At 70.6% G+C, this 56,362-nt stretch carries 53 protein-coding genes (2 of these 53 only partly in view); 24 read left to right on the forward strand and 29 right to left on the reverse strand.

The features are described 5' to 3' along the window. Positions 1-1,010 carry the beginning of an AAA family ATPase gene (locus tag AB0G04_RS19700; protein WP_360984222.1) on the reverse strand. Its footprint begins 1,801 nt before the window's first position, so 1,010 of the gene's 2,811 nt are visible here — the first part of the coding sequence; the start codon lies at positions 1,008-1,010; the stop codon falls past the left edge of the window. A 175-nt stretch (positions 1,011-1,185) separates the two neighbouring features. Here AB0G04_RS19700 and AB0G04_RS19705 point away from each other — a divergent pair, with 175 nt between their 5' ends. The 3 genes from AB0G04_RS19705 (at position 1,186) to AB0G04_RS19715 (ending at position 6,523) form a co-directional block, all read left to right on the forward strand. After that, positions 1,186-1,794, forward strand: coding sequence for an adenylate/guanylate cyclase domain-containing protein (locus tag AB0G04_RS19705; RefSeq protein WP_360984225.1), 609 nt, complete (start codon positions 1,186-1,188; stop codon positions 1,792-1,794). Positions 1,795-1,907: 113 nt separating this feature from the next. Next, complete coding sequence (locus AB0G04_RS19710) at positions 1,908-3,989, forward strand: DNA topoisomerase IV subunit B (RefSeq protein ID WP_360984228.1); 2,082 nt, start codon at positions 1,908-1,910, stop codon at positions 3,987-3,989. A 14-nt stretch (positions 3,990-4,003) separates the two neighbouring features. After that, positions 4,004-6,523: a DNA topoisomerase IV subunit A gene (locus tag AB0G04_RS19715; RefSeq protein ID WP_360984230.1), complete on the forward strand. Its 2,520-nt coding sequence runs from the start codon at positions 4,004-4,006 to the stop codon at positions 6,521-6,523. Between the two features lie 529 nt (positions 6,524-7,052). Here the strand turns inward: AB0G04_RS19715 and AB0G04_RS19720 are convergent. Then, positions 7,053-7,496, reverse strand: coding sequence for a MarR family transcriptional regulator (locus AB0G04_RS19720; RefSeq protein ID WP_360984233.1), 444 nt, complete (start codon positions 7,494-7,496; stop codon positions 7,053-7,055). A 73-nt stretch (positions 7,497-7,569) separates the two neighbouring features. Here AB0G04_RS19720 and AB0G04_RS19725 point away from each other — a divergent pair, with 73 nt between their 5' ends. Beyond that, positions 7,570-7,944: a cupin domain-containing protein gene (locus AB0G04_RS19725; protein WP_360984236.1), complete on the forward strand. Its 375-nt coding sequence runs from the start codon at positions 7,570-7,572 to the stop codon at positions 7,942-7,944. A 144-nt stretch (positions 7,945-8,088) separates the two neighbouring features. On the opposite strand, the gene AB0G04_RS19730 is transcribed toward AB0G04_RS19725, so the two are convergent. The 12 genes from AB0G04_RS19730 to AB0G04_RS19785 form a co-directional block, all read right to left on the reverse strand. Beyond that, the gene (locus tag AB0G04_RS19730; protein ID WP_360984239.1) at positions 8,089-8,550 is read right to left on the reverse strand and encodes an NUDIX domain-containing protein; all 462 of its coding nucleotides are present in this window, start codon (positions 8,548-8,550) and stop codon (positions 8,089-8,091) included. A gap of 179 nt (positions 8,551-8,729) precedes the next feature. Then, complete coding sequence (locus AB0G04_RS19735) at positions 8,730-9,698, reverse strand: aldo/keto reductase (RefSeq protein WP_360984242.1); 969 nt, start codon at positions 9,696-9,698, stop codon at positions 8,730-8,732. A gap of 270 nt (positions 9,699-9,968) precedes the next feature. After that, on the reverse strand, positions 9,969-10,169 hold the full coding sequence (locus AB0G04_RS19740) for a hypothetical protein (protein ID WP_360340451.1): 201 nt from the start codon (positions 10,167-10,169) through the stop codon (positions 9,969-9,971). 51 nt (positions 10,170-10,220) lie between these two features. Next, positions 10,221-11,045, reverse strand: a complete 825-nt coding sequence (locus AB0G04_RS19745) for a class I SAM-dependent methyltransferase (protein ID WP_360984245.1) — start codon at positions 11,043-11,045, stop codon at positions 10,221-10,223. After that, positions 11,042-12,361 carry a GH1 family beta-glucosidase gene (locus AB0G04_RS19750; protein WP_360984248.1) on the reverse strand — a complete coding sequence of 440 codons (1,320 nt, stop codon included), beginning with the start codon at positions 12,359-12,361 and terminating at the stop codon, positions 11,042-11,044. Before AB0G04_RS19750 ends, AB0G04_RS19745 begins: the two co-directional genes overlap by 4 nt. Continuing rightward, positions 12,361-13,368 carry an ABC transporter ATP-binding protein gene (locus tag AB0G04_RS19755; protein WP_360984251.1) on the reverse strand — a complete coding sequence of 336 codons (1,008 nt, stop codon included), beginning with the start codon at positions 13,366-13,368 and terminating at the stop codon, positions 12,361-12,363. Before AB0G04_RS19755 ends, AB0G04_RS19750 begins: the two co-directional genes overlap by 1 nt. Beyond that, positions 13,368-14,450 (reverse strand): ABC transporter permease, encoded by a 1,083-nt coding sequence (locus AB0G04_RS19760; protein WP_360984254.1) that lies wholly within the window; start codon positions 14,448-14,450, stop codon positions 13,368-13,370. Before AB0G04_RS19760 ends, AB0G04_RS19755 begins: the two co-directional genes overlap by 1 nt. Positions 14,451-14,518: 68 nt before the next feature. Further along, on the reverse strand, positions 14,519-15,499 hold the full coding sequence (locus AB0G04_RS19765) for an ABC transporter permease (protein ID WP_360984257.1): 981 nt from the start codon (positions 15,497-15,499) through the stop codon (positions 14,519-14,521). After that, positions 15,496-16,578 carry an ABC transporter ATP-binding protein gene (locus tag AB0G04_RS19770; RefSeq protein ID WP_360984260.1) on the reverse strand — a complete coding sequence of 361 codons (1,083 nt, stop codon included), beginning with the start codon at positions 16,576-16,578 and terminating at the stop codon, positions 15,496-15,498. Before AB0G04_RS19770 ends, AB0G04_RS19765 begins: the two co-directional genes overlap by 4 nt. 86 nt (positions 16,579-16,664) lie before the next feature. Then, complete coding sequence (locus AB0G04_RS19775; protein ID WP_360984263.1) at positions 16,665-18,359, reverse strand: ABC transporter substrate-binding protein; 1,695 nt, start codon at positions 18,357-18,359, stop codon at positions 16,665-16,667. 165 nt (positions 18,360-18,524) lie between these two features. Beyond that, positions 18,525-19,526, reverse strand: a complete 1,002-nt coding sequence (locus AB0G04_RS19780; RefSeq protein ID WP_360984266.1) for a LacI family DNA-binding transcriptional regulator — start codon at positions 19,524-19,526, stop codon at positions 18,525-18,527. 167 nt (positions 19,527-19,693) lie between these two features. Next, positions 19,694-20,533 (reverse strand): NAD-dependent protein deacetylase, encoded by an 840-nt coding sequence (locus AB0G04_RS19785; protein ID WP_360984269.1) that lies wholly within the window; start codon positions 20,531-20,533, stop codon positions 19,694-19,696. A gap of 106 nt (positions 20,534-20,639) precedes the next feature. Between AB0G04_RS19785 and AB0G04_RS19790 the strand changes: the two genes are divergently transcribed. The 3 genes from AB0G04_RS19790 to AB0G04_RS19800 all read left to right on the forward strand — a co-directional run bounded on the left by AB0G04_RS19790 (position 20,640) and on the right by AB0G04_RS19800 (position 22,882). Then, complete coding sequence (locus AB0G04_RS19790; protein WP_360984272.1) at positions 20,640-20,972, forward strand: hypothetical protein; 333 nt, start codon at positions 20,640-20,642, stop codon at positions 20,970-20,972. Positions 20,973-21,022: 50 nt separating this feature from the next. After that, on the forward strand, positions 21,023-21,724 hold the full coding sequence (locus tag AB0G04_RS19795; RefSeq protein WP_360984275.1) for a hypothetical protein: 702 nt from the start codon (positions 21,023-21,025) through the stop codon (positions 21,722-21,724). Positions 21,725-21,826: 102 nt separating this feature from the next. Beyond that, positions 21,827-22,882: a phosphatase domain-containing protein gene (locus AB0G04_RS19800; protein WP_360984653.1), complete on the forward strand. Its 1,056-nt coding sequence runs from the start codon at positions 21,827-21,829 to the stop codon at positions 22,880-22,882. Here AB0G04_RS19800 and AB0G04_RS19805 read toward each other — a convergent pair. Then, positions 22,879-23,052 (reverse strand): hypothetical protein, encoded by a 174-nt coding sequence (locus AB0G04_RS19805; RefSeq protein ID WP_360984278.1) that lies wholly within the window; start codon positions 23,050-23,052, stop codon positions 22,879-22,881. The two genes, AB0G04_RS19800 and AB0G04_RS19805, sit on opposite strands and share 4 nt — an antisense overlap. A 17-nt stretch (positions 23,053-23,069) precedes the next feature. On the opposite strand from AB0G04_RS19805, the gene AB0G04_RS19810 reads away from it, so the two are divergent. Continuing rightward, entirely contained in the window at positions 23,070-23,720 is a 651-nt protein-coding gene (locus AB0G04_RS19810; protein WP_360984281.1) for a hypothetical protein, read from the forward strand. Between the two features lie 143 nt (positions 23,721-23,863). Here AB0G04_RS19810 and AB0G04_RS19815 read toward each other — a convergent pair whose 3' ends face one another. After that, positions 23,864-25,474, reverse strand: coding sequence for a DEAD/DEAH box helicase (locus AB0G04_RS19815; protein WP_360984284.1), 1,611 nt, complete (start codon positions 25,472-25,474; stop codon positions 23,864-23,866). A 195-nt stretch (positions 25,475-25,669) separates the two neighbouring features. On the opposite strand from AB0G04_RS19815, the gene AB0G04_RS19820 reads away from it, so the two are divergent. After that, positions 25,670-26,524: a sigma-70 family RNA polymerase sigma factor gene (locus tag AB0G04_RS19820; protein WP_360984287.1), complete on the forward strand. Its 855-nt coding sequence runs from the start codon at positions 25,670-25,672 to the stop codon at positions 26,522-26,524. Between the two features lie 54 nt (positions 26,525-26,578). On the opposite strand, the gene AB0G04_RS19825 is transcribed toward AB0G04_RS19820, so the two are convergent. Then, on the reverse strand, positions 26,579-27,100 hold the full coding sequence (locus tag AB0G04_RS19825; protein WP_360984290.1) for a hypothetical protein: 522 nt from the start codon (positions 27,098-27,100) through the stop codon (positions 26,579-26,581). A gap of 174 nt (positions 27,101-27,274) precedes the next feature. Here AB0G04_RS19825 and AB0G04_RS19830 point away from each other — a divergent pair, with 174 nt between their 5' ends. Continuing rightward, the gene (locus tag AB0G04_RS19830; RefSeq protein ID WP_360984293.1) at positions 27,275-29,581 is read left to right on the forward strand and encodes an AAA family ATPase; all 2,307 of its coding nucleotides are present in this window, start codon (positions 27,275-27,277) and stop codon (positions 29,579-29,581) included. A gap of 189 nt (positions 29,582-29,770) precedes the next feature. Further along, the gene (locus tag AB0G04_RS19835; RefSeq protein WP_360984296.1) at positions 29,771-30,592 is read left to right on the forward strand and encodes a GNAT family N-acetyltransferase; all 822 of its coding nucleotides are present in this window, start codon (positions 29,771-29,773) and stop codon (positions 30,590-30,592) included. Positions 30,593-30,889: 297 nt separating this feature from the next. Here AB0G04_RS19835 and AB0G04_RS19840 read toward each other — a convergent pair whose 3' ends face one another. Next, positions 30,890-31,810 carry a FliA/WhiG family RNA polymerase sigma factor gene (locus tag AB0G04_RS19840; RefSeq protein WP_360984299.1) on the reverse strand — a complete coding sequence of 307 codons (921 nt, stop codon included), beginning with the start codon at positions 31,808-31,810 and terminating at the stop codon, positions 30,890-30,892. A gap of 205 nt (positions 31,811-32,015) precedes the next feature. Between AB0G04_RS19840 and AB0G04_RS19845 the strand changes: the two genes are divergently transcribed. After that, the gene (locus AB0G04_RS19845) at positions 32,016-32,516 is read left to right on the forward strand and encodes a DUF456 domain-containing protein (RefSeq protein WP_360984302.1); all 501 of its coding nucleotides are present in this window, start codon (positions 32,016-32,018) and stop codon (positions 32,514-32,516) included. A gap of 13 nt (positions 32,517-32,529) precedes the next feature. Here AB0G04_RS19845 and AB0G04_RS19850 read toward each other — a convergent pair whose 3' ends face one another. Together AB0G04_RS19850 and AB0G04_RS19855 are read right to left on the reverse strand one after the other, a co-directional pair. Then, positions 32,530-33,747, reverse strand: a complete 1,218-nt coding sequence (locus AB0G04_RS19850; protein ID WP_360984656.1) for a serine hydrolase — start codon at positions 33,745-33,747, stop codon at positions 32,530-32,532. Between the two features lie 44 nt (positions 33,748-33,791). After that, on the reverse strand, positions 33,792-34,223 hold the full coding sequence (locus AB0G04_RS19855; protein WP_360984305.1) for a hypothetical protein: 432 nt from the start codon (positions 34,221-34,223) through the stop codon (positions 33,792-33,794). A gap of 267 nt (positions 34,224-34,490) precedes the next feature. Between AB0G04_RS19855 and AB0G04_RS19860 the strand changes: the two genes are divergently transcribed. Continuing rightward, positions 34,491-34,841 (forward strand): Lsr2 family protein, encoded by a 351-nt coding sequence (locus AB0G04_RS19860; protein WP_360984308.1) that lies wholly within the window; start codon positions 34,491-34,493, stop codon positions 34,839-34,841. Positions 34,842-34,949: 108 nt separating this feature from the next. On the opposite strand, the gene AB0G04_RS19865 is transcribed toward AB0G04_RS19860, so the two are convergent. From AB0G04_RS19865 to AB0G04_RS19880, 4 genes are all read right to left on the reverse strand, one after another. Then, on the reverse strand, positions 34,950-35,828 hold the full coding sequence (locus tag AB0G04_RS19865; protein ID WP_360984311.1) for an LLM class flavin-dependent oxidoreductase: 879 nt from the start codon (positions 35,826-35,828) through the stop codon (positions 34,950-34,952). Positions 35,829-35,843: 15 nt separating this feature from the next. Continuing rightward, complete coding sequence (locus AB0G04_RS19870; protein ID WP_360984314.1) at positions 35,844-36,305, reverse strand: MarR family transcriptional regulator; 462 nt, start codon at positions 36,303-36,305, stop codon at positions 35,844-35,846. 78 nt (positions 36,306-36,383) lie between these two features. Then, a complete protein-coding gene (locus AB0G04_RS19875; protein WP_360984317.1) occupies positions 36,384-37,526 on the reverse strand; it encodes a PP2C family protein-serine/threonine phosphatase in 1,143 nt (380 codons plus the stop codon). A 102-nt stretch (positions 37,527-37,628) separates the two neighbouring features. Next, positions 37,629-38,021: an ATP-binding protein gene (locus tag AB0G04_RS19880; protein ID WP_360984320.1), complete on the reverse strand. Its 393-nt coding sequence runs from the start codon at positions 38,019-38,021 to the stop codon at positions 37,629-37,631. 123 nt (positions 38,022-38,144) lie between these two features. Between AB0G04_RS19880 and AB0G04_RS19885 the strand changes: the two genes are divergently transcribed. Further along, on the forward strand, positions 38,145-39,974 hold the full coding sequence (locus tag AB0G04_RS19885; RefSeq protein WP_360984323.1) for a sigma-70 family RNA polymerase sigma factor: 1,830 nt from the start codon (positions 38,145-38,147) through the stop codon (positions 39,972-39,974). 10 nt (positions 39,975-39,984) lie between these two features. Continuing rightward, complete coding sequence (gene fgd / locus AB0G04_RS19890) at positions 39,985-40,983, forward strand: glucose-6-phosphate dehydrogenase (coenzyme-F420) (RefSeq protein WP_360984326.1); 999 nt, start codon at positions 39,985-39,987, stop codon at positions 40,981-40,983. Between the two features lie 72 nt (positions 40,984-41,055). On the opposite strand, the gene AB0G04_RS19895 is transcribed toward fgd, so the two are convergent. Next, complete coding sequence (locus AB0G04_RS19895) at positions 41,056-42,252, reverse strand: glycosyltransferase (protein ID WP_360984329.1); 1,197 nt, start codon at positions 42,250-42,252, stop codon at positions 41,056-41,058. A 201-nt stretch (positions 42,253-42,453) separates the two neighbouring features. Between AB0G04_RS19895 and AB0G04_RS19900 the strand changes: the two genes are divergently transcribed. The 5 genes from AB0G04_RS19900 (at position 42,454) to AB0G04_RS19920 (ending at position 46,268) form a co-directional block, all read left to right on the forward strand. After that, on the forward strand, positions 42,454-43,302 hold the full coding sequence (locus tag AB0G04_RS19900) for an LLM class F420-dependent oxidoreductase (RefSeq protein WP_360984332.1): 849 nt from the start codon (positions 42,454-42,456) through the stop codon (positions 43,300-43,302). After that, entirely contained in the window at positions 43,299-43,952 is a 654-nt protein-coding gene (locus AB0G04_RS19905; protein WP_360984335.1) for an HAD family phosphatase, read from the forward strand. The genes AB0G04_RS19900 and AB0G04_RS19905 overlap by 4 nt, the downstream gene beginning before the upstream one ends. A gap of 61 nt (positions 43,953-44,013) precedes the next feature. Further along, a complete protein-coding gene (locus tag AB0G04_RS19910) occupies positions 44,014-45,660 on the forward strand; it encodes a sodium:solute symporter family protein (RefSeq protein WP_360984338.1) in 1,647 nt (548 codons plus the stop codon). Positions 45,661-45,675: 15 nt separating this feature from the next. Continuing rightward, on the forward strand, positions 45,676-45,927 hold the full coding sequence (locus AB0G04_RS19915) for a hypothetical protein (protein WP_360984341.1): 252 nt from the start codon (positions 45,676-45,678) through the stop codon (positions 45,925-45,927). A gap of 89 nt (positions 45,928-46,016) precedes the next feature. Continuing rightward, entirely contained in the window at positions 46,017-46,268 is a 252-nt protein-coding gene (locus tag AB0G04_RS19920) for a hypothetical protein (RefSeq protein WP_360984344.1), read from the forward strand. 4 nt (positions 46,269-46,272) lie between these two features. On the opposite strand, the gene AB0G04_RS19925 is transcribed toward AB0G04_RS19920, so the two are convergent. Beyond that, positions 46,273-47,367 (reverse strand): PQQ-dependent sugar dehydrogenase, encoded by a 1,095-nt coding sequence (locus AB0G04_RS19925; RefSeq protein WP_360984347.1) that lies wholly within the window; start codon positions 47,365-47,367, stop codon positions 46,273-46,275. 120 nt (positions 47,368-47,487) lie between these two features. Between AB0G04_RS19925 and AB0G04_RS19930 the strand changes: the two genes are divergently transcribed. From AB0G04_RS19930 to AB0G04_RS19940, 3 genes are all read left to right on the forward strand, one after another. Next, the gene (locus AB0G04_RS19930; protein ID WP_360984350.1) at positions 47,488-49,002 is read left to right on the forward strand and encodes an alpha/beta hydrolase; all 1,515 of its coding nucleotides are present in this window, start codon (positions 47,488-47,490) and stop codon (positions 49,000-49,002) included. A gap of 69 nt (positions 49,003-49,071) precedes the next feature. After that, positions 49,072-50,868, forward strand: a complete 1,797-nt coding sequence (gene ggt, locus AB0G04_RS19935) for a gamma-glutamyltransferase (protein WP_360984353.1) — start codon at positions 49,072-49,074, stop codon at positions 50,866-50,868. Between the two features lie 58 nt (positions 50,869-50,926). Further along, the gene (locus AB0G04_RS19940; RefSeq protein WP_360984356.1) at positions 50,927-51,511 is read left to right on the forward strand and encodes a hypothetical protein; all 585 of its coding nucleotides are present in this window, start codon (positions 50,927-50,929) and stop codon (positions 51,509-51,511) included. A gap of 10 nt (positions 51,512-51,521) precedes the next feature. Here AB0G04_RS19940 and AB0G04_RS19945 read toward each other — a convergent pair whose 3' ends face one another. Both AB0G04_RS19945 and trmB read right to left on the reverse strand, forming a co-directional pair. Further along, positions 51,522-53,675 (reverse strand): ATP-binding protein, encoded by a 2,154-nt coding sequence (locus AB0G04_RS19945; RefSeq protein ID WP_360984359.1) that lies wholly within the window; start codon positions 53,673-53,675, stop codon positions 51,522-51,524. Between the two features lie 158 nt (positions 53,676-53,833). Further along, positions 53,834-54,514: a tRNA (guanosine(46)-N7)-methyltransferase TrmB gene (trmB, locus tag AB0G04_RS19950; protein ID WP_360984363.1), complete on the reverse strand. Its 681-nt coding sequence runs from the start codon at positions 54,512-54,514 to the stop codon at positions 53,834-53,836. 423 nt (positions 54,515-54,937) lie between these two features. On the opposite strand from trmB, the gene AB0G04_RS19955 reads away from it, so the two are divergent. Further along, entirely contained in the window at positions 54,938-55,930 is a 993-nt protein-coding gene (locus AB0G04_RS19955; protein ID WP_360984366.1) for a hypothetical protein, read from the forward strand. A gap of 200 nt (positions 55,931-56,130) precedes the next feature. Here the strand turns inward: AB0G04_RS19955 and AB0G04_RS19960 are convergent, their stop codons facing one another. Then, positions 56,131-56,362: the 3' end of an EamA family transporter gene (locus tag AB0G04_RS19960; RefSeq protein WP_360984369.1), read on the reverse strand. 839 nt of this gene lie beyond the right edge of the window; the window shows 232 of its 1,071 coding nt (coding positions 840-1,071); its start codon lies beyond the right edge, outside the window — the gene reads right to left on this strand; it ends in the stop codon at positions 56,131-56,133.

Below are 56,362 nucleotides of genomic sequence, written 5' to 3' on the forward strand. Positions count from 1 at the left end.
AGGGTCTCCGCGTAACGGCGGTGCAGGGACGCCGCCTCGGCCGGCAGCACCTCCTGCTCCAGCACCTCGGCGACCAGGCGGTGACGCAGCTTGTAACCGTCCCGGTCGCTGGCCACGAAGCGGTGCGTGACGGCCGCCCGGACCGCCTCGATCAGCTGATCCTCCGGCAGCGGGACCACCCCGGCCAGCACGGCGTGCTCGATCGGCTCGACACCGGCGGCGATGGCGTGCACCACGGTGTGCGCGTTCGGCGGCAGCTCGTCCACCCGGGACAGGAAGATCTCGCGCAACGTGTCGGAGAGCTCGACCCGGCCGTCGCGCAGGTCACGGGAGAGCTCCTCGGCGACGAACGGATTGCCGCCGCTGCGCTTGTAGACCCGGTCGGCGTCCTCCAGGGCCACCGTGCCGCCGACGATCGCGGTCACCAGTTCCCGGGTCTGTTCCTGGTCGAGAGGTGCCAGGTCGACCACCCGTACCGACCGCAGGCGGCGCAGCTCGGCCAGCACCCGGCGCAGCGGGTGGGTGCCGTGCAGCGCCTCGGCCCGGATCGCGGCGAGCACCGACACCCGGACGTCGCCCAGGCCGGCAAGCAGATAGAGCAGCAGCTGCCGGGTGCTGCGGTCGGCCCATTGCAGATCGTCGAGCACCAGCAGGAGCTGCTGGTCGCCGGCGATCGTCCGCAGGTCGCGGGAGACCCGTTCGAGCAGCGCACCCGCGTCGTCGGCGGTGCCGGCCGGTCCGGAACCGTCGTGCCGGCGCAGCGCCTGCAGCACCGGGTGCAGCGGTGAGGCGTCGCCGATGTCCAGGCACGTGCCGAACAGTACGGAGAAGCCCGTCCCGCGCAAGGCGTCGGCGGCCTCCCGCAACAGCCGGCTCTTGCCGACGCCGCTCTCCCCGGTCACGAACACCGCAGCCGTTCCGCCGGGGCCGACGTTGCGCAGGTTTGACTGGATGTCGGCCAGCGTGCCGGTGCGCCCGACAAGCGGCCCGTCGTCCCCCTGTCTGGCCATGCCCGGCAGCCTAATCCGTATCCGCCTATCACTATGTCGTCGGTTCGGACTGTTCTGCGTCACAAAAACGACGGAATTCGATGCGCTCAGAGATACGTAGTTCTGCGGATCCGCGTCTTGGCCGGGGCTGGCACCGTACTCCCGGTCAACGCAGTGATCCTGGGGGAGCGAAGACATGACCACCATCACCAGCGCCGTTATGGAGCGGCGGCAGATCGTGACCGTGCTGTTCATCGACATAGTCGGCTTCACCTCACTGGTGGACCGGCTGGACTGCGCGGAGGTTCGGGCGCTGCAGCGCGACTACTTCTCGGCTGTCTCCACCGTGGTCCGCAGATGCGGCGGGATCGTCGAGAAGTACGTGGGCGACGCGGTGATGGCGGTGTTCGGTGCCGCGGAGAACGGGTTCGGCCCGGAGGCGGCCGCCTCCGCGGTACAGGCGGGCCTGTCGGTCCAGGAGGCGTTGAGGGGGCGACTCCTGGCCGGCAGGTTCCCCGTCCGGACCCGCGTGGGGCTGGCCACCGGCGAGGTGATCGTCGACCCGATGGCCGCGTTCGACGGCGGTTACGCGATGATCAGCGGCAGCGTGGTGAGCACGGCCGCCCGGCTGCAGGCGTACGCGCCGCACGACACCGTGGTGGTCTGTTCAGCGACCCGGGACGTGACCGACACGCTCATCGCCTACCAGGAGTTGCCGCCGGTGTCGGTTCCGGGCAAGTCGTACCCGCTGGACCTGTTCCGGGCCCTGCAACCGCAGACCGTGCCGTTGGCTAGTGTGGCGTAGCGCACTTCTTGGGGTGGATCATCCCTATTTTAGCCACGGACTGGTCTAGACCTGCCTCGCCTGAGGCAGAAGTGTCGTAGGCGCCGGGTAGGCTCGCGCCGTCCTAGACCACCATGCCCGACCGGGAGTGCCGCCTCGTGACCGCGCAACCAGAGACCTTGTACGGGGCTGACGACCTCACGCACCTCGAAGGGCTTGACGCTGTCCGAAAACGCCCGGGTATGTACATCGGGTCCACGGACAGCCGAGGGATCAACCACCTCGCCAACGAGATCATCGACAACTGCACCGACGAGGGCGTCGGCGGCCATGCCACCCGGATCGCCATCACGCTGCACAGCGACGGCTCCGTCCAGGTCGACGACGACGGCCGGGGCATCCCGACCGACGTGCACGCCAAGTCCGGCATCAGCGGTGTCGAACTCGTGCTGACCCGCCTGCACGCGGGCGGCAAGTTCGGCGGTTCCGGCTACAAGACCTCCGGCGGCCTGCACGGTGTCGGCGCCTCGGCGGTCAACGCCCTGTCCCTGCGCTTCGACGTCACCGTGAAGCGTGACGGCAAGGTGCACGAGATCTCGTTCCAGCGCGGCGTGCCCGGGGTCTTCGACGGCCCCGGCCCGGACGCGCCGTTCACCGCCCAGCCCGGCCTGCGGGTGGCACGGCGGATGAAGCGCGGCGAGCCGACCGGTACCTCGATCAGGTACTGGTACGACGCCCGCTACTTCGAGACCGGTGCCCGGCTCGACGTCGACGCCGTCCGTACCAAGCTGCGCAACACCGCGTTCCTGGTTCCCGGCGTGCAGTATTCGCTCTTCGACGCGACCGCCGAGGAGCCGGCCACCGAGTCGTTCCACTATCCCAACGGCCTCACCGACATGGTCGAGTTCCTCACCCCGGCCTCGGACAAGCCGGTCTCCGGCATCCTGATGGTCACCGGCGAGGGGACCTACAAGGAGAACGCCGCCGACGCCAACGGTGTCATGCAGTCCAACGTCGTCCGGACCGCACAGATCGAGGTCGCGTTCCGCTGGGGCACCGGCTACGAGCGGACCGTCGAATGCTTCAGCAACACCATCCGCAACGTGCACGGCGGCACCCACCGCAAGGGCTTCGAGCGAGCCCTGGTGCGCGCCCTGACCGAGGCCATCCGCAACGCCCGCGGACTGCTCAAGCCCAAGGAGGAGCCGCCCGTCCTGGACGACTTCCTGGAGGGCATGACCGCGGTCATCCACGTCCGCGTGCCGGAGCCCCAGTTCACTTCGCAGACCAAGGACGAGCTGTCCACGGCCGGTGTGGCGCGGGTGATGCAGGGCCTCGTCGAGACGTACCTGAAGGAGTGGATCGACGGCCGCCGCACCAAGACGGAGGCCCGCACCGTCCTGCAGAAGGTGGTGGACGCGGCCCGTGTCCGGCTCACCCAGAAACAGCAGAAGGACGCCGCCCGCCGCAAGACCGCCCTCGAGGGCGCGTCGATGCCGGCCAAGCTGGTCGACTGCCGTGCCATCGGCATCGACCGCTCCGAGCTGTTCATCGTCGAGGGTGACTCCGCGCTCGGCACCGCCCGGATGGCCCGTTCCTCGGAGTACCAGGCCCTCCTGCCGATCCGCGGCAAGATCCTGAACGTGCAGAAAGCGAGCCTGCAGCAGGTCCTCGACAACGCCGAGTGCTCGGCGATCGTCCAGGTCCTCGGCGCCGGCTCGGGCCGCACCTTCGACATCGGCTCGATGCGCTACGGCCGCGTCATGATCATGGCGGACGCCGACGTCGACGGCTCGCACATCCGGACCCTGCTGATCACGCTCTTCGCCAAGTACATGCGGCCCGTCATCGAGAACGGCCGGCTCTTCGCCGCGATGCCACCGCTGCACAAGGTGGTCACCAAGGGCCGCAACGCGGAGACCCTCTACACCTACACCCAGCAGGAGATGGAGAGCACCGTCTCCCGCATCGAGCGCTCCGGCCGGCAGGTGCAGAAACCGGTGCCCCGGTTCAAGGGCCTCGGTGAGATGGACGCCGACGAGTTGTGGGACACCACGATGAACCCGGCTGAACGGACCGTCCGGCGGATCACCATCGAGGACGCCGAAAAAGCCGAAGCCACCCTCGAACTGCTGATGGGTGAACGGGTCGAGCCCCGGAAGAACTGGTTGATCGAGGCCGCGGGCCGGATCGACCAAGAGACGATCGACGCCTGAGAGGGCCGCTACCAATGGCACGCCGTAAATCCGACAAGCGCGTCGACCTTTCCGCGTTCGACCAGGCCGGTGCCCGGGTCATCGACAACCCGCTCATCACCGAGGTCGAAGACTCCTACCTGGAGTACGCCTACTCCGTCATCCATTCGCGCGCCCTGCCCGACGCCCGCGACGGCCTCAAGCCGGTACACCGGCGGATCCTCTGGTCGATGTCCGAACAGGGACAACGACCCGACCGGCCGTACGTGAAGTCGGCCCGCGTCGTCGGCGACGTGATGGGTAAGTACCACCCGCACGGCGACGTGGCGATCTACGACGCCCTGGTCCGGCTCGCTCAGGACTTCTCGCTCAACACCCCGCTGATCGACGGGCACGGCAACTTCGGCTCGCCCGACGACGGCCCGGCCGCCGCGCGGTACACCGAGGCGCGCATGTCCCGCGAGGCGATGCTGCTCGTCGGCGAGCTCGGCGAGGGCACAGTCGACTTCAAGCCCACCTACGACGGCTCCGAGCAGGAGCCCAAGGTGCTGCCCGCGGCCTTCCCGAACCTGCTGGTCAACGGCACGTCCGGCATCGCCGTGGGCATGGCGACCAACATGATCCCGCACAATCTCGGCGAGGTCGTGGCCGCCGCCCGGCACCTGATCAAGAAACCGGGGGCGAGCCTCGACGAGATCATGCGCTTCGTTCCCGGCCCCGACCTGCCGACCGGTGGCCAGCTCCTCGGCCTCGACGAGGTGCGCCGGGCGTACGAGACCGGCCGCGGTGTCGTCCGTATCCGGGCCCGTGCCGAGACCGGCCTGCTCGAGGGCGGCCGCGGACGGCAGGCGATCACGGTGACCGAGCTGCCCTACGGCGTCGGCACCGAGAAGATCATCGAGGCGATCACCGACGAGGTGAAGGGCAAGGTGATCACCTCCGGCCCGCGGCGTGGCCAGCGCCAGGCCGCCCGCCTCACCGGCATCGCCGACGTCAAGGACCTCACCGACCGCGAGCACGGCACCCGCCTCGTCATCGAGTGCAAGATCGGCGTCAACCCGCAGGCGCTGCTCGCCGACCTCTACCGGCTCACCCCGCTGGAGAGCTCGTTCGGCATCAACAACCTGGTACTCGTCGACGGCCAGCCGCGCACCCTCGGGCTCAAGGCACTGCTCGAGGTGTTCGTCCAGCACCGCTACGACGTGGTCACGCGCCGGACGCTCTACCGCCGCACCAAGCGCGAGGACCGCCTGCACCTCGTCGACGGCCTGCTCATCGCCCTCATCGACATCGACCGGGTGGTCGCGCTGATCCGCGCCAGCGACGACGCGGCCGCTGCCAAGACCGGCCTGATGAGCGAGTTCGGGCTCTCCGACATCCAGGCCACCTACATCCTCGACACCCCGCTGCGGCGGCTCACCCGGTTCGACCGGATCGAGCTGGAAGCCGAACAGGACCGGCTGCGCAACGAGATCGCCGAGCTCAGCCGCATCCTCGACGACGAGACCGTACTCAAGAAGGTCGTCTCCGACGAACTCGCCGCCGTCGCCAAGGAATTCGGCACGGCCCGGCGGACCACCCTCATCGACGGTGACCTGAAAGAGGTTCTCGCGGCGTCGGTCCCGGCCGGTCCGCTCGAGGTCGCCGACGACCCCTGCCAGGTCATTCTCTCCGCCACCGGCCTGATCGCCCGGACCGCGGCCGAGAGCGAGGAGTCCACCGAGGCCCGCAGCCGCAGCGGCCGGGTCAAACACGACGCCGTCCGCGCGATCATCCACTCCACCGCCCGCGGCCGCATCCTGCTCGTCACCAACCGCGGCCGGGCGTTCAAGACCGACGTCCTCACCCTGCCGGTCCTGCCCGAGCAGTCCGGCACCGTCTCGCTGCGCGGCGGCATGTCCGCCTCCGAACTGGTGCCACTGCACAAGGGCGAGAAGGTCATCGGCATGGCGCCGCTCACCGCCGGCGAATCGCCCGGCATCGCGATGGGCACCAAGTTCGGCATCGTCAAGGTCTGCGCCCCGGAGTGGCCGGTCCGCTCCGACGAGTTCGAGGTGATCACCCTCAAGGAGGGCGACGAGGTCCTCGAGGCGACCTGGCTCACCGACGGCGCCGAATCGCTCGTGTTCATCACGTCCGACGCCAACCTGCTCCGCTTCCCGGCCCGGCTCGTACGGCCACAGGGCCTCAAGGGCGGTGGCATGGCCGGCATCAACCTGGCTCCCGACGCCGAGGTGATCTCCTTCAACGCGGTCGTCACCTCCGACACCGCACACGGCGAGCCGATGGTCGTCACCTCCACCGGCACGCAGGTCAAGATGTCACCGTTCGTTTCCTACCCGGCGAAGGGCAGAGCCACCGGCGGTGTCCGGGTCCAGCGCTTCCTCAGGGGAGAGACACGCCTCACCGTCGCCTGGGTCGGCCCACGCCCGGTCGGCGCCTCCACCACCGGTGAGCCGGTCGAACTCCCCGAACCCGACGCGCGCCGCGACGGGTCCGGCAACCCGGTCCTGATGGGCCCGCAGCTCATCGGCCACCTGATCGAACGGGACTGACGCCGTACGGAGGGGCGGGGATCGCATCGGGCGATCCCCGCCCCTCCGGCATTCCGTCACCGCTGCGATCGGCCCGGCCACCGGGGTTCTTTCTCAACCTTCGCCGGTACGGCCGGAGCCGCTCTCGGTTGCCGGTACGGCCGGAGCGCCGCTCTCAGCGAGCTAGGCGATTGCGGACCACGGCGCGACGCGCACCGCGCGAACCTCGCCGAACCGCCGCTCCTGATGCCCACTACCGCGTGGTGATCGGTAGCGCGTTTTCCGGTCGTGGGTCGCCACCGAGCGGGCGCCGGCGCTTTTGCGTGGTGAGCTGTGGTCCGTAGCTGGTCGTGGGTCGCCACCGACCGGGTGTCAGCGCTCCTGCGTGGTGATCTGTGGTCTGTATGTGGTCGTAGGTTGGCACGGGGTGCGTGTCGGCGTTTCTACGTGGTGATCTGCGGCGTGGGTAGGCCACGGAGTTGGTGTCAGCGCTTCTGCGTGGTGATCTGTGGCTCGGATCGGACGTAGGTCACACTCGGGTCTGGCCGGGTCACCAGATCGGGCGAATGCGGCCCGGAGTGGCCAGGTGGAGGAGCGCGGACCGTAGCGCGCCGGCCTCCGCCGGGCTGAGGGACGTTGCCAGCGGGCGGAGCACCCGTGCGGCGGCCTCGTCGGCGGCTCGGGTGCAGGCCTGACCTTTTTCGGTCAGGAGCAGGAGACGTGCGCGGGCGTCGGTGGGGTGGGGCCGGCGCATCACGTAGCCCTTGCGGATCAGTTCGTCGGCCATCTGACTGGCGGCCTGTTTGGTGATCTCGAGGTGTTCGGCGAGTTCGGTGACCGTCGCGCCGGTGCCGGAGAGCCGGACAAAAGCGAATCCGTGTGCAGGGCGGAGATCGGTGAAGCCGCTCGCGCGTACGCCGGAATCAATGCCGTCGACCAGCGCCCGCGCCGCGCTCAGCAGCAACACCGGGAGGTCCTGAAGATCGTCTCGCACAGAAGACAGTTTGACATGTCGGTCAAGTAGCTTGACTATATGGTCAAGCTACTTGACTACGTCAGGGGGAGACATGCCGATCTATCGACGTGCCGAGGCGGTCGCGCACCGGCTGCACGGAAGTGTGTTCCACGCCTACGCGTCACCGTCCACCGGAAGCCGGGAACTGTGCGCCTGGCGGATCGAGATCACCGGCGGCGTGACCGGTGTCCCGCACCGGGTGAGTCGCGACGAGGTGCTGATGATCTCGGCCGGTGAGCTCGCGGTAAGCATCGACGGTGTCGCCGGTCGCGTCGTGGCCGGGGACGTGCTGGTGGTGCCGGCCGGCACCGAGTTCCGGGCGGACAACGAAGGTCCGGCGACCGTCGAGGCCTGGGTGACCACCAGCGCCGGCTTCGAGGCGACCCTGCCGGACGGTTCCACCATCACCCCACCCTGGGTGAGCTGAACCCTCAGCCCGCGCCGGCCGCGGCGGACGTCCGCGCCGGGCGCAGTGGACGTCCGCGCCGGGCCGCAGTGGACGTCCGCGCCGGGACCGGGTCGAGCGTCCGGGCGGAACACCGGCCCGGCCGCGAAAGCGGTCGCGGGCTGATCAGCCGGCGAAATAGTGGCTGGACCAGCCGGCAGGCAGGGCCTCCCGCCGCCACATGGCGAGCAGGACGGCGCTCGCCGGGAAGAGCTGCCCCGGGAGACCGTCCAGCGGGTACCACTCCCAGCGGTCGAAGACGTGCGGTTCGAGTGCTGCCGGATCACCACCGGTGTGTTCGGCGGCCACGCCCGCGACGATGCCGCTCCCGGCCAGATCCACGGCGATACCGAAGACGCGTGAGCCGGTCACGATAAGGCCGGTCTCCTCCAAGGTTTCCCGTTCCGCGCCTTGCTCGAAGGATTCGGCCGCCTCCAGGTGGCCGCCCGGGAGGCACCAGGTCATCGATTCGCCCTGCTTGATCCGCCGACCGAGCAGAACGGCGTTGTCCGCACGGAGGACAAGCATGCCGACACCCACCACGGGCCGGTGGGAGGATGCGGCGGAGAGGCGGGACTCAGCGGACATCCCGGCATTGTGGATGATCCGCGCACACGACGGCGCGCCGGGACGCGGGGTCGCACCCCGGCCACCGCACCGCACTGCCGCGCCGCACCGCTCTGCCGCGCCGCATCGCCCGGCCGCCGGTAAGACGTGGCCGCATCGCCCGGCCGCCGGCAGGACGCGCCGGCGGCCGGAAGGCACTCTCAGCGGCCGGCCGCAGCCGGAACCAGCCCCTCAACAGCGTCGAACTCGTCGGCCGCAAGTGGCCCCCGGGCCTCCGCCGCGACACATTCCGCCAGCTCATCCCGGTTCTTGACGCCGAGAACGACGGTGGCCACGCCGGGAACGCTGAGGGCGTACCGGTGGGCCAGCGACGCCGGCGTCTCGCCGAGTGACGCAGCGAGGGCTCGGAACGGCGCCGCGCGGGCGAAGTCGACGGCCGCCGGGTGGTCGGCGGGTACGGAGCGGTCCAGCGCACCGGTGAGCGAGCCGGCGGCGACCACCCGGATGGCGGTGACGGCGACGCCGGCCGAGGCGGCGGCGCGGACCAGTCCGGGGTTGTCGGGCTGGACGCTGTCGCCGTGGATCCAGAGGTCACCGTTCTGGTCGAGGGCGTTGACGACGATCTGGGCGGTGTCGGGGCGCGGAGTGTCCGCGAAGGCGCTGAGGATCGGTTCGGGGTCGCCGACGGCGGTGATGCCCCAGCCGCGGATGAGACCTTCCTTCTCGAGTTCGAGGAAGGTGGGGACGATCTCGTCGCGGTAGCCGGCCGGGTCCACGGTTCCGGGCAGCGCGGCACCGGTGCGGCGGAACTGGGTGTGCAGCAGGAGCACGTCGAGGTGGTCGCGTTCCAGGCGGGTGAGGCTGTCGTGGAGGCTGCGGCGGATGCGGGCGGCGAAGTCGCGGCCGTCGTCGTCGGGCAGCTGTACCTTGCTGGTGATCATGACATCGGTCCGGATGCCCCGGAGCGCGTCGGCGGCCGCGTGCTCGGACTCGAATCCGGTGCCGTAACTGGGCGCCAGGTCGAGCATGGTGATGCCGGCGTCGAGTGCGTCGTGGACGGTGGCGACCGCTTCCGCGCGGTCTGTCGTACCCCACACGCCGCCGATTCCTCCACCACCGAGAGTCAGCGAGCTGATGTTTCCGAGACGGCCGAACTCGCGTGTTTCCATGGTGTCCTCCCCGTTGATCCGGTCGATCCGGTCTCGACGGTAGAACCTGGAGCGCGCTCCAGATCAACAGCTGATCCGTCACGTGAACAGTCCGTGCTTCCCCGCGCTTCAACAGGGAAGGGGAGCAGTGGACGTCGTGGCGCAGTGGGTGACTACCGGGCGAGTACCGGCGGGACACCCCTGCACCTGGCGGTGGGCCCGGCCGATCCGGAGCTGTTCTTCGGCGAGCCCACCCGGCACATCGACGAGCGGAATTTCCTGCGGCAGGCCTTACTTGCTGGGCTCCGGCACATCGCAGGTGATCTTCGGGTTGACGCCCATCCAGTTCAGCGGTCCGGCCACGGTCGTGACGATGACCGTGCCGGCCTCCGCGCAGCTGGCGTCCTCGCTGTCGGAGAAGTAACCACGCTCGTATGCGGCGATGACGCCGAGCACGAGCCAGATGACGATGATGACGGCACCGATACGCATGAGAGCCTCCAAGCCGGGGATGAGCGGCTCATACCCCGGCGGAGGCGATCATTAAACGGGCTTGCGCGCCTGCAGGGTGTACGTGTGCGGCAGCCGCTCCGGTTTCTCGGTGAGCTGCCACTCCTTGTTGTCGATTTTGCGCATCTTGCCGGGCATGGCCTCCCACGGCACGCTCTGGTGCTCCTCGAGCCCGGTGAGCACGAGCCCGGCCTCGAGGACCGCGGTGACGATCTCGCCGAGTCCGTGGTTCCACTCGTGGGTGACCGTGTGCTGGAACTCGTGGTCGGACTCCACATAGGTGCCCGGCTCGTCCCAGATCTGCGGTTCCTTCTGCTCGAAGTACGGCTCGGTGATCGACAGCAACCCGTCGGTGCGGTCGTAGTCGAGCGACCACAGCACCGGGTGTCCCTCACGGATGAACAGCCGGCCGCCGGGGGCGAGCAGGGAGGCCACGGTCTGCCCCCAGCGCTTGATGTCGGGAAGCCAGCCGATCGCACCGATCCCGGTGAAGACCAGGTCGAAATCGCCGTCGAGGACTTCGCGGGCCGAGTAGACGTCACTCTGCACGAAGTCGATCTCCGCGGAGGCGGAGGCGGCGATGGAGCGGGCCTGTGCCAGGGACTCCCCGGAGAAGTCGAGGCCGGTCATCCGGGCGCCGAGCCGGGACAGCGAGATCGTGTCGGTGCCGATGTGGCACTGGAGATGCACGCCTCGCAGCCCGGACACGTCGCCGAGCCGGGGTAGATCGAACCGGACCACGTCGCTGATGTACGCCGGATCCTCGGCGAACTTCTCGACCCGGTAGCCGGGCGACGCCGCATGCGGCGCCGCCCGCTCGTCCCAGTTGGCCCGGTTGATCTCTAGGTAGTCGGTCATGGAGCGGAGGTTATGCGATCCCGGAACCACAGCGCACTGCGTTTAGGCGTACGCCGCTGGGTCTCGTAATCGACGTGCACCAGGCCGAACCGCTTCGCGTAGCCCTCGGCCCACTCGAAGTTGTCCATCAGTGACCAGGCAAAGTAGCCGCGTACGTCGGCGCCCTGGGCACGGGCCGCCGCAACCGCGTCGACGTGGGCCGCCAGGTACGCGGTCCGCTCGGTGTCCTCCACGAAACCGTCCGCGTCCGGGTGGTCCGGGTAGACCGCCCCGTTCTCGGTGACCACGAGCGGATACCCGTAGTCCCGGTGCAGGCGCAGCAGCAGCGTGGTGAACCGGTCGGGCGTGATCGGCCAGCCCAGGTCGGTCTGCGGCACGTCCGGTTTGATCTCGCGCACCACGGGCCGTCCGGCCGCGTCGACGGTGTTGCCGTCGAGGTCACGCCCGGCGAAGTCCTGCCCGAAGTAGAAGTTCACTCCGAGCGTGTCGATCTGGTTCCGGGAGATGATCTCCATGTCGCCGTCGCGGACCGGCAGCTCGAGCCCTCGGGCCGCCAGGTCCTCGAGCACGTCCGCCGGGTATCGGCCGTACTTCAGCGGATCGAGGAAGATCCGTGCCACGTTGCCGTCGGCCCGCCACGCCGCCGCCACGTCCAGTGGATCGTCCGAGGCCGGCGTAGCTGTACCGATGTTCAGCGGGATGCAGATGTTGTTCTCAGGGCTCTTCAGGAACGAAGTGATCAGCCCATGCCCGAGCAGCAGGTGGTGCGCCGCCGCGGTGGCAGCCGCCACGTCGCGCTTGCCCGGCGCGAACACCCCGTGCTCGTAACCGAGATAGGCCACGCACCAGGGTTCGTTGACGGTTCCCCAGTTCCGGACCCGGTCCCCCAAGGAGGAGAACACCATCTCGGAGTACTCGGCGAGCCGGTACGCCGTGTCCCGGTTGGCCCAGCCGCCGGCGTCCTCGAGCTCCTGCGGCATGTCCCAGTGGTAGAGCGTCAGCCACGGCTCGATCCCGTTGGCCAGCAACTCGTCCACGAGGCGGTCGTAGAAGTCGAGACCCTTGACGTTGGCCGGGCCGCGACCGTTCGGCTGCACCCGGGTCCAGGAGACGGAGAACCGGTAGGCGTTCACTCCCAGGCTCTTGATCAGCTGTACGTCGGACGGCATCCGGTGGTAGTGGTCGCAGGCCACGTCCCCGGTCTCGCCGACCACGTCGCGGGCGAAGGTGTCCCAGATCGACGCGGTCCGCCCGTCCTCGGCGGCCGCGCCCTCGATCTGGTAGGCCGAGGTGGCGACCCCCCAGGTGAAGTCCATCAGCCCACCGGTTCCTCGGTCGGGTGCAGCCAGCACGCCACCGAGCGGGTCTTGCCGTCCTCGGTCTCCGGGCGGCCGAGCACCGGGATGTGCCCGGCGCACGGGTCGAACGCCTTCGGGCATCGCGGATGGAACGAGCATCCGCTCGGCATCCCCTTCAGGTCGGGCGGCGAGCCCGGGATACCGGTCAGCTCACGGCGCGGTCCGCGCAGGGCCGGGAAGGAACCCAGCAGACCTTTGCTGTACGGGTGAAGCGCGTCCCGGTAGATCGCGGCGGCCGGTGCCTCCTCCACGATCCGGCCGCCGTACATGATGGCGATCCGGTTCGAGAACTCCACGAGCAGCGACAGGTCGTGGGTGATGAAGATGACCGAGAAGCCGAGCCGTTCGCGCAGCTCGATGAGCTGGCCCAGGATCTGCCGCTGCATGACCACGTCGAGTGCCGTGGTCGGCTCGTCCATGATCACGACCTGGGGCTGCAGGATCAGCGCCATCCCGATCATGACGCGCTGGCGCATGCCGCCGGAGAGCTGGTGCGGGTAGGCGTCCATCCGGTCCGGCGCGATGCCGACCAGCTTGAGCATCTCCCGCGCGCGGGCCAGCCGGCTGGTCTCGCTCATTTTCGGCTCGTGCGCCTGGAGCACGTCGGTGAGCTGGGTGGAGATCTTGTGCACCGGGTTGAGCGAGTTCATCGCTCCCTGGAACACGATCGCCGTCTCGGCCCACCGGAACTTGCGCAGACGCTCGTCGGAGAGCGCGAGCACGTCGTACGGGTCGCCCTCGGCGGGGTGGTAGATGACCTGACCGCCGGTGATCACGCCGGGCGGCGCGAGCAGCCGGGTCATCCCGTAGGCGAGGGTCGACTTGCCGGAGCCGCTCTCCCCGGCCAGGCCCAGGACCTCGCCCCGGTGCAGGGTCAGGTTGACGTCCCGGACCGCGCGGACGCCCTGGTCGCCGAGGCCGTACCCGACGTTCAGGTTCTTGATCTCGAGAACCGGCTCGCTCATCAGGCTGGTTCCTTTCGTACGACCGGGGTGGCGCCGTGGTGGTCGACGACCGGGATCGGGCGGGCGTGGGTGTGCGGCCGGGGCGAGTTGCTGAGCACCGGGGTGAAGCCGATGCGCATGCGGACCGTACGGCCGGAATTGGTCTTGATCTTGGTCTTGCCCGCACTGCGCAGCCGGGGGCTGACGAACTCGTCGATCGCGAAGTTGATCAGCGAGAGCGCGGTGCCCAGGATCGCGATGGCCAGGCCGGCCGGGACGAACCACCACCACGCCGAGCGGGCGAGTGCCTGCTGACCCTGCGCCCAGAACAGGATGGTGCCCCAGTTCCAGGTGTTGCTCGAGGTGATCCCGATGAAGGCCAGGGTGATCTCGGAGAGCACCGCAAAGATGACCGTGCCGACGAAACCGGACGCGATCACCGCGGTCAGGTTGGGCAGCAGCTCGAAGATGATGATCCGCCAGCTGCGCTCGCCGGTGGCCCGGGCCGCCTCGACGTAGTCGCGCCGGCGCAGCGAGAGGGTCTGTGCACGCAGCACCCGGGCGTTCCAGGACCACGACGTGAAGCCGATGACCAGGGCGACCACCCACTCGCCGGCGTTCTCCATGATCGACGTGACGATGATGATCAGCGGCAGCGCCGGGATCACCAGGAAGACGTTGGACAGGGCGGACAGGCCCTCGTCGGTCTTGCCGCCGACGTAGCCCGCGGTGACCCCGATGATCACCGACAGGATCGTCGCCACGATGCCGGCCAGGAAGCCCACGAAGATCACGCTGCGGGTGCCGACCAGCAGCTGGCTGTAGACGTCCTGGCCCAGGTGGGTGGTGCCCATCCAGTGCTCGCCGGACGGACCCTGCATCAGGTCGTCGCCGCGGGCGCCCGGGTCGAACGGCGCGATCCACGGGCCGATGATCGCCAGCAGGATGTAGATGCCGAGGATCACCAGGCCGGTCGCGGCCTTGCGGTTGCTCAGGAACAGGAACCGCTGGCGTTTCGTCCTGGCCGGCTTGCCGGCCTCCGGCTGGGCCATCGAACCCTGGCCGGGGATGACCTGCTCGATGCTCGAAGTAGGAATCGTCACCGGTCAGCCCTCCGTGAGCCCCGGCCGGACCCGGCCTCGCTGTTTCGGTGGATGAGAGCAGTCACCGGTCAGCCCTCCTTGCGGGTACGCGGGTCGAGGAACAGGTACACGATGTCCGCGAGAAGGTTCGCCACCAGCACCGAGATGGTGATGATCAGGAAGATGCCCTGCATCAGCGGGTAGTCGTTGGCGCCGAGCGCCTGGAAGAGCTGGAAACCGATGCCCGGGTACGAGAAGACGATCTCCACGAGGAACGTGCCGCCGACGATGAAACCGAGCGACAGGGCGAACCCGGACACGTTCGGCAGCAGTGCGTTGCGGGCCGCGTAGCTGAGCGCCACCCGGCGTTCGGGCAGGCCCTTGGCGTGCGCCACGGTGATGTAGTCCTCGCTGGACACGGTCACCATCATGTTGCGCATGCTCAGGATCCAGCCGCTGACCGAGGAGATCAGGATGGTCAGCGCCGGCAGCAGGCTGTGCTGGATGGCGCTCGGGATGAAGTACATGTCCCAGGCCGGAACCAGGCCGACCTCGGCGCCGCCACCCGACGGGAAGAAGCTGTCCGGGCCGGTGAGCAGGTAGATCGCGATGATGCCGAGCCAGAAGTACGGCACCGAGGAGAAGAACGTCGTCACCGGCAGCAGGCCGTCGGTCCACGAGCCGCGCCGCCAGCCGGCCAGCACGCCCAGCGCGGTACCGATCCCGAAGCTGAGCACCGTGGTGACGCCGACCAGCATCAGCGTCCACAGGATGCTGTCGGAGAGCACCTCGGAGACCGGGGTCGGGAAGAACGCGAAGGACAGGCCGAGGTCGCCGGCGAACAGCTGCTTCCAGTAATCGATGTACTCGGACCAGACGTTGCCGTCCTTGTCGATGCCGAACAGCACGTAGAGCGATTCGATCGCCTGCGTGCTGAGCTGGCCCTGGTACTTGGTGATCAGGGCCTGCACCGGGTCACCCGGGATGAGCCGGGGGATGAAGAAGTTGAGGGTGATCGCCGCCCATGCGGTGAACAGGTAGAACGCGACACGCTGCAGGAAGAACTTCATGACGCCACCGCCGACCCGGGCCGCTGGGCGGCGACCGTCGCCTCGTCGTAGAGCCAGCAGGCGGCCCAGTGCCCCGGCCTGTCACCGATCTCCAGCCGGACCGGCAGGTCGGTGGAGCAGCGAGGCATCGCCATCGGGCAGCGCGGGTGGAAGCGGCAGCCGGACGGCGGGCGGATCAGGCTCGGCGGCTCGCCGTTGCCCCGGTCCTCCTCCAGCGGGTCGACGTCGACGATCAGCCGGTCCGGGTCCGGCGCGGAGTCGATCAGAAGCCTGGTGTACGGGTGCGCCGGCGACTGCGTGACCGTCTCGCTGTCGCCGCCCTCGACCATCCGTCCGGCGTACATCACCAGGGTCTGATCGGCGAAGTAGCGGGCCGAGGCGATGTCGTGGGTGATGTAGAGGATCGCTAGGTCGAGGCGTTCCTTGAGGTCGCGGAGCAGGTTCAGGATGCCCAGCCGGATCGAGACGTCGAGCATCGACACCGGCTCGTCGGCGAGCAGTGCCTCCGGCTCGGCGCCCAGGGCGCGGGCGATCGCGACGCGCTGGCGCTGACCGCCGGAGAGCTCGTGCGGGAACTTGTCGAGATACCGCTCGGGCGGGGTCAGGTGCACCCGGTTCAGCAGCCCGTGCAGGGCGTTCTCGAGGTCCTCGGGGGTTCTGCCGGCGTGCCCGTGGATCTTCAGCGACCGGGTCAGGTGGTACCGGATGGTGTGGACCGGGTTCAGCGACGCGAACGGGTCCTGGAAGATCATTTGGACCTTGGCGCAGTACCGGCGGAAGGCCGAGCCGGACTTGACCCGGGTCGACTGCCCGTGCAGCCGGATGTCGCCGGCGGTGCGGGGGTAGAGCTGGGCGAGCAGCCGGGCCACCGTGGACTTGCCGGAGCCGGACTCACCGACCAGGGCGGTCACCTGACCGCGGCGCAACGTGAGATTCACGTCGTCGACGGCATGCACGGCGTCGTGCTTCCTACTGAACAGATCACGCAGTTTCCGGCGGACGGGGAAGTGCTTGGTCAGGCCGATGGCCTCAAGCACCACCTCACCGGCCGGCGTCTCAGCGTCGGGTATCGACGTCATGCCGGGGTTCCTTCGTGCAGGCGTGGGTTACCGGAGCGGGCTCCCCGCCCGGTGGTGAACCGGGCGGGGAGCCTCTGTCAGAACGGTCAGGCGGCGGGCTTGAGGGCCAGGACGACCATCAGCGCACCGGCCTGGGTGGGCTGTCCGGGCGCGAACGAGTCCGCGTCGGACGGCCAGCCGACCCACTTCTTGGTGCTGTAGGCGGCACCGACGTTGTCCGAGCCGATGGGCAGCATCGGGGCCTGCTCCACGAAGATCTTCTGGAGCGTGGCGAGCGCGGTCTTGCGGGCCGCGTCGTCGGTGGCGTTCGAGTAGGCCTTCAGCGCGGCGGTCGCCTCCGGGCTCTCGAAGCGGCCGAAGTTACCCTGCTGGGCGGCGGTGCCGATCGGCTTCAACAGGTCGCCGTCCATGACGGTCTGGTAGATGTCGAACGGCGTCGAGCCACCGTTGGTCCACCGCATGGTGGCCTCGAAGTCGCCCTTCTGCACGTTGGTGTCCCAGACGTTCTGGTTCGGCTTCTCCACGGTGGCGGCGATGCCGATCTTGCTCAGGTTGTCCTTGATGATCTCAAGGGTGGTCTGGTAGTCGGACCACGGCGCCGGGTCGCTCAGCTTGATGGTGACCGGCTTGCCGGTCTTGTCCTTCAGGACGTTGCCATCCAGCGTGTAGCCGGCGCCGGTCAGCAGAGTCTTGGCGCCCTCGACGTCGACCGAGAAGGTCTTGCCCTTGTACTCGTCGGCGATGTAGGCGTCACCCGCGCCCTCCGGCAGACCGGTGACGCTCTTGATCTCCGGGTGGAAGTAGCCGGCCTCGGCCTGCGTGAAGATGTCCGTGCGGTTGATGACCATGTTCATGGCCTGGCGCAGCTTCGGGTCGTCGAACGGCTTCTTGGTGGTGTTGATGTAGAGGCCGTGGATGCCCAGCACGCCCGGGGCCCAGATCTTGTGGTTCGCCGGGTCCTTGGCGACGAAGGTCTGCTGGTAGTCCGGGATGAAGACGAAGCTCCAGTCGGACTGCCCGCTGGCCAGCGCGGTGAGCTGGGTGTCGTTGCCGGAGTAGGAGGTGTACCGCAGCTCCTTGACCTTCGGCAGTTCCTGCCAGTAACCGCTCTCACGAGCCTCAAGGATGATGCCGGTCTGGGCCCACGTCTTGAGAACGTACGGGCCACTGCCGACCGGGCTCTTCACGGTGTCGGTGGCCGGGTCCGCGACCGTCGACCAGAGGTGCTTCGGCACGATGGGGGTCTGGCCGATGACCTTGTGGTGCGTGGTGAACTGGGAGGACTTGAAGGTCATCTTGACCTTGTTGCCCTCCGCGGTGATCTGGTCGTACGGGATGGCGTAGGAGTTGAGCGCGCCGTCCTTGCTGTCCCGGATCAGGGTGTGCGTGAAGACGACGTCCTCGGCGGTCAGCGGCTTGCCGTCGGACCAGGTGGCACCGTCACGGATGACCAGGTCGACGGTCTTCCAGTCGGCCGACCACTTGATCTCGCTGGCGAGCCACGGCTTGAGCGGCTGGTCCGGCTTGGTGTTGTTCCACTGGCCGAGGGGCTCGTAGATCATCCAGCGGTAACCGAGGTTGGTCGCCGACGAGGACCCGATGAACGGGTTGTTGTTCTCGGTCTGGGTGCTGTTCGGCATGCCGATGGACAGGAAGCCGGCGGCCTTCCCGTTCGCCGCGTTGTTCTTGTTCGCGGCGTTGGGCGACTCGCTGCACGCGGCCAGACCGCCGCTGGCGAGCACGCCCGCCAGGGCCACCGCGAAAATCTTTCTACGCTGCATCGAGATTTCTCCTCGGATGTTCAATGCGGGGTGAGAGGGGTGAAACGAGGGTGCGAGGGTGTTCGCCGGACAGGTGGCATCGCGTGACCGGCCGATGGCCGGCCCCGGGCGCCACCGATTGCCGGCCGTCGGTGCGGCCGGTCGATGGATATGGGGATTAACGGATCAGAAGACGGTGGACTCGCGGACCGTGAAGGTCGCCGGGATGATCGTCGGGCGGTTCGGCAGCGGGGTGCCCTCGAAATGGGCGAGCAGCGTGCGTGCCGCCGCCTCACCCATCTCGCGCATGGGCTGGTGGACCGTGGACAACGGCGGCTGCGTGTGCTCCGCCATCGGGATGTCGTCGAAGCCGACGACCGAGACGTCCTCCGGGATCCGCCGGCCGGCCTCCAGGAGCGCCTGCATGGCGCCGGCGGCGGAGATGTCGTTGTGGCAGAAGACGGCGTCGAACTCGATACCGGCCGTGATCGCGTGCTGGATCGCCTCGGCGCCGCGCTCGAAGGTGAAGTCGCCGAGCATGATCCGGTCCTCGTCGACCGGGTGGCCCGCCTCGGCATAGGCCGCGGCGAAACCGTCCCGGCGCTGCTGGGTGCAGCCGAACCGGGACGGGCCGGTGATCATGAGCGGCCGGTGACGGCCGACCTCCAGCAGGTGCCGGGCCGCGGCGCCCGCGCCGGTGTGGTTCGTCGTCCCGACGCTGGGAATCTGCCCGGACATCTGGTCGCGGTCGTCGATCAGCACCATCGGCAGGCCGCGGGAGTGCAGGTTGACGATGTAGTCGAGGGTGCCCTCCGGCTCGATCACCAGCAGCCCGTCGAAGGACTTGGCCGCCACCTGCGCGGCGAACTGGCGCATCGAGTCCTCACCGCGGTTGCAGGTGTAGAGCAGGAGGCCGTACTCCTCGGCTTCCAGGACGTCGACCGCACCCTGCACCACCTCGCCCATCCAGGGCCAGGTCAGTGAGGGGACGAGCATGGCCACCACGCGGGTGCGCCCGCGCGCCAGGTTGACCGCCCGGGCGCTGGGGACGTAGCCGAGTTCGTCGATCACCGCGCGGACCCGCGCCGCGGTCGACTCGTCCAGCTCACCCTTGCCGTTGAGAACCCGGGAGACCGTGGTCTTGCTGACCTTGGCCCGGGCCGCGACGTCGGCGATGGTGATCGGCACGCTCGCTCCCTTGTTGTTGCTCCGGGGTTGCCCGGGGGTTTCGGAACCGGTTTCGGTACCGGTTTCGGCAGTCAACAACAGTGAGGGCTGTCACGTCAACGTGCCGAGCGACCTAATTCGATTTCAAGACGGTAACCACGCTGCGGAATGGGTGGATTCCGGGTGGGTTACGCACCCGGAATCAACACGCCCACATGGGGCAGAACCACACTGAGCGGGGCGTCGATCACCAGGTCGGCATAGGGCTCGCCACGGGTGACACCCCGGTTCACGATCGCGACCCGGATCCCGTCCCGGACCGCTCGCAGCACGAACCGGCGACCCGACATGACGGTCAGCGAGGAACCCAGAACCAGCAGCGTGCGGGCACCCGCGACCAGGGCGAACGCCCGTGACACCCGGTCGGCCGGCACGGTCTCGCCGAAATAGACCACGTCCGGCTTCAGCATCCCGCCGCAGCCGGCGCAGTCCACCACCGTGAACCCGTCCACCTCGGCGTCGTCCAGCTCCACGTCACCGTCCGGGTTGATCGAGGCCGCCACCGCACCGAACCCCGGGTTGGCCGCGGTCAGCCGCTCCTCCAGCTCGTCACGGCTCGAGCGCTCGCCGCAAGCCAGGCAGACCACCCGGGCCAGGTTGCCGTGCAGTTCGATCACGTCCCGGGCGCCGGCCGCCTGGTGCAGCCCGTCCACGTTCTGGGTGATCATCCCGGACAGCAGGCCCTGCTGCTGAAGCCGGGCCACCGCCCGGTGCCCGTCGTTGGGCCGGGCGTCGCCGATCGTCCGCCACCCGAGGTGACTGCGCGCCCAGTAGCGCCGGCGGGCAACCGGATCGCCGGTGAAGGTCTGATAGGTCATCGGAGAACCGCGGCGGGCCGAGCCGGACGGGCCCCGGTAATCCGGGATGCCCGAGTCGGTGGAGAGGCCGGCACCGCTGAGAACCACCACGTCGCCCTCGGTGACCCACGCGTCCAGCCGGGCCACCTGCTCCACCATCTCAAGGTCCATACCGTCCATCGTCCCTCTGCCGGGTGACCGTGCGGCAACCTCTAACGGGTGGCCACGGACAGTTCGGCCGGTGCGGGCCCCGGACCGTACGAGTAGGTTGACAGTCGTGATCACGGTCGCGCAGCCGGCAGCCCGTCCCTGGGACGGACAGCGGATTCTGCGTTTCCTGACCGGGCTGGCGATGCTCGCCCTGGCGGTCACCCTGCGGCTACCCGCACCTGCGGTTCCGGTCACCGCGGCGGCCCCCGTGGCGCCGGCGCCGATCGCCGCCACCGCCGGGATCACGGCTCCCGACCCGGACGTCTACGAAGCCGAGCGGATCGAGCGGGTGCCGGTCGCCGAGCCGGCAGTGGCACCCGCCACGGTGACGTTCACCACCCGTATCCCGAGCGGCGAAACGCCCGGAACGCCCGGCTCCCGCGCACCCCCGGCCCACTGACGGTCCACCCGTCCCCGCCGGCCGAAGTTCCGTCAACCTTGGGGTGCTCCATGGAATCCATCCTGCAGACCTTCATCAGCGCGGTGCCGCAAGCCACCGCCGTCTGGCTAGCCATCCTGCTCGCCCTGGCCGTCGCGGTCGCCGCCGCGTCGCTGCCCCGAGGCATCACACTGCCCGAACCGGTCGACGAGGAGAACCGCTTCGCCGACCGTCTCGACACCGCCGCCGCGGAGGCGGCCGGGACCGCGGCCCGGCGCCGCGCCGAGTGGCTGGCCGCCCAGCAGGCCGTCGACGAGTCCTGGGCGGCGTACGAACAGGCCTCCGACGACGCCCGCCGGATCGGCGCAGCCACCGCGTTCCCGCTGATGAGCCGCCGCCGCAAGCTGGGCGAGAACGTCGACCGGCAGCGCTACCTGCACCGGGCCGCCACCGAACTGTGCCGCACCCAGGACCTGTCCATCGCCCAGCTCAACGACGTCTTCGCGCACCGGGGCTGGAATCCCCGGCTGCACCCGGTCCAGCAGGAGGCGGAACTGCTGAACGCGGTCCGGGCGCACCGGTTCGAGGCGTACCAGCGGGCGGTCGAGGCCGAGCGCGCCGCCTGGCGCGGTGCCGAGGCGGCCGCCGAGACACTGCGTGGCCTGCGCGCCGAAGCGGCCGCGGCCCGGCTGCACGGCCCCGCCGAGGAGAGCACCGAGCGGCAGGTCTTCGCTGAACACTGGACACCGGCGGAACTTCCCGCCGCAGCCTGATGTCCACCCCGGATCCGCCGACCGTTCTCAGCGGACCGTGACAACCGCCGGGTAACGTGGCCGGGCGGGCGGTACGGATTCGGCAAGGAGGCGAAGGTGACGATAACTCCCGCGGGTGGATCCTCGCCCGTGGCCCGGGTACACCGGGCTGCCCTGATCGAGGATGCCGTCCACGAGATCGTCGAGCGCCGGTTGCGCGCCCGTGGCTGGAAGCCGTACATCACGGCGTACACCGGTTACGGCGCCCCCGGCTGGGCCCGCGTGATGGCCCGGGTGCTGCTGGCCCGGCCCGGCATGGTCCGCAAGCGGCGGGAGAAGGTCCGCGGCTGGCGAAGCTTCACCACCACCCCGGTGAGCAGCGCCCTGGTGCGTGTCGAGCTCGGCGGCACGGTCACCGAGGCCCGCACCGACCGCAGCGGCTACCTCGACGTCCTGGTCAAGGGCGACCTCGCCCCAGGCTGGGGCTGCGCGAAACTCTCCACCGAGGGCACCGTCCCGGTGGACGCCCCGATCCGGGTCATCGACCCGTCGGTGAAACTCGGTGTCGTGTCCGACATCGACGACACCGTGATGGTGACGACACTTCCCCGGCCGCTGCTCGCCGCGTGGAACACGTTCGTCCTCGACGAGCACGCCCGCGCCGCCGTGCCCGGCATGGCGGTGCTCTACGAGCGGCTCGTGCACGCCAACCCCGGCACGCCCGTGATCTACCTCTCCACCGGCGCGTGGAACGTCGCGCCGGCCCTGACCCGGTTCCTGACCCGGCACCTCTACCCGGCCGGGCCGATCCTGCTCACCGACTGGGGACCCACGCCGGACCGCTGGTTCCGCAGCGGGCAGGAACACAAGCGCAAGTCGCTGCGCCGGCTCGCCGAGGAGTTCCCGGACGTGCGCTGGCTGCTCATCGGTGACGACGGGCAGCACGACCAGGAGATCTACTCCGAGTTCGCCCGCGAGCACCCAGAGAACGTGGCGGCTGTCGCGATCCGCCGGCTGTCCCCGGCCCAGGCCGTGCTGGCCGGCGCCATCCCCGGCCCGTCGGAGACCGCCGAGGTCGTGCCGTCCGGTGGCAAGACCTGGTTCTCGGCCCCCGACGGCGCCGGTCTCTGGTCGCTCCTGCGCGACACCGACTTGATTCCCAAGAAGCCGGAAAGCTAGGGTTTGTCCGCCTCGGGCCTGGTGCCCGTCTCGGCCACCCGGGCGTGCAGACGACTCCGGATCTCGTCCGGCGTGTACGCCCGCCGCCTGCGTTCCGCCCGCGCGAGCACCGCCCCCGTCGCCGCGACTCCCGCCAGCCCCGCCAGTCCCGCTATCTTCCACCAACGCATCAGCCGAGAATAGACACGTGGGAGCAGAACTCAGCCTCGATGAGGCCATCGACCTGACCCGTACGGGCGACATCTGGATCTTCCGTGGGCGATCCGGACCGGACCGGGCCATCCAGACCCTCACCAACAGCCCGGTGAACCACGTCGGGATGTCCCTGGTGATCGAGGACATGCCACCGCTGATGTGGCACGCCGAGCTCGGCAGATCACTCCCGGACATGTGGTCCGGCAAGTTCCAGCGCGGCGTCCAGCTGCACGACCTGCGCGACGCCGTCACCGTCTGGGCGCGCCGCTACGGCCAGCGCGGCTGGCTGCGGCAACTCGACCCCGGCGTCACCGGAGCCATGGAGGACAAGGCCCTCAAGACGGTCGCCCGCCTCGACGGCACCCCGTTCCCGTCCACCTCTCAGCTCGCTGCCCGCTGGGCACGCGGCCGGGTGCCGCAGATCCGGCTGCCCTGGCAGGAGAAGAAGGTCAGCGAGGCCACCCTGGAGAAGGCGTACTGCGCCGAGGTGGTCGCGGTCACCTACGAGGACATGGGTCTGCTGCCGCGCGGCCGTAAGGCGAACTGGTACGACCCGGGCCGCTTCTGGAGCGGCGACGAACTGGAACTCTGCCCCGGCTACAAGCTCGGCGACGAGATCGCGGTCCGGGTACCCGAGGCCTGACCCGCCGGTCCGCGTCCCCGTACCGGCCGCCGGAGGACTGCCGCACCGGGCGGCGCCGGCCACCGGGAGAAACGACTGTCGCGCACCGCTGTCTCAGTGTGCCCGAGACAGTGATGCGCGACAGTTCCGCGATGCGGTCGTGGTCAGCGGGTGCGCCGGCCGCCGCTGCGAGCCGAGAACGCCGCCGCGCCGCCGGACGCGCCGGTGGCGGTGGGACGCTGCTGGGGCGTACCGGATCGGGGTGCGGAAGCGGAACCACGAGCCTGCCCGGACCCGCGCTGCTGACCGGAGGTCCGCGCCTGGCCCGCGTTCGTACCGTGAGCGGCCGTGCGATCCGGGGAGGCCGCCCGCCGCCCGCGTCCGCCGTCGCCGGCCTGGCTGACGGCTGGCGTGTCAGTGGTCCCGGAGGCGCCGGGCCGGCCCCGCCGTGGCCGCCGCGACCGGGACCGCCCGGCCGGGCCGCCGTCCACGGATGCGCCCGAAGTGGCCGCCGCCGGACCGGCCGTACGCGAGGACGTCGCCGGGCGGGAGGAATCGGCCCGGGACGCTGCCGCCGGACGGGTCGCCGGAGCCGGGGGAGCGGGCGCCACGAAGGTCCGCTCGCCGGGCGCCAGCTGCGCCAGCAGGGAGTCGCCCGGACGGGTCCTGGTGGTCACCGGGCGGATGCCGGCCTTGCGGGCCAGGTCACGCACGTCGGACTGCTGCTCGTCGGTCATCAGCGTGATCACCGTGCCGCGGGCGCCGGCCCGCGCGGTCCGGCCGGACCGGTGCAGGTAGGCCTTGTGCTCGACCGGCGGGTCGGCGTGGATCACCAGGGCGACGTCGTCGACATGGATGCCGCGGGCCGCGATGTCGGTGGCGACGAGCGTCTCCGCGGTGCCGTCGGAGAACGCCGACAGGTTGCGGTTACGCGCGTTCTGCGCCAGGTTGCCGTGCAGCTCGACGGCCGGGACCCCGGCCGCGTTCAGCTGCCGGGTCAGCACCTTGGCCCGCCGCTTGGTGCGGGTGAAGACCACCGACCGGCCGGGCGCCGACAGCAGATCGACGAGGATGCCGAACCGGTCGTCGTCACGGACGTGCAGCACGTGATGGTCCATCTCGACGGGGGCCTGCGCCGCCGCGTCCACATGGTGTGTCACGGGCCGGCGCATGAACTTCTGCACCAGGATGTCCACCCCGTTGTCCAGGGTGGCCGAGAAGAGCAGCCGCTGCCCGCCGGCCGGGGTCTGCGACATGAGCCGCCGTACCACCGGCAGGAATCCCAGGTCGGCCATGTGGTCCGCCTCGTCGAGCACGGTCACCTCGACCGACTCGAGTGAGGCGTGCCCACTGCGGATGTGGTCGTCGAGCCGGCCCGGACAGGCGACCAGCACGTCGACGCCCGCCTTCAGCGCCTTGATCTGCGGGTTGGGTCCGACGCCGCCGAACACCACGAGGGTGCGCAGGCCGGCCGCGTCAGCCAGCGGGCGCAGCGTCGCCTCGATCTGGGTGGCCAGCTCCCGGGTGGGCGCCAGGATCAGCGCGCGGGGACGGCCGGGCTGCGGCTTGCGGGCCGCGGCCGCCAGGCGGGTCACGAGGGGGATCACGAAGGCATATGTCTTGCCGGAGCCCGTGCGTCCGCGGCCCAGCACGTCGCGGCCGGCCAGCGAGTCGGGCAGGGTGGCCGACTGAATGGGGAACGGGGTGCTGATCCCGAGCCGGTCCAGTGCCGTGGTGAGGACGGCGGGCACGCCGAGCTCGGTGAAGGTGGTCATGAAGCTGGGAACTCCCGATGGTCTAGGCCAGCCTGCCGGCGGTGTCGCACAGCGGCTGATCTGATCATTTTAGCTCGGCACCCTCCGCAACCGGTTCGCACCCGAAGGCGAACCGGATGGCACTCAGCGCACCCCATCTTTCTCCTCAGTGCCGGACGTCCCCCCGACCCGGCCGGTTCTGCGAGGAGACCCCCGATGAGCGCTGAGACACCTGCGATCGAGCGGCGTGGCGAGGACATCGTCCGGGCGAACATGCCGCTCGTCGGGCATCTGGTCCGCGAGATGCTGGCCCGTGTTCCCTCACACGTCAACCGGGACGACCTGTTGTCGGCCGGCTATGCCGCGCTCGTGGCGGCCGCCCGCGGTTTCGACCCGGAGCGCGGGGTGCCGTTCCCGCGCTTCGCTGCCGCCAGAGTACGCGGCGCGCTGCTGGACGAGCTGCGCGGCCTGGACTGGGCCAGCCGGTCGGTACGGCAGCGGGCACGGCGTACCGACTCGGCTCGCGAGGAGCTGATGAAGGAGCTGGGCCGTACCCCCACCGTCCAGGAGGTGGCCGAGAAGCTCGGATGCACCGTGGAGGACATCGAGAACGGCGAGGGTGACGTGCACCGCGCCACCGTCTTCAGCCTGCAGGGCTTCGCGACCGCCACCGCCGACGACATCGTCACCGAGCCCGGCGCGGGCCCGGAGGAGATGCTGCTGCGCCGGGAGCGGTTCGGCTATCTGCAGCACGCCGTCGACGCCCTGCCGGAGCGTCTGCGCGTGGTGGTGCGCGGGTACTTCTTCGAGGAGCGGCCGATGGCCCAGATCGCGGCCGAGCTCGGGGTCAGCGAGTCCCGGGTGTCGCAGCTGCGGGCCGAGGCGCTGGTCCTGCTCCGGGACGGGCTGAACACCCACCTGGACCCGGCTCTCGCGGCCGAGAACCCGCCGAAGGAGGGCTGTGTCGCCCGGCGGCGGGCCGCCTACTACGACAAGATCGCCAGCCGCGGGACGCTGCGTACCCGACTTGCCCTGACCGGCACCGACGGCCTGCCGCTGGCGGTCGCCTGAGACTCCTCCCGGAGTGCGGGGCCCGCCGCGGTTCGCGGCGGGCCCCGAAAAACCTCACGCGTTGGCGCAGGTCCCGGCCTTCTTCTGGGCGGCGATCGCCTTGTCGGCGCCAAGCTTGTAAAGGGACATACCCTCCTTGGCCGGCTCCAGCTTCCAGGCGTCCTGCTCGTAGACCATCGTGTACGACTGGGCAGCCACCAGTTGCTTCGCGATGATGACAGCCTTGTCGGTGCCTTCCAGGCGGGCGCTGGTGAGCTGGATCGCCAGGCCCTTGCGGGAGCAGGCGGTGTTCAGCTTCACGTAGTCGTCCTTGCTGATCGCCTGCTTGCCGGCCGAGGTGTACATCTCCCAGGCCCCGGCGAAGTCGCCGCCGCTGAACCGGTCGAAGACCGTCTGCGCGGCGGCCTTGGCGCCGTCCAGGGTCTTCGGCTCGGGGCCCCCGGCCGCCGCTGCCGCCGCGGCGTTGCCGTCCGGGTCCTTGCTCTCCTCGGAGCAGGCGGCGGCGAAGGACAGGGTGGCGGCCGCGGCGAGGGCCACGGCGCCTAGACGCAGGTGCTTCGGGTGGCTGTTGTCCATGTCCCGGTTAATGCCGACCGGCCGCCGCGCGTAACGGCCCCGGCGTGTCGAGACGGATTCCGGACACTTGCGCCCCAGGCCGTAACCCGAGACGCCTGAGCTATTCTGGGCGTTTGCCGAATGCTCCACGGGCAAACAAAATGGCAACCATAGAAATGGTTGCCGAACGCCGGAATGATAGCACGAAAAGGGGCGACTTTGTCAAGCTCGAGCGCCGACATCGATTCCGAGCAGGCGTACTTGACCACGCTCTACCAGCGCCTGGATCAATTACGTGAGCAGGCGGACAACAGGTTGCGCGCGATCCTGCTGGAGGGCGGCGGCACCCCTCAGGGCCGCGCCCAGCGGGAAGCCACCCGCAGCCACTATGCCGAACAACTGGCCCAGTTCAATTCCGTCGAGAACGGCCTGTGTTTCGGGCGTCTCGACTTCTCCGCGGACAGTCCGCGTTATATCGGGCGGCTCGGCATCTTCGCCGAGGACCGCGGCGCGGGTCCCCTCCTGGTGGACTGGCGTGCCCCGGCCGCCCGGCCCTTCTATCTCGCCACCGCAGTCAGTCCCGACGGCGTCACCCGGCGACGGCACCTGCGCACCCGCGGCCGGGTCCTCACCGGCATCGACGACGAGGTGCTCGACATCGAAGCCGGCGACGGCACCGGGCGGGAGGACGTGACCGGTGAGGCGGCGCTGCTGTCGGCGCTCACCGCGAACCGGACCGGCCGGATGCGCGACATCGTCGAGACCATCCAGGCCGAGCAGGACGAGGTGATCCGGTCCGGGCTGCCCGGCGCCCTCGTCGTCCAGGGCGGGCCCGGGACCGGCAAGACAGCGGTCGCGCTGCACCGGGCGGCGTACCTGCTCTACACGTACCGCGAGCAGCTGACCCGGTCCGGTGTACTGATCCTCGGGCCGAACACCACCTTCCTGCGCTACATCTCCCAGGTGCTGCCGTCGCTCGCCGAGACCGGGGTGTTCCTGGCCACCCTCGGCGACATGTTCCCCGGGATCCGTGCCCGCGCCGCCGAGTCACCCGAGGTCGCCGCGTATAAGGGCGGCCTCGGCATGCTCGACGCGCTGGAGAACGCGGTCGCCGACCGGCAGACACTGCCCGACGACTTCGTCGAGGTCGACCACGACGGCTACCCGCTGCGCATCGAACGCGAGGTGCTGCTCGCCGCGCGTACCGCCGCCCGGCGCTCCGAACGCCCGCACAACGTGGCCCGGCAGGTCTTCGTGACCGAGGCCATCCACCAGCTGTCCCTGCAGATCGCCGAGCGGATCGGCGCCGACCCGCTCGGCGGCGACAACCTGCTCTCCGAGGCCGACCTCGCCGAAACCCGGCGTGAGCTGCGCGAGGACGTCGACGTGCAGCAGGTGCTGTTCGACTTCTGGCCGGTGCTCACCCCCCGGCAGGTGCTGCGCGACCTGCTCAGCGACGCCGGCCGGCTGGAGTCGGCCGGGCTGCCGGCCTCGCTGCTGCGCGACCGGTCGGCCGGCTGGACCCCGGCCGACGTACCGCTCCTCGACGAACTTGCCGAACTCCTCGGCGTCGACGACACGCTCAAGGTCCGCGAGCAGCAGCGTCAGAGAAAGGCCGCCATCGAGTACGCCGAAGGCGTCCTGGAGATCGTCGAAGGTTCCCGGTCGCTCGACTTCGAGGACGAGGGCGCCGAGAAGGACGAGATCCTCTCCGCGCTGGACGTCGTCGACGCGGGCGCGTTCGTCGAACGTCACGAGGTGATCGACACCCGGACCGCGGCCGAGCGCGCCGCCGCCGACCGCACCTGGGTCTTCGGGCACGTCATCGTCGACGAGGCGCAGGAACTGTCCCCGATGGCCTGGCGGCTGCTGATGCGCCGCTGCCCGAGCCGGTCGATGACCGTGGTCGGTGACGTCGCCCAGACCTCCGAACTGGCCGGTACCACCACCTGGGAACAGGTCTTCGAGCCGTACGTGGCGCAGCGCTGGCGGATGGTCGAACTGAGCGTCAACTACCGCACCCCGGCCGAGGTGATGGCGGTCGCGGCCGACGTCCTGGCCGCCGTCGACCCGGCACTGCGGCCACCCCGGTCGGTACGGTCGTCGGGCGTCACCCCGTGGGCGCGGCGGGTGACACCGGCCGGTCTCTCCGAAGAACTCATCGCGGAGGTACGCAAGGAGGCCGCCCTCATCGAGGAGGGCCGACTCGGCATCCTGGTGCCCGACCGGCTTGAGGCGTCCCTCGGCGCCGATCTGGTGGCCGCGGTCCCGGGCGCGGCCGTGGGGGAGCAGCCCGACCTGCTCAACCACGTGGCCCTGATGACCGTCCGCCAGGCCAAGGGCCTCGAGTTCGACTCGGTCCTGGTGATCGCTCCCGACGAGATCATCGCCGAGTCGCCGCGCGGCCTCTCCGATCTGTACGTGGCGGTCACCCGGGCCACCCGGCATCTGGGTGTCCTGCACACCGCCGACCTCCCGAAGGTCCTGTCCTCACTCGCCTGACCCGTGTGGTGACCTGCGGCGGCGCTCGTGCCGCAGGTCACCGCGTTGCCGGTGTTGCCTCGCGGATGTGGTGATGTGCGGCGCGTATGGGGTCGCGCATCACCACGCTCGTGGGCCGGCACCGCTGGATGGGGCATAACGGGATTTAGGCTCTATAGCCTCTGGGGCATGGCGGAATTTCGTGTTGGTGTGGCCAGTGTCGATGAGATGCGGCTGGTGGCCGGCTGGGCCGCGGCGGAGGGGTGGAACCCCGGCGATGGCGACGCCGCTGTCTTTCACCCGGCCGACCCGGGCGGGTTTCTGATCGGGCGGCTGGACGGGCGGGCGATCACCTCGATCTCCGCGGTCCGCTACGGGAGCGGGCACGGGTTCATCGGGCTCTACCTCACCGTTCCGGAACACCGGGGACAGGGCTACGGGTACCGCACCTGGCAGGTCGGCATGGACCGGCTCGCCGGCCGCAACATCGGGCTCGACGGGGTGGTAGCTCAGCAGGGCAACTATCGCAGGTCCGGTTTCCGCGAGGCCTGGGTCACGACACGGTTCCAGGGGACGCCGGCCGGGGCGCAACGGGCCGCCGGCATCGAGGTCGCCGATGCGCGGAGTGCCGGGTTCGACGAACTGGCGGCCTATGACCGGCGGTTCTTCCCGGCGGAACGGGACGCGTTCCTCGCCCTGTGGATCACGGCTCCGGAACGGCGCGCGGTCGTGGCCCGGCGGGGTGGGGCAATCGCCGGCTTCGCGGCACGGCGCCCGGCCGGCGACGCCGACCGGATCGGACCGCTGTTCGCCGACTCGCCGGAGATCGCCGAGACCCTGCTCGCGGCGTTGAGCGGCGATCCCGAGGCGCCGGTCATGATCGACGTACCGGCGGACCACCGCGCAGCGACGGCTCTGGCCGAACGGGTCGGGCTCAAAGCCGCCTGGGACACCGCCCGGATGTACACGGGCGGCGTGCCCGACATCGATCGGAGCGGCATCTACGCCGTGACGACACTCGAACTCGGCTGACAACCAAGGCCCCTACCGGCTGTCACGCACCGCTGCCCAAGCAGCCTCAAACAGCGCTGCACAACAGCCGTTCCCGGCGGCTGGACGTAACCGCTGCCTCAGTGGTCTCGAGACAGCGGTGTGCGACAGCCGGTTTTGGTGGCTGGGCGTTACCGCTGTTTGGAGGTGTTGAGGTGGCGGTGGGGGACAGGTGGGGACTGGATGACGGGCGTACCGGATCGAGGGCTTGGGATCGGCGGTGGACGTGCCACCGGCCCGGTGTCCTGGAGGACACCGGGCCGGTCTGGTGATTCAAGGTCAGGCCGCGGTGGACCGGGCGCCACGGCCGATTGAGGTGTGGCCGTGCGCGTTGGTCATCGCCAGGCGGCTGCGCAAGTTGGTGTTGCCGGCGATGGTGGCGTAGTAGGTGGCGCGGCGGCGGGCCGTGATGCTCTCCGGGTTGTCCGGCACCGGCGCCATCTCCGGGTTGAGGTGGGTGTTGAGGCCGTCGCGCAGCAGCGAGAGCGCCTCGGCGCGCAGCTGGGAGACACGCGACTCGGTGACGCCGAGGTCGGTGGCGATCTCGGCCATCGGCCGCTCCTGCAGGAAGTACTCGGTGACGACGGTCTGCAGGCGCTCCGGGAGCGAGTCGATGGCGTGGTGCAGGTAGCCGATCTGCTCGCGGCGCAGCAGCATCTCCTCCGGGCCGGGCTCGCGCTCGGTGACCAGGTCGTCGGCGCTGCTGGTGGTGAAGCCCTGCAGTGACAGGACGGTGGCGCGCTGCACGTCGGTGTCGGTCTGGTGCAGGTCGGTGGTGGTGGTGCCGAGAGCCTGCGCCAGTTCCTCCGGCGACGGCGTACGGCCGAGCGTCGTGGTGAGCTGCTGCCGGGTGACGTCGGTGTTGCGGGCCTTGGACCGCACCGAGCGGGTCGCCCAGTCGAGGGCGCGCAGCTCGTCGAGGAGGGCGCCGCGGATGCGGGTTCCGGCGAAGCGGTGGAACGGGACGCCGCGCTGCGGGTCCCAGCCGCGGGCCGCGGTGACCAGGGCGTGCAGGCCGGCGCTGGTCAGGTCATCGCGGTGGATGTGGTTCGGGATGCGGCTCAGCATGTCCCGCACCAGGTGACCGACCAGCGGCATGTGCGTGCGGATCAGGTCCTCCTGCTCGCGCACGGTGAGCACGGGCGTGGCGGATGCGGTGTCGGCGGTGAGGTCGGCAGCGGTCGTCACGGTGCTGGTCATGTAGTTTCCCCCGGTTGCTCGTCGGCGCCCCTGGCTGGGTGGGCACCGGCTGACAGGAGAAACTTTCAAGCGCGGAGGGTGCAGCCTCCGGTCACGGACAGTTGCGCTCGGGTTGCGCTGGCCCGCCGTTTTCCGCGATGGCCTTCCATCGGCTGCCGGGGGGCCCGGTTGAGACTTCCCGGAGCGGTGAGGCAAGGTGTCCCGCATGGACCTGACCGACACGGGTACGGCCGTCAACCTCATCTCCGGCCTGGTGATCCTGACCGGCGTCATCGGCGTGATCGTGCCGGTTCTGCCGGGGCTCCTGCTGACCTGGGGCGGAGTGATGCTCTGGGCCGTGCTCGGTGAGGGCTCGGGCGGGGCGCGGCTGCTGGTCGCGGTGATCGCCACGCTGATCGCCGTCGCCGGCCTGGTGATCAAGTACCTGTGGCCCGGCAAGAAGCTGAAGGACACCGGCGTGCCCACCTCGGCCGTGGCGGTCGGCGGTGTGCTGGGCCTGATCGGCTTCTTCGTGGTGCCGTTCGTCGGCCTGGTGCTCGGCTTCGTGCTCGGCGTATGGCTGATGGAGCTGCGCCGGCTCGGCTCCGAGCGCGCCTGGTCGTCGACGCGTTCGACGATCGGGGCGGTCGGCCTCTCCCTGCTGGTGGAGCTGGCCTCGGCCCTGCTGATCGCGGTCGTCTGGCTGTTCGGCCTGGCCTTCGCCTGAAGCCGCAGGTCGTCTAGGGCTGTGTCCCGGGCGCTTCCACTGCGGCGGCGGAGTCCCGCAGGCGGCGCTGCCGTCGCTGGGTGAGCAGGAGCAACAACGGGACCGCGGTCAGCGCGGCGGCCACCGACGCGGCCGCGACCACGGTGAACCCGGTCGGCCCGGACGGGTGCGCCGCCGTGGCTCCGGCGGCGGTGCCGGACGCGATCGGCGGCGCCGCCGCGGCCGAACTGGCGGCGGCGACCTCCTCCGGCGTGACCAGCTTGCCGACCGAGCTGCCGGCCGGCAGGGAGAAACCCCAGTCGAGCAGCGCGGCGCCCTGTTCCCAGCCACGTTTCGGGCGGGCCTCCGCGCCCAGCAGGGTCGCGACGAGGGTGCGCCCGTTCCGGGTGGCCGCGCCGACGTAACTGTGCCGGGCCACGGTGGTGAAACCGGTCTTGCCGCCGAGCGCGCCCGGGTAGTTGTAGATCAGCTTGTTCTCGTTCTGGAACTGGAAGCCGCCGACCTTCTTCGGTTTGGTCTGCGCCGGCATCCGCGCGATCCGGGTGAGCACGTACTTGCGGAAATCGGCGTTCGCGAAGCAGACCCGGGCGATCAGCGCGAGATCGTACGAGCTGGTGAACTGGCCTTTCCCGTCGAGTCCGGACGGGGTGACCGCATGGGTCTGGCGGGCGCCGAGCGCGGCGGCCTTGGCGTTCATCGCCGCCACGGTTTTCTGCAGCCCGTCCGGCCCGCCACCGCCGGCGAGCCGGGCCAGCGCGTTGGCCGCGTCGTTGCCCGAGTTGAGCATCAGGCCCAGCCAGAGCGTCGAGATCGAGTAGGTGCCGCCCTCCACCAGGCCGACCGCCGAACTGCCCGGCTCGATGTCCAGGTCGCCGCGGGTGACGGTCATCTTCTGCGCCGGGTCGAGCTGATCGATCGCGGTCGCGGCGAGCAGCATCTTCTGCACGCTGGCCGGGGTCTGGTGCACGTGCGGGCCGCAGGCGCCGAGCACCTCGCCGGTGTCCAGGTCGGCGACGAGCCAGGTGGTCGCGGTGAGGGCGGGCGGCGCCGGGCTGCCCGCCGGGACGACCAGGCCGCGTGTGGCGAGGGCCTGCCCGCCGACCGCCATGTCCTCGGCGACGTCGGCCGGGGGAACGGGCCGTGGCGGGGCGCTCGGCTTCGCGATCAGCGGCTTCGGGCAGGGGATCTCGGCGGCCGCGGCCGCTGCGGCGGGGGACGGGGCGCCGATCATCGGGACGGCGAGGAGGACGGCGGTCAGCGCCGGCACGAGCACTCTCACGGCCAGCGGTCTCCGGCGGCGAGACGGCGGTCGAGGAGGGTCTGCAGCGGGATCGGCTCCCCGTCGCCGCCGCCCGCACCGACGATCAGCCGGGCGGCGCTCGGGGTGAGCTCGGCACCGGTGAACCGGGCCCGCAGCGACGGTGCCACGGTGAGCACGTAATACTCCCCGTCCTCGCCGACGGCCACCGACCGGTCCGATTTGAGATACCACCCACGGACGTGCGTCTTGTACGTCGATCGGCCGTCCAGGCTGCGCGCGGAAAGCACGTGCGGCCGCAGTCCGGCCTCGCCGGCCAGCCGGACGAACTCGTCGAGCAGCGCCTCGGCCCGGCGCGCCTCCGCGGCCCGGTCGGCCTCCAGCGCTGCGGCTCGAACGGCCACGGCCCGCCGTTGCTGCTCCCGCCAGACAGCCTGCTCGTCCTGCATGGCGCCGACCCTAACGTGGGACCCCGGCGGCGGCCAACCGGGCTTTGAAGGATTCGGCTCCCATTCGCCAGTCCCATTCCGATAACTAAGTGGAAAGAATTGCCGGATCGCGGTCAGGAGTTGCGCCACGGACGCCTCGCGCGCCAGACTGAGGCTTATTCGCGACCTACCCTCAGTCTCACTCGAGCGTAGGCCGCCGACGGAGGCCTCCACCGTCGCGAATATGCCTCACTGGGCGCGGTTGAATTATTCTTCTCGGGAGTCGTTATGGCGCGGCAGGTAATCACCACCCTGATCGACGATCTGGACGGCAACAAGGCGGATCGGACTGTCGAGTTCAGCCTTGACGGCGTCAGCTACACGATCGACCTTTCCGAGGCCAATGCCGGCAAGCTGCGTAAGGCTCTGGACCCGTTCATCAGCGCGGGCACCCGTCTGGGACGGACCGCGCCGGGCCGCATCCCGTCCCGTGGCGCCGCTCCGGCCCGCACCGCCGGGTCACGTGACGAGAACCGGCTGGTCCGTGAGTGGGCGATCCGCAACGGGCACCAAATCTCCGAGCGGGGACGCATTCCGCAGGAGGTCAGCAACGCCTACCGGGCCGCGCACGGCCGCTGATTCGCAACGGTTGTCACCGTGCCGGTGTGCATACCGGCACGGTGGGTGACCGCTGGGTGAGAAATCCCACCCCCTGCGAATTGGGCGCGGAATTTCATTCCGGGCGGCTCAGCCGTGACGCAGTCGGGGCAGTTCGGCGGCCACCGCATCCAGCACCTTCTCGTCGCCCGCGTACCAGCTCGACTCGCGCGGCCAGTGCGTGATCACATCGGTGAATCCCAGCTCCCGGGCGCGACCGATGGCATCCGTGAATGCGTCGACGCTGCTCATCGAGAACACCGGTGACGAGTCCAGGTTGAGGTAACGGTCCATCGCGTCGCGCGGACGGCCGGCGGCGTCGAGGGCCGCGTCGAATCGATCCCGGATGACGGCCACCTCTTTCCACCACAGTTCCGCATCGTCGGACTGCGGGCCGGTGGTGACCCAGCCGTCGCCGAAGCGCACCGCCAGGCGCAGCGCCCGTGGCCCGTTGGCGGCGATCACGAACGGCGGCCGTGGCTGCTGGACGGGGCCGGGGATGCTGCGCGCGTCGACGGCCGAGAACCACTCGCCCGACCAGGTGGTCGACGGCTGCCGCAGGATGGTGTCGAACAGCTCCAGGAACTCAGCGAACCGGTCGACCCGGGCGCGCGGTGTCAGCTCGGGGCCGCCGAGCACCGCCGAGTCGAAGCCGATGCCGCCGGCGCCGAGCCCGAGGATCAACCGGCCGCCGGAGATGTCGTCGAGTGCGGTCGACTCGCGCGCGAACCGTACCGGATGCCGGAAGTTCGGGGTCGCCACATACGTTCCCAGGCGGATCCGGGACGTGACGGTCGCCGCCGCGGTGAGGGTCGGCACCGAGTCGAACCACGGGCCGGCGATCAGGTCCCGCCAGCCCAGATGGTCATAGGTCCAGGCATGGTCGAAGCCGTACTCCTCGGCGAGCCGCCACCGCCGGCTCGCGGCGGACCAGCGCTGGTCGGGAAGGATCACGATGCCGATACGCACCCGGCGAGCCTAGCCTCAGGCGGTCTGCCGGTCCTGATGCCCCGTCTCCTCGGGCGAGGCGGCCACCTCGAACGCCTGCAGAGCCCGGAGCAGGTCCTGCTGAGCGGCCGGCGACATCCGCTCGAGCACGCCGGCGAGCGCGGCCTGGCGGCTCTCCCGCAGGCCCGCCAGGAGCCGGCGGGAGGCCGAGGTGAGCAGGAGCCGCACCTCGCGGCGGTCCCGGGGGTCGGCGACCCGGCGGAGCATGCCGGTCGCCTCGAGACGGTCACAGAGGCGGCTGGCCGACGACGGCACCACGTCGAGGGCCTCGGCCAACCGGCTCATGTTGGTGTGCCGGTTCTCGGCGACGATGGTCAGCACACGCAGCTGGGCGGGCGGGACCGTCGGCTGCTGGGCGAGCCGGGCCCGTTCGAGGACGGCCACCAGTGCCTCCACCGACGACTCGACAGCCGCGGCGATCTCGGTGGAACGCTCCATCGGTGTTTTCCCGTCATTGCAAGTCGGCGGGGCCCGTAAACCTACTCGTATACCCGGCCGGCCGTGCTGTAAACAGCATCAGCGTCGCCAATCCAAGCAGACCATGACCGCGTCATCGTCCGGTTCGGCTCCGGCATGGTACTCGCGCAAGCCCCGCATCACCGTACCGACCGCCTCCGTGGCGGGCTGCAACCGTGTCCGGCGAAGTGCGGTGACCAGGGCGGCCTCACCGTATGGCGGCATGTCGGCGGGGGCAGCCGCGTGAACGCCGTCACTGACGACCAGCATCCGGTCGCCCGGTTCCAGATGGAAGCGCTGGATCTCGTAGCGCGCCTCACCGAACATGCCGAGCGGCAGTTGCTGTTCCAGCGGCACCTGCTCGATGCCGCTGCCCCGGGCGATCAGGCAGTGCGGCGAGCCGGCGTCGACCGCGGCCACGCTGCCGCTGATCAGGTCGATCTCGAGGAGCAGGGTGGCGGTGTGCAGGCTGCCGCCGTACCGGGAGTGGATCGCGTCGGAGGCTAGTTCGGCCTGCTCGACGATGTCGGCGCCGCAGCGGCGGGCGTTGCGCATGGCGTTGACGGCCAGTGAGGTGAGCAGAGCCGCCTCCACGCCGTCGCCGTCGCCGTTGAGCACGGTGAGGGTCAGCCGGTCGCCGTCCAGGGCCCAGTCGAAGTGGTCGCCCCGGACGGCGTACGCCGGCTCGAGCTGCCCGGCCACCAGGAAGCGTTCGTCGCCGAGGGACCGGCCGGGCAGCAGATCCCACTGGAGTTCGGCGGCCATGGTGAGCCGCGCCCGGCGCTGGGCCCGGCGGTAGCGGTCGGTGGCCGTCCCGGCCGCGCGCAGTGCGGTGGCCAGGTCGTCGCTGTCGGTGGAGAGTCGATCGGAGAGGTCGTCGGCGGGCGGGGCGGGCAGTTCCACGCGGAGGACGCCGAGGCGCTCGCTCCAGCAGGTCAGCGGCAGGTGCAGCCGGACCGGGCCGGACGGCGCGTGGTCGACGCTCGCGCGCTGGCTGGCGAAGCAGCGCAAGGCGGCGGCCCCGTCGGCGGGCTCGGGCTCGCCCAGCAGGGGGAGCAGGCGAGTCCCGGTCAGATCGGGCACGAGTACCTCGACCGCGCCCGCGGAGAAGTGACGGCGCAGATGCTCGGCGGTCACCTCAGGCAACCGGTCCGGTGGAGCGGCTCGCAGAAGCGAGCCGAGGGACATCGGCTGATCTGACATTCCGGACCCCTCTCTCGCGAACCGACGACAGGATGTTTGTTATACGGCAAGCAAATCGCGCCGGTGCCACCCACCCAGGGCGACCCGGCGCGATGAGCCCTTTCAGGCAAACGACTTCTCGAAGTGGATCAGACTTCCGCTGCGCGGGCTGGAGTGCATGCGAACGTTCTCGCCCAGCGCCCTGATCAGGAGAAGGCCCCGCCCGCGCTCGCTGGTCGGCGAGGGCGCGGCGTCCACCGCGGGATCGAAACCGGACCCGTGGTCCAGCACGTCGATGGAGCAGTGATCTTCACCCACGTCGAGGCGAACCTCGAAGTTCTCCACCCCGCCCGCGTGCTTGACCACGTTGGCACACGCCTCGGTGAGGGCGATCTCCAGATCGGCGCCGGCCTGACGATCCACACGAAGAGTCGTCAGGGCGCACCGCAACAGCCGTCGCACGGCGGGGACACTGTCCACCTCGCGGGGCAGATTGAGCCGAACCGACATGCGCATGCGTCTTATGTGCCCGATCACCCCTCCGATTAACCGTGACTCCGGTGACCCGGTCCCCGATTCGTGTTATCCATGTGGGCCCCGTGCGTCTCCTTGTACAGCGCACGGAGGAGTGGGAGAGACATGGTGGGACAACCCGACACGGCGACCGTGGCAGCCGCCCGCGCCGGAGACCCGGTGGCGGTCGACCGGCTGGTCGCCGGCTATCTGCCGCTGGTCTACACCATCGTGGGCCGTGCCCTGGAGGGGCACGCCGACGTCGACGACGTGGTCCAGGAGGTCATGCTCCGGGTGCTGCGCAACCTCGGCGAGCTGCGCGACCCGTCGGCGTTCCGCTCCTGGCTGGTCGCGATCACCGTGCGCCAGGTGCGGGAACGCTTCCGCGGCCGGCCGCCGGCGGTGCCTCTCGACCCGGACCTGAGCGACCCGGGCGCCGACTTCACCGATCTGGCGATCACCCGGCTGGAGCTCTCCGGGCAGCGCCGGGAGACCGCCGAGGCGACCCGCTGGCTCGACGACGACAACCGGGAACTGCTCTCGCTCTGGTGGCTGGAGGCTTCCGGCGAACTCACCCGGGACGAGATCGTCGAGGCGAGCGGGCTGGGCCGCCAGCACGCCGCGGTCCGCATCCAGCGGATGAAGGGTCAGCTCGAGACGGCCCGCGCGGTGGTCCGGGCGCTTCGCACGCCGCGCTGCGCGGAACTGGCCGGCCTGCTCACGTCATGGGACGGTCGTCCCAGTCCGCTCTGGCGCAAACGTATCGCCCGGCACACCCGCGACTGCATGCACTGTGTCCCCGCGTGGCAGGGCCTGGTCGAGGCGGAACGGCTTCTGGCGGGCATGGCGCTGGTCCCGATCCCGGCCGGCCTCGGCTCCGCCTTCGGGCACGGCAGTCTTCTCTCCGGTACGGCCACGACGGCCACGACCGCAGTGCACGCCGCCCCTCTGAACATCGCGGCGAAGGCGGGCGTCCCGCTGCTCCAGAAGGCGCTCGCCGGGGTGCTGGCCACCGGTGTGGTGGCGGGCGGTGGTGCGGTCGTCTACACGTACCGCACCCCGGCGGAGCCGATCACCACCGCGGCGGCCGTCGCATCACCGCAAGCACCGCCCGCGTCGGCAGCCGTGCCGCCGTCGCCCACGCCGTCCCGGACCAGCCCGTCGGCGTCGCGCCCGGCGTCGCCGTCGGCGAACCCGGCCAGCGTGGCGCCGCCCGTGACGCGCTCGGCGAAGAAGGGCGCGGCGGTGTGGAAGTTCGCCGGATCGAAGGCGGCCCTCAAGGACGTCGGCGCCTCCTGGTACTACACGTGGGCGGTGCACAACGACGACGCTCCCGGCCCCGCCGGCGTCGAGTTCGTGCCGATGATCTGGGGCGGTGCCAACGTCGACGACGCCACCCTCAAGCAGGCGAAGGCCGAGGGCGACGTGCTGCTCGGTTTCAACGAGCCGGACCTGGCCGAGCAGTCGAACATGACGGTCGAGGCCGCCCTGGCCGCCTGGCCCAAGCTCGAGGCCACCGGGATGAGGCTGGTCAGCCCGGCGGTGGCGTTCGGGGGTGACACGCCCGGCGGCTGGCTGGACCGCTTCATGAAGGGTGCCTCCGCGAAGGGCCTGCGGGTCGACGCGATCGCGCTGCACTGGTACGGCTCCGACTTCAGCGCCGCCTCGGTCAACCAGTTCCTCGGCTACGTCGACGCCGTGCACAAGCGCTACGGCAAGCCGATCTGGATCACCGAGTTCGGCCTGATCAATTTCAGCGGCTCACCGAAGTACGCGAGCGACGCTCAGAAGGTCGCCTTCATCAAGGGCACCACGGCGGGCCTGAAGAAACGGTCGTACGTCGAGCGCTATGCCTATTTCGGCCTGCCGGCCGTGGGGGACAGCGTCGACTTCGGCCTCTACCGCGACGGCGACAGCCCCACCGAGGCGGGCAAGGCCTACCGCGCCGCGGGCTAGAGTCGGGTTCATGATTCGGTTCGGGTACAAGGCGTCGGCCGAGCAGTTCGCGCCGGCTGAGCTGCTCAAGTACGGCATTCTCGCGGAGGAGCTGGGTTTCGACTCCGTCTTCGTCAGCGACCACCTGCAGCCGTGGCGGCACGACGGCGGCCATGCTCCGGCGGCCCTGCCCTGGCTGGGTGCGCTCGCGGCGCGGACCGAGCGGGTGCTGATCGGGACCAGCGTGCTGACACCGACGTTTCGTTACCACCCGGCCGTGGTGGCGCAGGCCTTCGCGACGCTCGGCTGCCTGGCGCCGGGCCGCGCGATCCTCGGTGTCGGCTCCGGCGAGTCGCTGAACGAGGTGCCGCTCGGCACGCGGTGGCCGGACGGCAAGGAGCGGTTCGCTCGTCTCAAGGAGGCGGTGCTGCTGATCCAGAAGTTGTGGGCCGAGGACCGGGTCACCTACGAGGGACAGTTCTACCAGACTGAGAACGCCACGATCTATGACAAGCCGGATGTTCCGGTGCCGGTCTACATCGGGGCGTCCGGCCCGGCGGCCACCCGGCTGGCCGGGCGGATCGCGGACGGGTTCATCACGACCAGCGGCAAGGGGCACGCGCTCTACACCGACACGCTGCTGCCCGCGGTCACCGAGGGAGCCGAGAAGGCCGGCCGCAAGATCGACGACCTGGACCTGCTGATCGAGGTCAAGGTGTCCTTCGACGACGACATCGAGCGGGCCCGCAACGACACCCACTACTGGGGAGCGCTGGCGCTGTCGCCGGAGGAGAAGACCGGCGTCGAGGACCCGGTCGAGATGCAGCGGCTCGCCGACGCCCTCCCGGTCGAGCGGACCGCGACCCGGTGGATCGTCTCGTCGGATCCGGCCGAGCATGCCGCCAAGGTCGCCGAGTACCTCGACATGGGCTTCAAGCACCTGGTCTTCCACGCGCCCGGCCCGGACCAGGAGCGGTTCCTGCGCCTGTACTCGGAGCAGATCCTCCCGCAGTTGCGCTCCCGCACCTGACCGTTCCCCCGCTGTCACCCACCGCTGTCTCGCGGGTGCTGAGGCAGCGGTGCGTGACAGCCGGGGTCTGGGTCAGACCGAGCGGAGATGGCCTCGGCCGCCGCCGGAGCCCCCGCCCTCACCGTTGATCACCCGGAGATTGGGGCGGCCCTGGGTACGTGGGCGGTTGAGGTCCACCTCGGGGCGGCCGTCCCGCCAGCGGCGCCGATTCAGGGCCTCAGCCGCCGGCCGGTAGGGGATCGGCCGGCCCGCCGCCCCCCGGCGGTCCAGGGTGATGTCGGTGCGCTGGCGCTCCGGTCCGCGGCGTTCGGAACCCCGCCGATCCGGGAAGCCCAGGCCCGTGCTGTTCGGTAGGGCGGGACGCGCGGCTGTGGCGGGATTCGGGGCGGGCCACCGATCCGGGTTCTGGGCCGGCGAGGCGATCGGTCGGCGCGGGGCATTGACCGGACCGGCGAGGACCGAACCAGCGTTGACCGGGCCCGGGAGAACCGCACCAGCGTTGAGCGGGCCGGGGACGACCGATCCGGCGTTGACGGGGCCTGGGACAACCGCACCGGCGTCGATCGGGCCGGTGAGGATCGGTGCGGGCGCCGGCCGGGACGCGCCGCCGGTCAGCACCACGATGCTCCCCGCCGAGGGGGTACGCGTCTTCCGGCGGCGGGCCAGATACTCCCTGGCCACCGCATACATGGCGGTGACCAGCGGCGTGCCGCCGAACCCGGCGTGTGCGGCGACCGGTATCTCGGTGACTCGCAGCCCGGCGGCCCGGGACCGTACCGCGAGCAGCGGTTCTCCGTCGCGGCCGTCGCCGCGGGCCGGATCGGTGCCGGCGACCCGGGGCAGTCCGAGGCGGCCGGCCCGGTCGCGCCGGAAGGCCCGCAGGCCGGAACCGGGGCCGGACGGGCGGCAGCCGAGGAGCACGCTCATGAACCAGAGCAGGATCAGGTCGGTGCGCCGGGCCGGCCGGCAGCCCTCGGCCACATCCGCTCCGGCGCGAAGCGCTTCGACGTACCGGGGCAGTGTCGCCGGGTCGGCTGAGCCGTCGCCGGGCAGCGTCACGACCACGTCCTTCGTTGCGGCGGCCACCCCGCAGGCGACAGCGTTACCGATGCCGTAGCGGGTCTGACGGATCACCCGCGCGGGCCGGGGCAGCGGCAGCACCGTGTCCTCGTCGGGACCGACGACCACGATCACCTCGTCCACCGCGGGCAGCCCGGCGAACATCAGAGGCAGGTGCCCGGTGGACTCGGCCGGGATCACAACGCTCACGGAGAGTGACTGCGGTTCTGGCATGTGAAACGACTCCCGGCTCGGTGGCGTTGCTGCGCCCGAAGCTACCGGTCCGCAACCGGCCTGCACCCTGGCCTATCGGCTGATGGTGATCATCTGCGCGGACCGAAGGGCCGGCGACGGTCCGTGCGGGTTGTCGGGTCGTCACGCAGCGTACAGAAATTGGGTAGGGTGATCGATGTGAAACTCGGTCTGCACATCTCCTCCTTCACCTGGCCCGACGGTGCACAGCACCTCGGTCCGATGTTCGCCGGCATAGCGTCGGCCGCCGACGACGCTGGTTTCGACCGGATCAGCGTGATGGACCACGTCTGGCAGATCCACGTGAACGGCCCGCCCGAGATGGAGATGCTGGAGGCCTGCACGGCGCTCGGCTTCCTGGCCGCGCACACTCACCGCGCGAAACTGCTCACCCTGGTGACCGGGGTGGTCTACCGCGAACCCGGCCTGCTGGCCAAGGCGGTGACCACGCTCGACGTGCTCTCCGGCGGCCGGGCCATCCTCGGTGTCGGCGCCGCGTGGAACGCCGAGGAGTCGATCGGGCTCGGCCTGCCGTTCCCGCCGACCGCCGAGCGGTTCGAGCGGCTCGAGGAGGCGCTGCGGATCTGCCGGCAGATGTTCGGCGGCGACGAGACCCCGTTCGCCGGGAAGCACTACCGGCTGGACCGCCCGCTCAACTCGCCGCTTCCGCTGAGCCGGCCGCGTCCGCCGATCCTGGTCGGCGGCGGCGGGGAGAAGAAGACGCTGCTGCTCGTCGCGAAGTACGCCGACGCCTGCAACCTGATGAACGACGACGCCCTGCCGCACAAGCTGGACGTACTGAAACGGCACTGCGACGCGGTCGGCCGGGACTACGACGAGATCGAGAAGACGGTGCTCTACCGTTTCACCGACGACCCGGCCGAGACCGCGACCGCGGCCCGCCGGTTCGCCGGACTGGGCATCACGGTCATGCACGGCCCGGTCCGTGACGTGTGGCAGAGGACCGGGCAGCTCGCCCGGCACGTGGAAGCGGTGGGGAATCTGTGAGCATCGAAGCGGTCGTCTTCGACCTGGACGGCGTCATCATCGACACCGAGGAGGTGTGGGAGGAGGTCCGGCGCGGTTACGTCGCCGAGTTCGGAGCCGAGTTCCTGCCCGACTCCCAGGACCGGATGATGGGCATGAGCACCGGGGAGTGGTCCGCGCACCTGGCCGACGAGGTGGGCGTGCCCCGTACGGCCGAGGAGGTCGCCGCCGACGTCCTGGGCCGCATGGCCGGGCGTTACCGCGAGGCCCTGCCGGTGATCCCCGGCTCGGTCGAGACGGTGCGGGCGCTGGCGGGCCGGTATCGGCTGGCCCTGGCCAGCTCGTCGGCGCGGATCCTGATCGACCAGGTGCTGGCGACGGCCGGGCTGACCGATGTCTTCGAGGCGACGTTCTCCACCGAGGAGGTGCCGCGCGGCAAGCCGTATCCCGATGTCTATCTCACCGCGGTCGCCGCGCTGGGCCTGACGCCGGACGTCTGCGCGGCGGTCGAGGATTCCAGCAACGGTCTGCGGTCGGCGGCGGCGGCCGGCCTCACCGTGATCGCGGTGCCGCACGGCGTCTACCCGCCGGCCGAGGATGCCCTGGCCGGCGCGCGTCTCGTGGTCAAGTCGATCACGGAGGTAACGCCGGACTCGATTTCGAACCTGTGAGATCGGTGTGAAAATTCATCGATAGGGGTACGTCGCGGGCCACATTTGTAGGAGGTGGCCCGTGACGGGACTCCGGCTCGACGTGGGGTTCGTCGACTATCTGATTCTGGCGATCTATTTCGTCACCGTCCTCGGCGTGGGTTTCGCCGCCCGCCGCGCGATCACCAGCAGCGCCGACTTCTTCCTCTCCGGCCGCTCGATGCCCGCCTGGGTGACCGGCCTGGCGTTCATCTCGGCCAACCTGGGTGCCCTGGAGATCGTCGGCATGGCCGCGAACGGCGCCCAGTACGGCCTGATGACGCTGCACTACTACTGGATCGGCGCGGTGCCGGCCATGGTGTTCCTCGGCATCGTGATGATGCCGTTCTACTACGGCTCCAAGGTGCGCAGCGTCCCCGAGTTCCTGCGGCTGCGGTTCAACCGGCCCACCCACCTGTTCAACGCGGCGAGCTTCGCGGTGGCCCAGGTGCTGATCGCGGGCGTCAACCTCTACGCCCTGGCGTTGATCCTGCAGGCGCTGCTCGGCTGGCAGCTCTGGACCTCGATCGTGATCGGCGCCGTGATCGTGCTCGCCTACATCGTGCTGGGCGGTCTCTCCGCCGCGATCTACAACGAGGTGCTCCAGTTCTTCGTCATCATCGCGGGCCTGCTCCCGATCACGATCATCGGCCTGGTCAAGGTCGGCGGCATCGACGGCCTGTTCGAGAAGGTGCGGCAGAGCCCGCTCGGCGAGGCCGGCCTGCACACCTGGTCGAACACCGGCGGCACCGAGAACCCGCTCGGCGCCAGCTGGATCGGCATCGTCTTCGGGCTGGGTTTCGTGCTGTCGTTCGGCTACTGGACGACCAACTTCGCCGAGGTGCAGCGGGCCCTCAGCGCCAAGGACATGAGCGCGGCCCGGCGTACCCCGATCATCGGGGCGTTCCCGAAGCTGCTGATCCCGGCGGTGACCGTGATCCCCGGCCTGATCGCTCTGGTCACCGTGCAGGGGCTGGGCGCGCCGGAGGGTGACCTCACCTACAACAACGCGATCCCGCTGCTGATGCGTGACCTGCTGCCCAACGGCGTGCTCGGGGTGGCGGTGACCGGTCTCGTGGCGTCGTTCATGGCCGGCATGGCGGCGAATGTCAGCGGCTTCAACACGGTGTTCACCTACGACATCTGGCAGACGTACGTCCGCAAGAACCGCGACGACGGCTACTACGTGCGGGTGGGCCGGATCGCGACGGTCGGCGGCATCGTGGTCGGCATCGGCACGGCGTTCATCGCCGCCGGTTTCGACAACATCATGAACTACATCCAGGCGTTGTTCTCCCTGTTCAACGCACCGCTCTTCGCCACCTTCATCGTGGGCATGTTCTGGAAGCGGATGTCGGCGTGGGCCGGTTTCTGGTCGCTGCTGCTCGGCTTCCTGGCCGCGTTCGCGCTCTACATCGCGCATCTGACCGAGGTCGTCAAGTTCAACTCCGACCTGGAGCAGAGCTTCTGGGGTGCCGGGCTGGCCTTCGTGACGGCGGTCGTGGTGGCGCTGGTGGTCACCCCGTTCACCCCGGGCAAGCGCGACGACGAACTGCAGGGCCTGGTCTACGGCATGAGCAGCACGACCGGGGACGTGCTGGCCGCCGACAAGGTCTGGTGGCGCAACCCGGTGCTGCTGGGCGTCATCGCCGTGGTGCTGGCCATCGCGCTGTACATCCCCGTCTGGTAAAGGGAGGCGACACTCATGGCGGAACGCAAACTCGCGCGGCTGTTCGACGTACGGCGGGTGATCGGTGGCCTGTTCGTGGTGTACGGCGTGATCGTCACCCTGATCGGCCTCCTCGACGGCCCGTCGGACCTGGAGAAGGCGCAGGGCGTACGCATCAATCTCTGGATGGGTCTGGGCATGCTCGTCCTCGGCCTGCTGATGCTGCTCTGGCTGCGGCTCAACCCGCCGAAGGAACCGGCGGTGAAAGAGGCGGACCGCGAGGACTGATTGCCGGATCGTTGTGCCCGGGTTGTGATCGGGTTTCTCCACCACCCCGAATCGTCAACCCGGGCCCTGGTCCGACCGATTACCTGGGCATGAACCCCCTCGCCTCAATCAGCGGCCTCGCTACCGAGGCCAGCCGCCGGCCCATCGGCTGGCAGGTGCAGCTCCGCGTCGACTATGTCGTCAACAGGGTGATGCAGACGCATCGCGGGCAGTCCGAGGACACCGTCAAGCAGGCCATCCAGGACCAGCTCAAGATTTACGGCGTCGTGCCCAACAAGCGCCAGGTGTCGCAGTACGCGTCAGCGATCTCGTCGCTGCCGCCGATACCGCCCGCCGGCTGAGTGCTCAGCGGGCCGGGAAACGCAGAATCCGGTCGTCGGAGTCGCGTGCGTCGCCGCGGCCGTCGGTGTTCGAGGTGGTCAGCCACAGCGAACCGTCCGGCGCCACGGCGACCGTGCGCAACCGGCCGTATTTCCCGGTGAACTCAGCCTTCGTCGATCCGCCGCCGAGCGGCACCGTCCACAGTCGTTCGCCCTTCAGCGCGGCGACGTAGAGGGTGCCGCCGGCCACGGCCGCGCCGCTCGGGGACGCGTCGTCGGTGCCCCACTGCACAATCGGGTTCACGTAGCGGTCGCCATCGGTGCGGCCTTCGACCTCGGGCCAGCCGTAGTTCTTCCCGGCCTCGATGACGTTGACCTCGTCCCAGCGGTCCTGACCGAACTCGATGCCGTACATCCGGCCCTGTGCGTCCCACGCGATGCCCTGCACGTTGCGGTGGCCCAGGGACCAGACCGGCGAACCCGCCCACGGGTTGCCCGGCGCGGGACGGCCCTCCGGCGTGAGCCGCAGGATCTTGCCGGCCGGGTCGTCGCGGTTCTGGGACCGCCCCTCCTCGCTCGCGTCGCCGGTGCCGACGTAGAGCATGCCGTCCGGGCCGAAAGCGATCCGCCCGCCGTTGTGCCTCGCCCCCCGCGTGATGCCGTCGAAGATCACTTCCGGTTCGCCGCCGGAGAGTTTGAACCGAACGATCCGGTTGTCGCGGGACGCGGTGAAGTAGGCGTACACCCAGTCGTCGCGCACGGCCAGGCCGAGCAGGCCGCCCTCGCCACCGGACCGCACCCCGGGCACCCGGTAGACCTCGGCCGGCCGGCTGCCCGGCGCGATCCGCAGGACACGGCCGGTGTCGCGCTCGGCCACCAGAGCGCTGCCGTCGTCCTGGAACGCCAGGCCCCACGGCACGTCCAGCCCGGTGGCCACCGTCTCGGGCTTGCTGAGGTCGGGTTCGGCCGGCGGCGACGCGGTGGCCGGGGCCGACGGCACCGAGGGCGACGGCGCCGAGGCCTGAGGCACCGGCGCCACGGTCGGCGGCGCCGGCTCTTCGCCCGCCGAGCAGCCCGCGGTGAGAAGGGCCGCTGCGAGGAGGGAACGGCGGAACTTCATCACTCCACCCTGCCACGCACACCAGGCGCCCAATCGGTGCTAAATGGTGTCTTTCGCCGGATAACGGTCAAGATTCGGACCAAGATGGTCCGGTGCGGTACCGGGCCGCGCAGGGCGGAGATGTGGGTTTTGCGAGCCATCGGACGGCCGGTCACGGCCGCGATCCTCACCCTCACCACCCTTCTCGGGTACGCACCACGACCGGCCCTGGCCGACCGGTCTCTCGGCGTACCGCCCCGAGTCCTGCGCCACGAGGCCGTGCCCGGACCGATCAACTGGAAACCGTGCCCCGAGGACGACCAGGTCCAGTGCGGGACGATGCGCGTGCCGGTCGACTGGAGCGTTCCCCTCGGCCCGCAGATCGAACTGCAGATGGCCCGCAACCCGGCGGGCGAGCCGGCGGCCCGGATCGGCACCCTGATCGTCAACCCCGGCGGGCCCGGGGTGTCCGCGGTGAACCTCGCCCTCGACCACGAGTTCTTCAACCCCGAGGTGCGCCGCCGCTTCGACATCGTCGGCATCGACCCGCGCGGTGTCGGCCGCAGCACCCCGATCCTGTGCAACCAGGACCTGGTCGACGCGAAACCACCGCCGCTGTTCACCAGCGAGGCCGAGTTCCGCAAGGCCGAGGAGTACAACCGGCGGCTGGCGGCGGACTGCTCCGCCCGCAGCGGCCCGGTCTACGACCACGCCGACACGGTCAGTGTCGTCCGGGACATGGAGGCCGTCCGGATCGCCCTCGGCGCCGCCGAGATCAGCTTCTACGGTGCTTCCTACGGCACCCTCATCGGGCAGCTCTACGCGGAGCGCCACCCGGACCGGGTCCGGGCCCTCGTCCTGGACAGCGTGATGGACCACAGCGCCGGGGTGGACGCGTTCCTGGGGCAGACCGCGGAGGCTGTGCAGGCGGCGTTCGACCAGTTCGTGGCCTGGTGTGCCCGCGACGAGAAATGCGTGCTGCGCGGCCGGGACGTCCGCGCGATCTGGGCCGCCCTGATGACCCGGGCCGCGGCGGGGGAGCTGATCGACCCGTACGACCCGACGAGCCGGATCCGGCCCTGGGACCTGATCTCCGCCGCGTTCAGCGCCTTCTACGACCCGCAGTGGTACTCCTTCGCCCACTACCTGAAAGAGGCGCACGACCCGGCACCGCTCGCCCGCTCCGCGGCGCCGCGCCTCGAGGAGATCACCCCGCACAGCTTCCCGGCCGTCATCTGCCAGGACTGGGCACTGCCGGTGAACGGGTTCACCGGGTACCGGGACCGGCTGCGCGCGCTGGCCGGAAAGGCACCGCAGATGCAGGCCTCGCCGCTGGCGCTGACCGCGGTCTCCGGCTGCCTCGGCCGTACCGCGGCGCCGGTGAACCCGCAGCGGCCGATCCCACCGGCCCGGGGCCCGGTCCTGGTGGTCAACGCCCGGTACGACCCCGCCACCGCCTACCCCTGGGCCCAGCAGGTGGCCCGCCAGCTGGGACCGGCCGCCCGGCTGCTCACCTACCAGGGCTGGGGTCACGTGGCGTACAGCCACAGCGAGTGCGTGAGCGCGGCCGTCGACCGCTACCTCACCGATCTGACCCTGCCGGCCGGCGGGGCGACCTGCCCCGCGGTCGAGCCGAAACCGTTCGGGGTCGGCTGAGCGTTGCTTATCCGGCTCCGTCCCGGTAGGCAGATATGGACGACCGAGAATGTCCAGTCTGGAGGACTGATGCGGTTCCTGCCCGCACTGACAGCGCTGTCACTCACCACCCTGGGATTAGTGGCCACCTCCCCACCGGCAGTCGCGGGCGGGTACCCCACGATCAAGGAACCGACCGCGACCGGGTACGGCGGAGCGGTCGCCACCGTCGACGCCGACGCCACCGCGATCGGCCTGGACGTGCTGCGCCGCGGCGGCAACGCGGTGGATGCCGCGGTCGCGGCCGCCGCGGCGCTCGGCGTGACCGAACCGTTCTCGGCCGGCATCGGCGGCGGCGGATTCTTCGTGTACTACGACGCGCGTACCCGGCGCGTCTCCACCATCGACGGGCGGGAGACCGCCCCGGCGGCCGCGACCGAGAAGTACTTCATCGATCCGGCCGACGGGCTGCCGTACGACTTCGCCGAGGCCCGCGTCAGTGGCCTCTCGGCCGGCGCACCCGGCACCGTGGCCACCTGGGAGTCCGCCCTGCGCAAGTGGGGCACCCGGTCGCTGTCCGCCTCGCTGCAGCCGGCCGCCCGCCTCGCCGAGCGCGGTTTCCGGGTCGACGCCACGTTCCGGCAGCAGGTCGCCGACAACGCCGCCGCGTTCGGGCAGTTCACCTCGAGCCGGGAGCTCTACCTTCCGGGCGGGGCGCCGCCCGCGGTCGGCTCGGTCCACCGCAACCCCGACCTGGCGGACACCTACCGGCTGATCGCGCGCCACGGCACCGACGTCTTCTACCGCGGTGCCGTCGCCGGGGACATCGTCGAGACCGTTCAGCATCCGCCGGTCGCCGCCGACCCGTGGGGGACGTGGGCCTACCCGATCCGGCCCGGCGTGCTCACCCGGGCCGACCTGGCCGGTTACCGGCTGCGGCACCCGGCACCGACCCGGTCGGACTACCGCGGGCTCACCGTGTACGGCATGTCCGCACCGTCGAGCGGCGGCACCGCGGTCGGCGAGGCGCTCAACATCATCGAGGCGGGACTGCCCGCCTCGGCGACCACGACCGACAAGCTGCACCTCTACCTGGAGGCGACGGCGCTCGCCTTCGCCGACCGGAATCGGTACGTGGGGGCGTACACCGATCCCGCGGTTCTGAAGAAGTTGATCTCGGACCGCTGGGCCCGGCAGCGTGCGTGCCTGATCGACCGCACGAAGGCCTTGGCCAAGCCGGTGGCACCGGGTGAGCTCAACGGCTCGGGCTGCGCCACGACCGCGGCCGGACGCCCGGTCGAGGAGGGGCAGAGCACCACCAACCTGACCGTCGCCGACCGGTGGGGCAACGTCGTCGAGTACACCTTCACCATCGAGGCGACCGGCGGCAACACCATGGTCGTGCCGGGGCGCGGTTTCATCCTCAACAACGAGCTGACCGACTTCAACTTCGCGCCGACCCAGGGCACCGCGCCCGACCCCAACCTGCCCGGGCCCGGCAAGCGACCGCGCAGCTCGATGGCGCCGACGATCGTGCTCAAGGACGGCAGACCGTTCCTGGCGCTCGGCTCGCCCGGCGGCGCCACCATCATCACGACCGTCACGCAGCTGCTGGTCAACCGGCTCGATCTGGGCATGACCCTGCCCGAGGCGATGGCCGCGCCGCGCGCCTCGCAGCGCAACAGCGCCGGCATCCAGGCCGAACCGGCGTTCCGCACCCTCTACGGGCCGTCGCTCGTCCCGCTCGGCCATGCCTTCGGCGCCGACGCCCCGGAACTCGGTGCGGCCACCGCCATCGAGTTCACCCGGGGCGGGCGTCTCATCGCCTCGGCCGAACCGTCCCGCCGCGGCGGGGGAGCGGCCGCGGTGGTGCACCCCACGCGCTGAGAACCTGCGGACTCCCCGGTCGATCGGCCATCATGTACCGATCGACCGGGGAGTGGACATGAGTTTCGAGAATCTTGCACCGGATCAGGGCAACCTGGAGACGTTCTCCCTGGCCACCCGCCGGGTCATCCGGTTCGGTGTCGTCTACCTGGTGGTTGTCACGCTCGCGACCGCACTGCTGCTCACGGTGGCCCGCCGGCTTGCTGACGGCGCCGTGGACCCCACCGTGGCCGGCACCGAGGCGTGGCTGACGATCAGCCTGCTGATCGTCAACCTGGTGCTGTTCGTCTGCATCGTCGGCCTGGTCGTCTCCACGATCGTCTGGATCGTCAGCGCGCACCGGGTCCGCCCGACCGGTCCCGGCGGTGCCGGTTACGCCGGCCTGTTCCTGGCCGTGGTGCTGATCGCGCTGCCCAACGTGCTTGCTCTCCCGGCCGTGCCGGAGGCCGCGATGAGCCTGGCCGGATGGGGCGCCCTGCTCGCCGGGGTGCTGGCCGCCCGCGCCAAGGTCCGCCGTGAGACCGGCCGCCCCGACCTCGGCGGCCGGCCGAGCACCATCCTGCGGAGCGACGACTGGGACGCGTCCAAGTGGGACCCCGAGGTGCACCGCGACATCGAGCGCCGGGGCCGGCCCACCGACTGACCGATCCGCTTCACCGCATCTCCAGCGGCAGCCGCACCAGCACCGTCGTGCCGCTGTCGCCGCCGGTCAGCTCGATGCTGCCCTCATGCTTCTCCACCACCGCCCGGCTCAGCGTCAGACCCAGCCCGCTGCCCGGCAGCGCCACCCGGTCATTGCCGCGTGCCGTCCGGAAATGACCGGTGAACAGCTGCTCCCGCTCGGCGCGCGGCACATCGGTGGCCGCGTCCGAGACGGCCAGCTCGGCGGCCCGGCCGGTACTGCGCAGCGACACCGCCACGTGGCCGCCGTCCGGGCTGAACCGGACCGCGCTACCGAGCAGGTTCTCCACGATGTGCCGCAGCCGGTCCCGGTCGCCCGGGACGATCAGCTCAGCCGGCAGATCGGCGTCGATCACCACGGGCGACCCGTCGATCGCCGCCCGCGCCCGGTCCACCACCTCACGGACCACCGCGGCGAGATCCATCGGCGTACGCCGTACGTCGGCGTGCCCCGCGTCGAGCGCCGACAGCTCCAGCAGCTCGTTGATGATCTCGCGGAGCTGGTTGGTGTTGCGTTCGATCACCGCGATCAGGCGAGGTCCGTCCCGTACCAGCGTCGCCTCGTCCGCCTCCCGCAGCAGCTCGGTGTAGGCGCTGATCGACGTGAGCGGGGTGCGCAACTCGTGGCCGATCAGTGCCAGGTACTCGTTCTTGCTGCGGGTCAGCTGACGCTGCAGATCCTCCACCCGGCGCCGCTCCACGAACTGCCCCAGATGTGCGGCGATCCCGGACATCAGCGCGACCAGCTCGTCCTCCGGATCCTCCACCGAGTCGGCGAAGACCGTCAGCACCCCGATCGGGCCCGAACCGTCGTGCACGGGGATGGCCAGCGCGGTGTGCAGCCGGTCCGCCGACGTGTCCGGGGAGATCAGGCTCTGCGGGCGGCCCACGTCCCGGATCCACAGCGGCTTGTCCACCTGCCAGGCGCGGCCGGCGAGCCCCTGGCCGTACGCCAGCCGCTCCGGCACCGGGATCCCGGACGGCCAGCCCGGCGCGCTCCACCGGGCCACCGCGCGGATCGTCTGGTCGTCGACGGTCCACAGCTCGGCGTGCACCCAGTCCAGGGTCGCGACCACCGCCTCCAGCACCCGCGGCCCGGCCGCCTCGATGCTCGGCGTCTCGGCGAGCGCGGTGGTGACCGCCAGCTCACAACTGCGGAACCGTTCCGCCCGCCGCTGCCGGGTCACGTCCTGCACCGCCTGCACGGCACCGACCACCCCGCCGTCCAGCCCGCGGATCGGTTGCGCGTCCATCAGGAAGTACCTGGTCCGCCGGCCTCGCCCGTGCGCCGCGATCGGCTCGTTGCGGACCCGTTCCCCGCGTAACGCCCGGAAGAGTCCCAGCTCGTCCCGGTGCAGCGGCGACCCGGAGCCGTCGGCCAGCCCGGTGACGTCCTCCACCGGGGAGTCGCCCCACAGGCGGCGCATCCGCTCGTTGACGAACACCACCCCGCCGTCGGCGTCGCACGCGGCCACCCCGTCGTGCAGGCTGTCGAGCACGGCGTCCAGGAACCGGTGCTGCTGCTCCAGCTCGTACCGTGCCAGTTGTTCCCCGATCAGCAGTGTCGCCACCTCGGCGGCCTCCGCGACCGCGGCGATCTGCTCGGCCGTCCAGTCGCGCGGCCGGTGGTCGTAGGCGCAGCACACCCCGAGCACCATGCCCATCCGATCGTGCACCGGATAGCCCAGGTAGGCGCCGCCGTGTTCACGCAGCGCTCCGTCCGGCACCCGGTCGTCGCGGAGCGCGTCGCCGATCGCGAGTATGTCGCCGGTGCGCACCACGATGCCGCCGAGCGAGTCCTCCAGGCTCGTGCGGCTGACGGCGTCCCAGTCCGCCGCCACCCCCCAGCTGCCGTAGAGCCGCAGCCGATTGCCCTCGACGAACTGCACACAGGCAGCCGGTGCCCCCGCGGCCCGGGCGGTCAGTGCCGCCAGCTGGTCGGCCGAGCCGCTGGTCAGGACACCCCGATGCAGCGACGTGCCGAGGAAATCGGCGGCCGCCGGCGAGCCTGGACGCTCGTCGACGGCCGTCCCCCCGTGGAGTAGGGCCGCGCGTGCCGGTGCCGCGGCTCCTGCCGCTCGCGTCCTCCCGGACCGCCCGGCGCTGCCGGGGCCTTCCTGCCGCATGGCCGACCTCCACCCTCAAGCCTAGATGCGCGAAAGGGCTAAAACCGGCAAATTATCGCGGCTGGCCGCGCGTCCCGGTGCCCTCAGACTCATCTCAGCGAGTCCGTTCCCGCCATCCTGAGTGTCGGCCGGTCGAGCCCGAGACTTTGGGCCCGGGATCAGTTCCGCTCGTACCGCAGATCGGTGATCGGCCGTCCCGCCGCGGCGCCGCGCCGCTCGAACTTCGTCTCCGGCCGCCCGTGCGGCGTCGCCGGCAGGCGCCGCAGGCCGGGATCCGCGTCGAGTGTCTCCGCCATCGCCACCGCATACTCCGGCCAGTCGGTGGCACAGTGCAGCACCCCGCCCGGCCGCAGGCGCTCCCGGAGCAGCGCCACGTTGGCGGGCTGGATCAGCCGCCGCTTGTGATGCCGGGCCTTCGGCCACGGGTCCGGGAAGAACACGTGCACCGCGTCCAGCGCGCCCGGCGCGATCCGGTGCACCAGCTGCATGGCGTCCCCGAGGGCCACCCGGACATTGCCGAGTCCCAGCTCCCCGGCGAGCGCCAGCAGATTGCCGATCCCCGGCGTGTGCACCTCGACCCCGAGATAGCCCCGTCCCGGATCGGCCGCGGCCATGGCGGCCGTGGCGTCTCCCATCCCGAACCCGATCTCCAGCACCACCGGGACCTCACCACCGAACAACGCGGCCAGATCCAGCGGCGTACGGTCCCCGTCGGTGACGGTCAGCCCGAATCGCGGCCACAGCTCCGTATGCGCGTCGGCGTGGCGGCTGCTCATCCGCCCGCGCCGCGGGTGAAAGGTGCGAATCGGCCTGGCTGCGGCGGTTCCGGTCTCGTTCATGGCGCGCCAACTTTAGAACCCGCTCCCGCCTCCGGCGAAATCCCGGCCCCTCCTCCGGCACGACCGGAGCGCGCCGCCGTCCGTTCGTGCCCGGCCGGCGGTTCCCTCCTTGCCACCTCCCCGGCCGGCGGTTCCCTCCTTGCCACCTCCCCGGCCGGCGGTTTCGATCCTTGCCGCCTCCCCGGCCGAACCTGAGAGGCGGAACGCCTGAACCATCCGCGGCCCGGAACGCCGGCGCCGCCGCGGCGGGTTCCAGCCGCCGTTTCGAGCCGGACTGATCGGCCGGGAGGAATGGCCGAACGGTGGAAATCCGGGTGCAGGACCGGGATCGGCTCAGGTGCGGACCGGTTGCGACGATGACGGAGAGGTGTAAGGGACAGGGCGGACTTCGGGGGGCGTTCGGCCATGGGAAAGATCTGTCGAGTGGTGGGAAGCGCAACGTTCGCGGTGGCGGTGAGCCTCAGCGGAGCACTGTTCCAGCCGGCTGCCGGCCAGGCGGCGGGTACGGATGGTGCGCTGTCGTCACGGTCCGCTGAGGCGGCGCTGCCGGGTCTCTTGGCCTATGTACGGGGCGGCGACGTCTATGTCAGCAAGGGCGCCACCGAGAAGCGCCTCACCACCGGCGGAGGTCACGCCCGGCCCCGCTGGTCCCCGGACGGACAGCGCCTCGCCTTCCTGCGAAAGGGCCGGCTGTGGACCATGACGGCGGACGGCGGCGCGCAGACCCGGCTCAGCACTCGTCCGGCGGCCGGTCCGTCGTGGTCACCCGACGGGAAGTGGATCGCGTTCGCGTCACTGTCCTGCACCGGCGGCCCCGGCGTGTACCGCATCCCGGCCACCGCGGGCGCGACCGGCCCGGAGGTGCTCTTCCCGCGTGACTGCCGCACCGAGGACCTGCCGGAGGAGGCCGCGGCCGGCGCCACCACGGGTTCGCTGAACGACCGGCTGCGCTACGACGACGCCGTTGCCTGGTCCCCGGACGGAACCCGGCTGGCGTTCCGTGGCGGTGACTGCGAGTCGATCTACGACTCCTGCCTCAGCATCGGGACGGTGGCCACCGGGGAGGAGAAGACCGTTGCGGCGTACGGCGGTGGCAGCCTTCAGAACCGCGGCTACGCGGTGGTGCCCAGCTGGCGTGCCGACGGACGCAAACTGTCGTGGACCGCTTACCAGGAGGGTGAGACCGCGGCCGGCAACAAGCCGGTCCACCTGGTCGAATACGACGTCCCGACCGGTACGCAGCGAACCGTCGGCAGCGCCATGGACCGCGAACTGGCCTACGCCGACGCGGGCCGCGCCGTGATCACCAGCCGGAACAGGGGCGGCAGCTGGCTCACCGTCCTGGCCCTGACGAACGGCACCCGCACCCTCCTCCGGGCCGGCTCCCAGCCGAGCGTCCAGCCCACGCCTCACTGACCCGCCGACCTGCCCGGGCCGTTCCTGACCCGCCGTGCTGGTCGTGCCTCACTGACCGCCCGGCCGCCTGCTCTTCACTGGCGCGCCGGGCGGCCGACCCTTCACTGGCGCGCCGGGCTGCCTGGCCGGCGGCACGTGCGGCTCCGGTGCCGGATGTTCCCCTCGTTTCCGGTGCGACGACGGGAGCATCCGGACGCGGATCAGCCGCGGGCAGGCGAGCGGCCGCTTTCCGGAGCCGGGTCCGCCCCGGACTGCCGATCCGAAGTGCTGGGCCCGCCGGCCGTAGCGGCGTCGCCGGGCGTGATGATCGGGCCGGCGACGAGCGGATCAGGCGCCGGGTGTTCAGGGTCGTCGCCGGCGTCCAGGTACAGGGCGGCCACCGCTGCCAGAAGCAACGCGCCGCCGATCACGGTGGCCAGGCCGAGCGGTTCG

Origin of the sequence: Actinoplanes sp. NPDC023801 (assembly GCF_040639655.1) — a bacterium.
GTDB lineage: Bacteria > Actinomycetota > Actinomycetes > Mycobacteriales > Micromonosporaceae > Actinoplanes.

Coding starts and splice junctions, on each gene's coding strand:
- AB0G04_RS19925 (WP_360984347.1), bottom strand. CDS start 47,367: ATGAAGTTCCGCCGTTCCCTCCTCGCAGCGGCCCTTCTCACCGCGGGC.
- AB0G04_RS19885 (WP_360984323.1), top strand. CDS start 38,145: ATGGTGGGACAACCCGACACGGCGACCGTGGCAGCCGCCCGCGCCGGA.
- AB0G04_RS19775 (WP_360984263.1), bottom strand. CDS start 18,359: ATGCAGCGTAGAAAGATTTTCGCGGTGGCCCTGGCGGGCGTGCTCGCC.
- ggt (WP_360984353.1), top strand. CDS start 49,072: ATGCGGTTCCTGCCCGCACTGACAGCGCTGTCACTCACCACCCTGGGA.
- AB0G04_RS19880 (WP_360984320.1), bottom strand. CDS start 38,021: ATGCGCATGTCGGTTCGGCTCAATCTGCCCCGCGAGGTGGACAGTGTC.
- AB0G04_RS19930 (WP_360984350.1), top strand. CDS start 47,488: ATGTGGGTTTTGCGAGCCATCGGACGGCCGGTCACGGCCGCGATCCTC.
- AB0G04_RS19850 (WP_360984656.1), bottom strand. CDS start 33,747: ATGATCGGCGCCCCGTCCCCCGCCGCAGCGGCCGCGGCCGCCGAGATC.
- AB0G04_RS19830 (WP_360984293.1), top strand. CDS start 27,275: ATGATAGCACGAAAAGGGGCGACTTTGTCAAGCTCGAGCGCCGACATC.
- AB0G04_RS19875 (WP_360984317.1), bottom strand. CDS start 37,526: ATGTCAGATCAGCCGATGTCCCTCGGCTCGCTTCTGCGAGCCGCTCCA.
- AB0G04_RS19920 (WP_360984344.1), top strand. CDS start 46,017: ATGAACCCCCTCGCCTCAATCAGCGGCCTCGCTACCGAGGCCAGCCGC.
- AB0G04_RS19870 (WP_360984314.1), bottom strand. CDS start 36,305: ATGGAGCGTTCCACCGAGATCGCCGCGGCTGTCGAGTCGTCGGTGGAG.
- AB0G04_RS19845 (WP_360984302.1), top strand. CDS start 32,016: ATGGACCTGACCGACACGGGTACGGCCGTCAACCTCATCTCCGGCCTG.
- AB0G04_RS19945 (WP_360984359.1), bottom strand. CDS start 53,675: ATGCGGCAGGAAGGCCCCGGCAGCGCCGGGCGGTCCGGGAGGACGCGA.
- AB0G04_RS19730 (WP_360984239.1), bottom strand. CDS start 8,550: ATGTCCGCTGAGTCCCGCCTCTCCGCCGCATCCTCCCACCGGCCCGTG.
- AB0G04_RS19725 (WP_360984236.1), top strand. CDS start 7,570: ATGCCGATCTATCGACGTGCCGAGGCGGTCGCGCACCGGCTGCACGGA.
- AB0G04_RS19705 (WP_360984225.1), top strand. CDS start 1,186: ATGACCACCATCACCAGCGCCGTTATGGAGCGGCGGCAGATCGTGACC.
- AB0G04_RS19820 (WP_360984287.1), top strand. CDS start 25,670: ATGAGCGCTGAGACACCTGCGATCGAGCGGCGTGGCGAGGACATCGTC.
- fgd (WP_360984326.1), top strand. CDS start 39,985: ATGATTCGGTTCGGGTACAAGGCGTCGGCCGAGCAGTTCGCGCCGGCT.
- AB0G04_RS19785 (WP_360984269.1), bottom strand. CDS start 20,533: ATGGACCTTGAGATGGTGGAGCAGGTGGCCCGGCTGGACGCGTGGGTC.
- AB0G04_RS19765 (WP_360984257.1), bottom strand. CDS start 15,499: ATGAAGTTCTTCCTGCAGCGTGTCGCGTTCTACCTGTTCACCGCATGG.
- AB0G04_RS19825 (WP_360984290.1), bottom strand. CDS start 27,100: ATGGACAACAGCCACCCGAAGCACCTGCGTCTAGGCGCCGTGGCCCTC.
- AB0G04_RS19755 (WP_360984251.1), bottom strand. CDS start 13,368: ATGAGCGAGCCGGTTCTCGAGATCAAGAACCTGAACGTCGGGTACGGC.
- AB0G04_RS19860 (WP_360984308.1), top strand. CDS start 34,491: ATGGCGCGGCAGGTAATCACCACCCTGATCGACGATCTGGACGGCAAC.
- AB0G04_RS19915 (WP_360984341.1), top strand. CDS start 45,676: ATGGCGGAACGCAAACTCGCGCGGCTGTTCGACGTACGGCGGGTGATC.
- AB0G04_RS19940 (WP_360984356.1), top strand. CDS start 50,927: ATGAGTTTCGAGAATCTTGCACCGGATCAGGGCAACCTGGAGACGTTC.
- AB0G04_RS19840 (WP_360984299.1), bottom strand. CDS start 31,810: ATGACCAGCACCGTGACGACCGCTGCCGACCTCACCGCCGACACCGCA.
- trmB (WP_360984363.1), bottom strand. CDS start 54,514: ATGAACGAGACCGGAACCGCCGCAGCCAGGCCGATTCGCACCTTTCAC.
- AB0G04_RS19710 (WP_360984228.1), top strand. CDS start 1,908: ATGCCCGACCGGGAGTGCCGCCTCGTGACCGCGCAACCAGAGACCTTG.
- AB0G04_RS19740 (WP_360340451.1), bottom strand. CDS start 10,169: ATGCGTATCGGTGCCGTCATCATCGTCATCTGGCTCGTGCTCGGCGTC.
- AB0G04_RS19735 (WP_360984242.1), bottom strand. CDS start 9,698: ATGGAAACACGCGAGTTCGGCCGTCTCGGAAACATCAGCTCGCTGACT.
- AB0G04_RS19795 (WP_360984275.1), top strand. CDS start 21,023: ATGGAATCCATCCTGCAGACCTTCATCAGCGCGGTGCCGCAAGCCACC.
- AB0G04_RS19805 (WP_360984278.1), bottom strand. CDS start 23,052: ATGCGTTGGTGGAAGATAGCGGGACTGGCGGGGCTGGCGGGAGTCGCG.
- AB0G04_RS19745 (WP_360984245.1), bottom strand. CDS start 11,045: ATGACCGACTACCTAGAGATCAACCGGGCCAACTGGGACGAGCGGGCG.
- AB0G04_RS19715 (WP_360984230.1), top strand. CDS start 4,004: ATGGCACGCCGTAAATCCGACAAGCGCGTCGACCTTTCCGCGTTCGAC.
- AB0G04_RS19815 (WP_360984284.1), bottom strand. CDS start 25,474: ATGACCACCTTCACCGAGCTCGGCGTGCCCGCCGTCCTCACCACGGCA.
- AB0G04_RS19750 (WP_360984248.1), bottom strand. CDS start 12,361: ATGGACTTCACCTGGGGGGTCGCCACCTCGGCCTACCAGATCGAGGGC.
- AB0G04_RS19855 (WP_360984305.1), bottom strand. CDS start 34,223: ATGCAGGACGAGCAGGCTGTCTGGCGGGAGCAGCAACGGCGGGCCGTG.
- AB0G04_RS19770 (WP_360984260.1), bottom strand. CDS start 16,578: ATGACGTCGATACCCGACGCTGAGACGCCGGCCGGTGAGGTGGTGCTT.